This window comes from Enterococcus sp. DIV0756 (genome assembly GCF_051710745.1).
Lineage (GTDB): Bacteria > Bacillota > Bacilli > Lactobacillales > Enterococcaceae > Enterococcus_A.
This window is the reverse complement of the sequence record NZ_JBIOLF010000002.1, coordinates 1,095,520-1,153,190: the sequence shown is the minus strand read 5'-3', so window position 1 is coordinate 1,153,190 and position 57,671 is coordinate 1,095,520. Positions and strand designations below refer to the sequence as shown.

Sequence of the window (57,671 nt, the reverse complement as noted above, 5' to 3'; positions counted from 1 at the left end):
ATGATTCGTAAAGATCATATTGTAGAAATCCCGCCAACACAATTCTTTTTGAAAGGTATTAAGTCCTTGAGAGCTTTTCTCCTCTTGTAAAGTCTGCCAAACCGTTCGAATCGAAAGTTCTCCCGTTCTTAAATACCGAGACAAATGACTGGTTTGATCTAAGCTTGGGATGTCGCGAGCCTTTTCATAGTTTCCCACTGATTTTTTGACGAATTTCTTTAATTGACGCTGTGCTGCCTCTTCGCCAAGATTTTTAACCTTCGGTAAGTTAGCGACTAGCTCCTCAAACTTTTGCTCGTCAGCAGGAAATAGCACCTTTGAATAGACCGATTCAGCTTGAAATTGGACCTTCAATGGTGTTTCCTTTACGCGTTCCTTCCATTGATTGTAGTAAGGAGTGAATACTTTATAGGCTTCCCCCTGTTGATTTTTGATCTCATTTGCTCCATGAAGGTAATGATCTTGAAAACGAAAATAATCAATCGCATGTTGTCGGAAAAATTGCTTTGCTTCTTCATCTCGTTTAGCACCAAAGCCGGTGGTATCTTCATTGAAATAAATTTTATTCCAATCCGGTAAAGCTTTTTTTAGTTGTTTAAACAATTCGGTTGGTTCTCCGTATTGAATTTGCAGCTGCGCCTTCTCATCGATTTTATCCTTAAAATAAGCCAGACTTGCAAAGAAAGCATGATGATTATGACTGTCTTTTAAAAATTGCGCTGGGTTAACTTGAAACAATAAAATTAACTCATCACCAGCAGCTAAATCTTGAAACGCATGATAAAGCGCTTTGTTGTCCTTTATCCTCAAATCCCGACGAAACCACATAACCGTCTGCATTCGATCAGCCTCCTTGGTAAAATAACCGTTCTTTATTCGAAATTACCATAGATTCTGAGAAAACGCATGCTATTGGCTTATCCTGCATTTTTGATTCATCGTTGAAGGGTTGACTATCCATAAAAAGATCGTGTAAAGACTTGCTGCGAGAGCATGTCCTTACACGTTTTTTTATCGCTTCGTCACATTTTTTCCAAACTTCCATTCTTTTGCACTTCTGTTGTGCATCACGAAGGAGTTAACGTTTAGGAAATACCTGTCTGTACTCCTATAAAGAAGTCACTCGCTCATCAGCTACAGGTTTTTTCAAGATACTTTGACCATTACTATCAATCACCTGCTTATACCAATAGTAAGAAGCTTTCGGGTAGCGTTTGAAGCTGCCTTCTCCGTGATTATTCGCATCAACATAGATAAAGCCGTATCTTTTTTCAATACTTCCTGTCGATAAAGCGACCAGATCAATCGCGCTCCAAGGCATGTAGCCAATCACGTTCACTCCATCCTTAATTGTCTCCATCAGCGCTTCGACATGCGCCTGCAAATAATCAATGCGGTACTGATCATCGATTTGTCCGTTAATCAGCTTGTCCTTCGCTCCTAGACCATTTTCAACGATCATGATCGGAATTTGATAGCGATCATAAACGGTATTCAGTAGATACCTCAACCCCGTGGCATCGATTTGCCAGCCCCATTCGCTTTCCTGTAAATAAGGATTTTTTACACCAAAGCCTGAGATCAGATTTCCCGCGGCTTTATCCTTGCCTAATGCTTCCCCTTCTTCCTGACTGCTCACGCAAAGGGACTGATAATAGCTGCAGGAATAAAAATCAACACACCCTTCGGCTAAAATTTGTTGATCACCAGGTTCTGTGTGAAACGAAATCTGATGTTCGTCAAAATAACGTTTAGAGTAGTTTGGATAATACCCACGGATCATCACGTCGCTGCAAAACATATTTTTCATCTGCTCGTAATGCAATGTGCTAAAGACATCCTGAGGATCACTCGTCAAAGGATAGCCCACCATACTAGCGATCATACAGCCGACTTTTAAGGTTGGATCAATGTCATGGGCCATTTTTACGGCTTGCGCACTAGCCAAGAATTGATGATGCAGTGCCTGATATCTCGTATTATCGTTGTTAATCTCAGAAGGAATCGAGGCGTTCAAGCCAACGGCTGTCCGAATCCCAAAATTGACTAACGTACAATTGATTTCATTAAAGGTGATCCAATAGCTGACCTGTTCATGATAGCGTTCGAATAACGTCTGACAATATTTCAAATAATGATCGATCATTTCACGATTGGTCCAGCCGCCTCTTTCCGCCAGATACCAAGGAGATTCATAATGAGAAATCGTCACGATCGGTTCGATATCATATTTTGATAATTCTTCAAAGATCCGATCGTAAAATTGTAATCCAGCTTCATTTGGCTCTTCTTCAATCCCATTTGGATAAATTCTCGTCCAAGCTATCGACATGCGATACGCCTTTAAGCCCATTTCGCCCATTAATTTGATATCCTCTTGATAATGATGATAGAAATCCACTGCTTTATGAGAAGAATAGTATTCGTCTTCAAAAGCGGATGCAACTTCTACACGAACCCCTTCATCCATATCTGTAGCGATCGTATCGATGACACTGACGCCTTTTCCATCCTCATTCCACGCACCTTCAATCTGGTTTGCGGCAGTCGAAGCTCCCCATAAAAAATCAGTTGGCATTTTATTATCTAACATACAATACTTCAGCTCCGTCCATGTCTCTCAAGTGAATTTCTTCAAACTCCTTCGAATTTGTCACAACAACCATCGTCGTCGTATCAAAGCCTAATTCTTTGATTTTTTTAGCGTCAAACGTCAGCAATGGTTGATCCTTTTTCACAAAATCACCTTGCTTCACGAGCGTTTCAAAATACTCGCCCTTAAGTTCAACCGTATCAATTCCTACATGAATCAATAATTCCAAACCATCTAAACGCTTCAAGCCAATCGCGTGCTTTGTCGGGAAAACAGAAACGACTTCGCCATCAAAAGGACTGGTTACTCTCCCTTCACTCGGAACAACGGCAAAGCCTTCTCCCATCATTTTTGATGAAAATGCCTGGTCATTGACTTCCTCTAATTTAACAATTTTCCCTTTTACTGGAGATTCCACGGTATTTGTTTGACTTGTATCGGCAATATCCTCAAAACCAATCACATAGGTAATAATGAACGTGATTAAGAAGGTCACCGGAATACTGGTTAAACCTAAAATAAAGTTAGAAATGGATCCGGCATAAATCGGAATCGTTAATAGACTAGGTGTAACAAAGGTCGGTGCCGTTATCCCTAAAAATCCAATATAGCAGCCGCCTAATAATGAACCTAATAACACGGCGATAAATGGGCGTTTCAAACGAAGATTGACCCCATAAAGTGCTGGCTCCGTAATGCCCAACAAAGCGGAAATCGTCGCGGAAATGGCGGTTCCCTTTAAAGCATTATTTTTTGTTTTGACAGCAACCGCACCAGCTGCACCAGCTTCAGCGATATTCGCAGCTAATCCGGATGGCAAGAAAATGGCGTCAAACCCTTGGGTCGCAAACATTTGTACTAATAACGGAATCGTTACATTGTGCGTCCCTGTTAGTACCATGATCGGGAATAGTGCCGCATTCAGACCAACTGCAACCCAGCCCCATTGATTCATAATGTTGACTAACTTGAAGAATCCATCTCCAATGATCGTCGTTGCTGGTCCGATGATAATCAGCATGATCGGTGCAACGATCAGTAAGGAGATCATTGGCCGAAGAAAAACTTTCACAATCGAAGGACTGACCTTATCCGCGAATTTGTCCACGTATTTCAATAGCCAAACACCGAAAATTGCTGGCAAGGCTTGTGAACTGTAATTAATGATTTTCACGCCGATTCCGAAAAAGGTGGTGGCTGTTCCTTCATCGCCTAAGGTCAACAACGTCGGATGTAAAATAATAAGGGCAATTGCTAGAGCCAGAAAAACATCCACATTCATTTTTTTAGCAGCGTTGTAACTAACGATTACAGGTAAGAAATAAAAAACAGCATCTCCAATCATATTCAAGACAATATAACTCGATGAATCAACTGCGATTAAACCAGTAAAATTAAGCAACACAGCCAATACCTTGATCATCCCAGAACCAGCGATCACAGGAATGGCCGGAACAAAGCAGCTGATCATGGTATCTAGCCCTTGTTTCAAGAGATTCACAAGCTTGTTTCCTTCTTGCTTACTTGTAATTGAAGACTCAGACTTGACCGAATCACCTAAAATTTTCTGTACCTCTTTGTACACCTGATCCACTTCTGGTCCGATAATTATCTGAAATTGACCACTGGAACGCGTAAGACCGATAATCCCACCCTCATTTTCCAACGCCGCTTCGTCTACTAAAGACTCATCCCTTAGTACAAAGCGCAGTCGCGTGACACAATGAGAGACGGAGGTAATGTTCTCTTTTCCTCCAACACAACGAATAATGACTTCTGCAAGATTTTTGTGCTTCATTATAATTGCTCCCTTCGATGATATACCTTATTATCGCTAAAATTCCTGCGTTCATCTTTCGCGTTCTTATCCAGAAAAAAATTAATCCTATTCAATTTTTAATCTGTTCACTTAACCTGCTGAAAAAAGTTAAAATTTACTATAGGATTATTAATATGGGTCAAAAAGAGCCTATCAACAGGTTTGATCAATGAACATAAATCAAATGTAAATGCCGGATTTCATTTGGCTGAAGCATGATCTCTATTTCCAAACTATTGGTAGTTGTACGCATTCTTTTCCCTTTAATCATCGGTTTAGAGGCAGACAAAAGATAATCCAGCTCATCTCTGCCGAAAAAAGAGCTATTTTCAAACCCCATCTCATTAAAAATATGCAAACAGCTGCCCTGCTCCTCACTCAGTTCTCTTGATTTCAAAAAATACTGACCATTTTTCAGTCCAGAAATCGTCAATTTGATCGTCTTTGCCTGATTGTCTTCAAAAAGCTCCTTAAAATCACTAATGATCGCCCCTTCATTTTCCTGATTATAGAACCGATAGTTTGGGCTTTTACAATTATGGCAGACCAGCTGAATATATTGTCGGTTACTATAAGAAATCAGCATACTGTCATCCTTGTACAAAAAGTATTTATCCAACTGATTCAGAAATTTCAAGCTATAATACGCCGGTTTCTTGATGCCATCCTTCGTAAGAATTCCTGGCAAACCGGATAACGGCTTATTGGATGTGATAGGAACCATCAAATCAAAGGGCTGCTCGAGTGGCAAGCTCTCTACTCTCCCGTAGGCGTCAATAATATTTTTCAAAATACTAGCTCCGCGATAAGACGAATCATTGATGACTGAAAACTCATTCAGAGCATCCTTCCAGCTAGTAATGACAACCTCCGTAATGCCATGTTTCAAACAAATTTCTTTCGCTAGTTCGTATTGCTGCACAATATAATTCGTATCTGGTTTGCGATTAATATAATACTTCGCCCCTAATTTCTCGATGGAATAAGGAGCAATGTTGATGGTTAGCTTCGAAAGGTGTTGATTTTTTTCTAAAAAACGGGCGAGATTTCCACCTGAAGTATCCATCAATAAGCCAGGGCCTACAAGATTTTTCGCTAAGCCCAATTTATTTAACACCCGAGATAATTTCTCGTAAAGCTTCGCATAGTTACTGGCCTTGCTTTCAGAAAAATACGTATTATAGAACAATTCAAAGGTCATACTTTTCAAAATTTTAATGCCATAACGATTGGCAAAATGATTTAAGAACTGTTCAAAATACGCTTGAAAACTTGGCTGATGCGATATATCCCGATAATCGAGCACCAGCATGATGTTGAAATCCAAACTAACCAAAAAATCTAACGTCTTCTCCTCAATGAAAAAAGTCGTATTTTGGGTCAGATGATTGTCCAGAATTACTCTGGCAGTTTTAAAGGGCATGCTGCTTTTCAATTCAAGCAACTGTTCGTTCAAGCCGTTTTCGAAAACTCGCGAGATCGATCCGATATTCACGATATCGAACCAAAAAGGCTTGAGTGTCTCCGGCTCATCCCCAATTTCGACACAAATCTGATGGCGTTCTTCTTTCATCTGCTCTGGTTTACCAAGCAGTAACTTCTGAACCTCGGCATCGTTGACTTCTTCCAGTGTCGCTTTCTTCTCAAAATGGCTTTTGCGGTAATCAGTCGGCGTCACACCAAAATGAGCCTTAAAGGACTTTGTAAAAGAAATTTGATTGGGAAAGCCATGTGACAACGCTATTTTCAATAGGGTATCCGGCGAATTGACTACATCCTCCAACGCCTGCTCTAAACGAATGTCCGTTAAACATTTTAGAAAGGTCACTTGAAAGGTTTCCTTGAAATATCTCGAAAAATATTGCGGCGTCACATTGAATTTTTCAGCGATTACTTGAAGGGAAAGGTCCTCTGCGTAATTCGCATGAATATACGCCAGAATACTATTTTTCCGTGCTTCATCTTCATTTTCAATAAAAAGATTATTGGCAAAATTGGTCACTAAAAATGAGAGGAAATCGAACATTTCTTTTTGATAATGCAAATAATGCTCATCCATTTCGATATCCAGCTCGATCAGCTTATTCAAACGCAGACGCAGCTTGTCGAATAACTGCCCGTCCCCTTTTCGACTATCACAAACAAAAACGATTTTCTTGTAATCCATCATTCGCAGCAGCTCGTTGCTGGAAATAGTGAGCCGCGCAAAAGCGCCGTCACGACAATCTACCGCTACATCTTCATTTGGATTTAACAGTAGAAGATCCTTTTCATTTAGCTCAGAAATTCCATGAGCCAAATGGAGAAAAATCTGTCCCTTTAAAACATAATACAAGTAAAAATTCTTATCGCGGCTCTTATCCAATGACTGATTATAGATACTTATATCAATCGTCTTATTCATTCGACTTCCTCTTTCCTGCATTCACTTACTTCTATCGTATAGGAAGAATCCCCATTTGTATCCGTTTTTATCAAAATAAACCTGACAAAAAGAAAACATCTTTACTCACTTTGGAAGAAACAAGGTTCGCCAAAAGCTTTCAAGATGTCAAAAATTGATTGAGTCCTATTTTTCGTTTCAAAACCACTAATTCCAAGTACTCTCATAAGCAGTCATTGTTCGTTAAATACGCGTACACCGCTCCATAGATTCCGGCTTCATTCCCAAGCTGCGCTTTCTTTACGGAGAAATGTCCTTTGATTTGCGGAAACACATACTGCTCTAGCTTGTCTGTAAGTGGCAGCAACAATTGGTCGCCAGCTTCGGATAGTCCGCCACCAATCACTATTTCTTCTACATCGATCGTATTCATGATTCCAGCTAAGGCCTGTCCTAAGATATCCGTAAATTCTGCCAATACTGCCTGCGCATGGCCATTCTTTTGGGCCGCTTTCTCAAAAACCATTGGCGGCGTGATTTCCGGCCACGTCTCATTAACTTCCACCAGTTTCTTTCGCATGCTTAAGGTCAACCCGTTGGCAGAAGCAAAGGTTTCGAGGCAATTTCTACCACCGCAACCGCACAAGCGCTGTTCGTCAGAGCGAATCGGAATATGACCGATCTCTCCGCCAGAGGAATGACAGCCATTCAAGACTTCACCATTTAAGACGATGCCGCCGCCAACGCCTGTACCTAAAGTGACAAACAGCAGATTCGCGTTGCCCTGAGCTGCGCCCTTCCACATTTCGCCTAGTGCGGCTGCATTTGCGTCATTTAATAAGCACACGCCAATTCCTAAATCGGTTTCGATTATTTCTTTTAATGGCAGGTCCTTCCAATCCAAATTCACCGCTTGAACGACCATTTTCCCATCTGGCGAGATCGGGCCCGGTACACCGATCCCGATTCCTTTTACCGCTGCTAGTTCAGCATCTTCAAGTGTCGTTCGAATGGAGGCGCAAATCTCCTTAGGAATGTCTTTTCCTTTTTCTGTAATGTTGGTTGGGATCGACCACTTCTTCTCGATCGTTCCTGCATCGTTCATCAAGGCAAACTTGATAGAGGTGCCACCAATGTCGATTCCGATTAGTCTATTTTCTTGTGTTCTCATCCCATCACCTAGACAAAGTTTCGTAAGTAGTGGGCACTTTGCTTGATCGAACGTTTGACATCTTCGTAATCAGACTCATACGCCCGATCCTCTACTTCAATACAGGTATAGCCGCTATAGCCAATATCGGTTAAAGCCGAAACATATTTACCCCAGTCAACGTCGCCTAAGCCTGGTAATTTTGGTGACATATATTCTAACGGTGTCGCCATCACGCCGACCTCTTGGAGTTTGTTCCAATAAACTTTGATGTCCTTATAATGAACATGGAACAGCTTATCTTTGAATTCATAGATCGGAGCCAAATAATCCATTTGCTGCCAAACAAAATGCGATGGATCAAAGTTTAGGCCGATGTAGTCGCTACCTAAAAGGTCAAAGATTTTTCTGAATAAAGCAGGAGTCGTCATCAAATTTTGACCGCCTGGCCATTCATCTTCGGTAAAGAGCATCGGACAATTCTCAATCGCGATCTTAACTTTTTGCTTCTCCGCATACGCTAAGATCGGCTTCCAAACCTTTTCCACTTCCGTTAAATTTTCAGAGATCGTTTTTGAAGGCATCCGGCCAATAAAGGTCGTCACCAAGTTTATCTCCATTAATTTCGCTGCATCAATCACTGAATAAATATGCTCAATCACCAGCTGACGTTTTTCCAAATCCTCATCTAACGGATTCGGATAATAGGCCAAAGCCGAGAGCGCAACCTTCTTCTCAGCAGCATAGGCTTGATATTTCTCTGCTTGTTCCTTTGTCAAATTTTCTGTGTCAATGTGTGAAACGCCCGCGTAACGACGCTCTGCTTTTCCAGCAGGCCAGCAGGCAACCTCCACACAATCCAATCCATTTTCAGCAACGATATCGATCATTTCATAAAAATCACTTTGATCTAAAATCGCTGAAACCAATCCTAATTGCATGTTCCTACCCTCTTTCTATTCAAAATCAACTGAACGGTGCTCCTTCGCTGAGACGCGGATTGCATCCAATAGCTTCATTAAGCGTAATATCTCTGTTGGTTTAACTACTAATTCGCCTTCGCCAGCCACATAACTTCTGTATTGATCAAAAAACATGTCATGATTAACTGAAACAGCGGGAAGCTCTTCGGTGACTAGGCGGCCTTCTGGCGGTGGGCCAAATGAACGGGTCGGACCGGCTGCCGTCATAGTAATCTTGCCTGGAACATTTGTTAACAATTCACTTGTCCGAACGATTTTCCCTTGCGGATTAAATCCGTCCACATAAGCACTGCCCTTATTTCCCCCAACAAACCAATGGCGCTCAAACCATGAAGCTTCGTCTTTTAAGAAATACGTCCCTAATTCTACTTGACCAGTGATTCCACTATCAAAATAGAGCTGGATATTGAAGTAATCATCGACATTTTCATTAATGACATTTCGCACATCCGCATAAACCGTCTTCAATTTTCCTGGAATCATCCACAGCATTTGATCCAGCAAATGCACGCCCCAATCATAGAGCATCCCGCCGCCAAACTCCGGATACACATGCCAATCGTGCATGTTTCCATTGAAGCCATAGAGACAATTTTTAATCGTATAAATGTCGCCCAGTGTTTGACTGTCGACCACTTCCTTCATCAAGCGATAATCCTTATCCCAACGACGTTGATGGTGAATCGTAAAGCGAATACCGGCCGCTTCGGTGACTGCCATCATTTCTTGAAATTCTGTGCCATTCATCGCCGCTGGTTTTTCCAAAATAATATCCTTTTTGGCTGCAGCCGCTTTTTTCACCATTTCTAAATGTAGATGATTCGGCACCGCGATGATGACTGTATCAATGTCTTTTTCTGCTAATAATTGATCCGCCTTCAAAAAGGTTTTTACGCCTTCGTCTACTTCCTTCAGCTGGTCCTTATTAATATCACACACGGCGATCAAGGTTGCATAATCTAATTTTTTGATGGTTTGCGCATGAGTTTGACCCATGAAACCATGTCCAATGATTCCAAAATTTAACATCTTTCTAACCCCTTCTCTTAAATCGTCACCGTTCGTTCTTTCACACCGACTAACGGCACCGGAATATACGCCGTTCTAGTAGCTACAGTCAATTTCACTCGGTGATCGCCTGTTGATAGTCCGCCTGGTTTTAAGACGCGAATATATAAAGGTTCACCATACTCCCATTTATAAGTGGTAACAGTTGTTGCTTCTTTTAAATAGAACCAATCTTGCTGGTCGATTGAAATTTGGATGTCTTCTGTGGAGACTTCCGCATCATCCACCGCTACTTTAATAAATTCCACCATGGAAAGAGGGACACCACGATAATACGTAATCAGCGTTTGTAATTCGAATCCGATCACTTCGCCCTTTTCTTCAATATTTTTGCAGGTAGCTTCTTTAAACACATTATTGTCAAACATTCTCTACATCCTCCTATCCTTGAATCTCTTTTAAGCACGCCTGCAAGTATTTTTGGTTTGCGGCCACTTGTTCTTTTTCCTGCATTGGCTTACCTGGTAATGTGAAGCGGTTGCCTTCATACTCTGTTGCCACGTAACCGTCATAGTCTTTTTCATGCAGGTATTCTAAAAGTCCTTTATAATCCATCGAGTATTCTGGACCTTCAGGGGTCATTTCAAACATTTTGATGTGGAAATGCTTGATGTAAGGCATATATTCGTCCATCACGGTAAACGGATAATTTTCATAGCCATCGCAAAGCGGCGCAAACATTTGATCCTCTTTGGTTTTGATAACTTTTTTGAATTCTTCTGGATATTCGCCATTGTTTTCTTTTACGACACGGTGAAGGTCTGTTCCTTGTGCAAAGATCTCATCTAAGTAAGCAAACATTTCTGGGCTTGCGCCATTATTGACTTCATAGTTCACCACTACTCGCGGGAATTTTTTACAGAAAATTCCTGTATCGATCACTAACCCGATATAGGGAGAGTCCAACCGTTTCATTTCTTCGATAAAATGAAGCGTCTCAGGTTCATCAAAGGCCATGCCGGCATGAATTTCTAAAGCAATCGTCACATCATATTCTTTACAATAAGGCAGCAACGGTTCACAGACCCAATAAGGCACCATTGATACCAAACGAATCAATTTAATTCCTAAGCGATTGGCTTGTTTGATTTCTTCGATCAATAACTCAATACACTCGCGTTTTGTTAGGCTGCGATTGTTATAGAGATTGGTGTTTAAAAAAACATCCGCGATGACTGGCTTGATTCCTGTTTCTTCTAAAAGCTGATGCCAATGAGCCACATCTTCTTCAGCTGGATGAGGCGCGTTTTTGATCATTTGATCTGGTAAAATTTCTACTCCTTCAACCTGATGTTCCTGTAAAAAGTGCATCAAATCATCCAAGTTCATGCGATGATTTAAGTATTCATCCTGTAAACTATATAAACTTACAGCCGTTTTGATTTTCGACATTTGTATTCCTCCTACGAATAATTAATAAAGATGATGGGACGAGCGCCTGCTCTCAATTGCGCTCGTCCGCCTCATTAAATTACAGTTCTACAACTTTTCCAGTTTCAGCAGATTTGTAGATGGCTTCTAAAATTTGTGTCACTACAATCGCTTGTTCTGGTTTGACGACGGGTTCTGTGTCATTTAAGATCGCTTCGACCCATTGCTTCGCTTCCGCATCTTTTTGCTCCAAGCTGCTGCCTTCAAAGCCAAAGACACCGCCAGCATCGGAAGGTTGTGTTTGCTCCAATTGGTTATGAGCTGCTTTATTAAAGACTACATACCCTTGATCCAAGAAGGCTTTCCCGAACATTTCCGCGCCGCCTTCTGTCCCGCAAAGTGTGACCTGCGCTTCCTTCGGATTGATCATGTTCAAGGCCCAAGCGGCTTCCAAGAAGATCGTTGCGCCATTTTCCATTTTGATTAAACCGAATGCGGAATCTTCCGTTTCAAAGGATTCCGGCTCCCACGGTCCAAACATATTCGCCATTGGATTATCCTTCAATTTTTGATAGGTCGAGCCCAAAACCATTTTTGGTTTGTAATTATTCATGTACCAAAGGGTTAAATCTAACGCATGGGTACCGATGTCAATCAACGGTCCGCCGCCTTGTTTTTCTTTATCTGGGAACACACCCCACGTTGGAACTCCTTTTCTACGAACGGCATGGGCTTTGGCAAAGTAGATTTCGCCTAATTCGCCCTTGCTGCAGGCATCATAGGTTGCTAATGAATCCGCCCGGAAACGATTTTGATACCCGATCGTTAATTTTTTACCTGTACGTTCTGCTGCATCCAGCATTTTTTTCGCTTCGGCATAATTGATCGCCATCGGTTTTTCACACATCACATGTTTGCCGCTTTCTAAGGCATCAACGGTAATAAATGAATGAGAAATGTTTGGAGTTAATACATGAATCACATCTATGTCGTTCTTCGCCACGACTTCTTTATAATCTGCGGTTACTAAAGCATCTGAAGCCCCATATTCTGCCGCTGCAGCTTCTGCCCGTTCAAGGATCGTGTCACAAAAGGCCACCAGTTCTACTTGATCTGCTAATTTCGCTAACGCTGGTAAATGCTTTTGGTTGGCGATCCCGCCGCACCCGATAATACCGAATTTTAATTTTTTCACGTTGTTTTCCTCCTTGATTGCTTGATAGTAGCTAATCACCCATTCTGACTAACCAGCTAATAGATATCGCTTACAAATACTAGTTTACTGAATGATGGATTATTGTACTCCTCAAATCCTACGTTAAAAGACCAAACATCTTTGCACTTTGTCCATTTATAGTTTTTATCGTGCAAGTTTGTATCATACATTTATGCTCAGTCGTTGCTATTCTCACGTTTTTCATCTAGTTGAGTCCGAATATCATCCGTATCCTTGTCACTTAAGTTCCATAGTAGACAAGCTAAGGCTGATGCGAAGAACAAGATTGCCGGAATCAGATTTACGACTAAATTGATGCCATTTTTAGTCGCCAGTGATTGTTCCATATTGGCCCGATAGCCGAATGAATGCAGCAACATGATCCCCACAGAAGCACCGATAGCGTTTCCAATTTTTGTCGCTAATCCATAAGTGGCATAAGCTGTGCCATCTGTCCGAACGCCTGATTTCAATTCTTGATAATCCACAGAATCCGCGACTAATGAAAGGGAGATTGGAAAGCCCATATTGAAAAGTCCAAAGATCACATGACCGGCAATAATCATCGGTAAATTGTCAAAATCAGCGAAATACACCACTAACAACCCAATTCCTTGAAGAATCAAGGAAACCATCAATACATTGCGTTTGCCAAAGCGTTTCACCAATGGAACAATGGCTAAGGAGCAAAGAGCTCCGCCAATCGATGGAATCGTCATCAGCAATGCGATCAAGGTAAACGCGCCTAAACAATAGATGACATAAAAAGTTGTCACGGCGATTCTTCCCATAAAAGCCGTCATTTGCAAGATCATGATCAGAAAAACAATCATTAAATATTTATTCCCAATGACATTTTTGATCGTCGTCCGAAATGGTACTTTGTGTTCATTTTTCATTGGTTGAACCACTTCCCGCGAGGTCATGAACACCGCGAAGAACAATGGAATCGAAATCACTGCATAGATCAAAGCTGTCATAAAATAGCCGCGGCCAGTCGCTACCTGCGAGCCATCTGAAAATGCCAACATGATAAAGGAAGACATCGAATTCACAATAATCATTCCAACATTCATCCCAACCGAACGCCAAGCATTTAACTGATTTCGTTCATTGGCATCCTCACTCATGACCGCTGCCAAGGCACCGTAAGGAATATTCACCAAGGTATAAATCATTCCGGCAATAATATAGATGACTGCTGCCCAAATGATGCCCGCTGTTCCATTTCCGAATGGACCGGTAAAGGTCAAGACTGAAAATAGTGCTAGAAATGGTGAGCCGAAAGCGATGTAGGGACGAAAACGTCCGAGTTTGCTTCTGGTCCGTTCAGCGATCATTCCCATCATCGGGTCATTGATCCCATCCCATAATCGAGCAATTAACATAATCATCGAAACTGCAACTGGAGCCAAACCAACAATATCCGTATAAAAAACGGTTAAATAAGTGCCGACAAACGTCCAGACAAATTGGCTTGCCAAATCACCCAATCCATACGCCATCATAGAAAACTTCGTTAATCCCTTTTTCTCCATCTTCATTCCATTTTCAAAGACATCTTTTTCCATGTGAACCTCCTAGAAATAGTTTATTTGCAAACGTTTACAATGATTAGTTTAATCTGCTAGAAGGTACAATACTCGGCGTTTTCGATCGATTCTACTGATACTTTCACAGGATGATCGACAAAAACGCCACAAAAAAACAAGATTGTATTACACAATCTTGTTAACGAGAGATCTTTTGGATTTCGATCAGTTGAATATCCTGCGGAAAAAGCGCCAATTCGATTTTTAACTGGTGGTTTCGAGAATGCCCGTCTCTTATTTCAAGCTGCGGTTCACAGCGATGTTTCAGATAAGTAATCAATTCATCATCTAATCGATCAGAACTGCTGACCTGATTAATTTCTTCTAATATATTGCCAGCCTCTGCTCCAATACGATAATACTTGATACGATAGTGACTCTCCTCCTCTTTCAACTCTTTTAACAGCACCCGTTTCGTTTGAACATTTCCAGAGGCAAATAGCGCAGCTGCGTTTCTCCTAGTAAAAACACTATTATGATCGTAATAATAGGTAGAGTTTAAATGACTATAGGAATAACACAAAATTTGTATTTTGTTCGGATCCTCTTTTGTTATCAATAAATCCTCTGATTGATACACTACCTGTTTACTCAATCTATTTAGGAAACGATAAGCATAATAGCCAATCTTCGGTATACCGTTTTTAGAAATCAACCCGGACCCGCCAAAAATCTCTTTATTGGCTGTGTCAAAGGTCGTAACCGATAAATCCGTCAGTTGCCAATAGCCAATTAAATCACAATGCGGCATCGCCCCTAAAGCATTTTTCAAGATATAACTGCCCTTAAAAGCCGTATCATTGATAATATCGCGACTTAAAATGGTTACATTGAATTCTGTAATGAAAATTTTTCCCTGATAATTGATTTCCGTCACAAGCTCTTTGAAATCCTTTATGCGATGAAGCATGTAGTCAGAGTCTGGTGAAATCGGCTCATGGTGTTGTTTCTTTTGATTCATCTGCTGCTTCACCGCATCCATCGGATAGATCGATAAACTAAGAAAATCCGGTGCTCCTTTACTTGTGGTCCACTTGGTAAGAAAATCACTCAAATCTCGTGTTTCAATATCCAAACTTAAGCCGCAGCCGCCAATTTGGATCGTAGGAACAATTTGCTTTACCGCTTGTTGAATGTTTGAAAAGACGTCAATATAGGTTTTTTCTTTCGCCAAATTCAGTTGAACGCCGTTATCATCAATGCGCATTAACTCCTCACAACCGATCGTTTTCAAAACCAACGGATTTGGCTTCCAGATCTCAATCATCCATGAAGAAACTTCTTCTAAACCAAATACATCGACACAGTGATGAAAAAAAACTTGGAATCGTTGGATCAAATCTGATAGTTCATAAGACTTCCGGATAAAAGGATGGCTTTTAATAATTTGGGTATGGGATTCATGGATCAGCTTTCCTTTAAAGCCCAGTTCCAAAAAGGGCTTGATCCCTGCCTTCAGCATGATCCGGATGATCTCATCCACCGTCGAAAAATCGTAGGCTTCTCCTACCTGTTCGAGGATTTCTTCACTTAGCAAGCCCCAGATTCTACCATAATTAAAGGGATTATTTTCCTGCAAAAATTGGATTTGTTCTGCAAAGGAGGCATGCGTCAAATCACCCGCATATCCCAGATTAATCATATTTTTCTGAAAATTCTGCCTTGTAGCTTCTTGCATGGAAACCTGAATCGTCTCATCATCGATTTTGCTTTCTTTTTCCTTAAAATAGATTTCTAGGCTTTGGATATCCGCCTTCTCCAGCTGCTTTTTTTTGGCGTCGACTTTGGCTTCTGCCTTTATCTCTTTGCGAAATTCACTAGGTGTCAGCCCTTGATACTTCTTGAATAAGCGATTAAACGAGTTAATATTCGAAAAGCCGGCTGAAAAAGCAATATCGGTAATTGATTTTTCTGTCTCTAACAAGTCTTTACGAACCTTTTCCAAACGCTTGCGAATCAAATACTCGTTCATCGGCATGCCAATTTCGTTAGAAAAGCTGCGTGATAAATACTGATCGGAAACATAGAGCTTATTGGCAATATCTACTAAACGAATATCCTTATCGAAATTGTTATCAATGTAAAATTTCAGCTCGTAAACCTTTTGCTTCATGCTTCGCTCTTCTTCAATCGTAGAAGGCTTGGTATACTCCTTCTCTAGCAGTTGCAGGATATGAAAATATTCTTCAAAGACCGCTGAAATTGTCTGTTTTTCCTGCAAAATATACAATTTTAATAGTCTCTCGATGGATTGAATGACTTGATGATCTGCTCTCTTCGCATCCGTAACCGAATTTCCTTCAAAAACCTGAGCCGCCTGTTCTTCAAAATCGTACTTCAACACAATTTCAAAGGCGCGCGCATTTTTGGTATAAACTGTATGTACTAACGATTTAGATAAAATGTAAAAATCATTCTTCTGCAATGAAAGAATCGTTCCTTCTTTTTCAATCATTACTTCACCAGCTAATACGTAGATTAAATGGATATTCAAATCAAAATGCTGCATGATTCGATTATCTGTCAATACATTTATCTCAATGTTCTCCCATGGTTCAATCAAACGCATAGTATCCCTCCTCTGAGCCGCTCATTGCTAACAACTAATCATTATACCGCCAGTACGCTGGGTTAAGTAAGCGGTTTTTCTCTCTTCATCATACATGAGAACAACCTAGAGGTTCTAGTTTTCTTAAAAACTTTGGGTCAAATTCTTCAATTATTGGAGAATTCTCCTTTTTCAGCACTTTTTTAAAGTACTTTAAACAGTCTTTTTATTGTCTTTTATGTATACAAAAAATCTGTACTGCTTCCTTTGCCTGATGTAACAAGGCTTACCAGAAACAGTACAAGATCAAACAATATTTTATTTAAACAGTTAGGCGTTTGTTGATGGTAAAATTGTTTCTACTTCTGAATGAGGGCGTGGAATCACATGAACAGATAATAATTCACCCACACGTTGAGCCGCAGCTGCCCCCGCATCGGTTGCCGCTTTTACTGCGCCGACATCACCGCGAACTAAAACAGTCACGATTCCGCCACCAACACGTTCTTTTCCTACTAATGTAACATTGGCAGCCTTCACCATTGCGTCGGCCGCTTCAATTGATCCAATCAATCCTTTTGTTTCGATCATTCCTAATGCATCTGATTTCATTTTTGTATTCCTCCTAAATTATTTTCTGATTTTTATTGTTGTTCCTGGCGTAACACCAAGAGCATTGGCTTCTTCTGTGTCAATATGACACTCTAAGCCTGAATTCGCAGTTGCGCGAATTACTACATTGTTTAAGCTTCCACCACGCTCACCAGCAAAATCGATTGTTACGACTTGACCATCTGTCACCCCAAAACGTTCTGCTTGTTCCGGTAACATATGAATATGACGCTTGGCGATAATTACCCCTTTGCTCATTTCAAATGCACCGTTAGGGCCAATCAAGGTCAGTCCAGGTGTTCCTTCTAAATCACCAGATAACCGTAACGCACCCTTTACTCCGAGTTTGAACGTATCGCTTTGTAAAATTTCTACTTGTGTTTCTGTTCTCACCGGACCCAAAATTCGGACTCTTTCGATGACTCCCTTTGGACCAGCCAGGGTGACACATTCTTTACAGGCGTATTGCCCCGGTTGAGATAGGTCTTTTAGCTTCGTTAATTGATAGTTTTTGCCAAAAAGCTTATCCAACGCAGCTTGATTTAAATGGATATGTCGATTTGAAATTCCAACCGGAATCGAATCGTCATTTGGTACATCTTCAGGATTTAAATGTGCCATGATGGCATTTAGAATCACTTCATAATCTTCCATTCGTACTCCTTTAGTTCTTTATTTGCTTCAATTTAAGCATTCATTTGCTTCAAAACTTTCCGTACTACTTCCGCCAATTCTGACAATTCTGCCGCCGAAAAATCCTTCATACTTGAAGTGTCGGTTTCAGCCTCGGATGATTGACTCGCTTTCACTGGCTTCGCAACCAAACAGGCATCCACTGGCTCTTCCAATTCTGGATGAGAAAAACTAATATCTTCAGCCAATAAGGTTGTCACATCCTTTAAGCCGTAGGCGACTTTTTTAATGTTCAACAAATGCTTCGGACTGACATTCTCAGAAACAGAGCTGCCGCCAAAGGTTCCACAGCCTAAGGTGAAGGAAATCGGCAAACCTGTACTGATTCCTGTTCCACCTTGGCTGCCGCCTGTATTCACTAAAATGCGTGAAGCCGGCTTCGCTGCAAATTTTAAGACGATATCGCGATTATTCGTATGAATGCTCATGGTATGTCCGATGCCATTTTGCAACAATTCGATGCTCAGATGGCAGGCTTCTTCCCAATCCTTAACGGTATAAAAGGCTAAAACGGTTGTTAATTTTTCAAATGACAACGGATTTCCCGGACCGACACCGCTTTGACGACCAATCAAAACAGTTGTTGAATGAGGAACAGTAAAACCGGCTGCCTCCGCGATCACTTGCGGGTTGCGACCAACAAATTTCGCATTCATTGCATGACCGCTACCTTTAAAGAGCAGCCCGCAAACTTTTGCCGTCTCTTCTTCTGACATGAAGTAGCCACCCTGCGCTTTTAATTCAGCAATAACCTCGGCTTCATTAACTGATTCACAGATAATCGATTGCTCAGAGGCACAGATCGTCCCATTGTCAAAGGTTTTACTGGCAATAATTTGTGAAACTGCTTTTTTTACATCCGCACTACGTTCAATATAAGCAGGAGAATTCCCCGCTCCTACACCAATCGCAGGTTTTCCAGAACTATAGGCAGCTTTTACCATTCCTGGACCACCAGTAGCGATGATCAAACTTACTTCATCAGCATGCATTAATTCATTTGTTGATGCCATTGTTGGTGTCGAGACACAGCTGATAATGCCTTTTGGTGCTCCAGCTGCTTCAGCGGCACGACTCATCATGCCTGCAGCCTTTTTCGTACATTCGGCGGCCGCAGGATGCGGAGCAAAAACAATCGCATTTCGTGACTTCAACGCTACCATCGCCTTGAAGATAACCGTTGATGTGGGGTTGGTTGAAGGGATAATGCCTAAAACTAAGCCAACTGGCTCCGCCACATCAAGGGTTCCTTTGGTGGTATCCTCAGCGATGATCCCGACTGTTTTTTCATCTTTGATTTCTTCGTAAAGCAACGTTCCGGCTGCATGATTTTTGTATGCCTTATCCGCTACTCTTCCAAAACCCGTTTCCTCTACAGCCGCTTTCGCTAAGCAAACAGAAAATTTTTCTGCTGCCTCTTTCATACTCTTTAGAATTGCATCGACTTGCTCTTGGCTAAAGGTCGCAAATTCTTGAGCAGCCTTTTCCCCAGCTCGAGCTAAGTCTCGCGCTTCCTGTACGGAACATAAATCTTTGTCAAACTTATTCATTTTTATGTGGCTCCTTTAGCGCTAAAATTTTAAAAAATCTATCTCATCCATTTTTCGTAACTGTGGCTTAAGGACATCATTACTAGCCGTTTTGAAAATGTGCGCACAGTTCAGAAACAAGCTGTTCCTTGTTGGCCTTGTGTACATCTTTTTTGCTGATAGCAAAATTGGATTGCTTTTTCGCAAGCTTTCGCAGATCAATCACTTTCATTTCGGTTAAAGCTGCTTCCATTTCTGCTATTTTTCCAGTCTTTCCCCATTATGCAAGAATTGCTCCTGAAATTATTGGGTTTGACGAGGGTTCAGAATTCTGACTAGCATCCAAGATCGGCTCTTCTAAATTTTTATCAGAAAGGGCTGTTTCTTCAACTTCAGTTAACTCTGCTTCCTCAATTGTGGGCATTGATTTTTCGCTAATCTCCTGAACCTCTTCTGCTTTTTCAAAAAGGCTTAAACTTTCATCTGGACGAGGGATGACATGAGTTGTCACAAGCAGTGTTGCTTCAAGCTTTGTCACAGCTGAAGCCGCAGCATCAACTGCCGTTTTGACCGCTCCCACATCTCCTGATACCATCACCGTCACCAATCCGCCTCCAACAATTTCTTTTTGCGTTAAGCGTACTTCCGCTGTTTTCAGCATGACGTCACTGGCTTCAATCGCAGCCACTAACCCTTTTGTTTCGACTAATCCTAATGCTTTCATTGTTTACTCCTTTATCGTTCACGTCGTGAGCACCATCTTCTACAGCAATTCTGACCAGTTCGCTGGATATGTGGCATAAAACAGCTTCACTTTATCAGGCGAACCCCAAGTGACTTTACTACCCTTCGGTACGAAGACTACATCTCCTGGCAGTGCTGTGAATTTTTGCCCATCGATCGTAATTTCCAAGGTTCCACTAATCACATAATCAATCTCTTCATAGCTGAGTTCCCAATCAAAGCGTGACTGATCAATTTCTAAGAAGCCTGCACTGATTTTCGCTTCTTCTTTGCTGATGAGTTCTTGATAAAAGACCTTCGCTTCGGGAACGCCGGTTTCAAAGAGATTCATTTCCACAGTGCTGCCTTTAACAACTTTTAATCCACTGGCATGTTTTTCAGATTGAAAAGGCGCCGTTTCACCAGCTAAAATCATTTTCAATAGCTGCAACAAGGTCTCCTGATTCAGTTCATCAGGCAAATTAAGCTCTTCTTCTATACAAGATTCTTTTAATGGGATATTTAATTCTTCGATTAAATCCTGTGCAGCTGGTGTGATAAGCGTATTCTGATCGACACAAAGAGGTTCGCCAGCCTCATGCGCTTTCGTTACAGCCTCCAGACATATCAATTTCTTCATTGCACCTGATCCTCTCTATACAGATTCACAGCCTTCGTCGATAATACCGATCACCGCCGCGTCGACTGGAATCGCATCATTTTCCAGCATTCTTCTAGCGGCACTGCCGCAGGTAACAATCACTCGATCACCAATCCCTGCACCAATTACATCGCAGACGATCATTTGCTCACCATCCCGTGATCCGCCGATGATTTCTGCAATCATAAGCTTCAATCCGTTCAATTGCTCTGATTTTCGTGTTGCCCAAATATTATCGATTAATCGTGCTGTTACCATTTTCGTTCCTTCTCTTTTCGTTTGATTTCTTCGATTGCTGCTTCGACAGACGCGGTATCACCGAAAATCGCTAATAGGATCATATTCTGCGGACAACTTCCGCGAATATCCTCCACCGTAACACCTACTGCCTTTTCAGCAACATCAGCCGCGCAGACCATTTCAATCAATTTTCCTTGAACTAATCCTACTGCGTCTGGTACCTCCAGTGCTGCTTTAGGGCCAGATCCCTTACGGCGATTCAATATAGCCAACGTCCCTTCACCGGGAGATTTAATCATTCGACAATCCATTTGCTGCTCCTCCTTCATTTGATAAAACACGTTCTTCTATCCGACAATAGGATAAAAGCATAAACCTATTTTTTAAGTCTTTTAGCCTACCGCCTGATCTACAATGCTTCATCTGTGCAGCTCAGCGCGATACCTAATGGAGTAACAAACATCGGATTCAACGGCTTGTATGTTTTAATATTGGTTTTTGCTTCAATGATTTTTTCGATTCCCGTCAAGCAAGCGGTCCCGCCAACTAAATACAGAGCATCGATTTCAAAACCGTCAATTTGTTCAGTAATGATTGTCGCGATTTTTTCTACTACCGGCTTCAAAACAGCAAGCAACTCTTGATGATTGTTTTGATCTCGTTTATACAGTTCCGCTTCGGAAAAAGAAAATTTGTATGCACCTGCTGTTACCAGCGTCAAGTGTGTCCCGCCCGTCGCTTCATCCACGACTTTTACAACTTCGCCATTTTTGATAATGGAGATACCTGTCGTTCCGCCACCGATATCGACGACTGCTCCATTTTGAATCGCTAACACCTGATTAGCCGCAGTCGGTTCATCCAACACATTGGTCAATTCAAAACCTGCTCCTTGAACAACATTCTTAATTGCACCGCCATCTAACGCATCTGTTCCAGGAGGAATTGCCGCTGCCGCATAAATAAGTTCTTCACCGAGTTGCTCTTCTAACTCTGCCTTTAGCTCTTTCACGATGGTGATTGCACCAATGTAGTCCACCACCATGCCATCTCGTACGACATCCGCATAACGATAAGCCCCAGCCACTGGTTGATAATTTTCATCCATGACGGCTAAAACGATACAGGCGGTCCCAAGATCGACACCGGTATAAAGCGTACTTGTTGAATTTTTCTTCGGTTTCTTTATTACTGCTTCAAATTCTGCGACTAATTGGTCACAGGTGGTTATATCGGTCATTGTCATCACAGGCGCTTCCTCCAAGTTTTAACATTTTAAAGCTTTTCTAACTGTTCGATTTCTTTTGCAATTAATTGGATCAATTGCTCTAAGGCTGCTTGTTGTTCATGGGTGACACAAGTTTTTAATGCATTAGCATAGATGACTGCGCGTCTCAATGCTAATATGATCTTTCCCCCTGGCTGAAAAATCTGCTCCTGACTGATGTCAGAAAGCGTTAGCAGTTCATTTGCTTCATTTTCAGTACCGGCAAACTCCTCAAGATCTCCTGTTGCGATGGCATTTACAAGTTGAGTGAAGGCGGTTATTCGCTTACAACTTGCTGAACAAACATTTCTCGTCTCTAACGCCGCCTCCCATAATTCGACTTCCAATAACGGAAAAAAAGTCTCGCGCTTGGTTGCTAAGGCTAGCGTTCTTCTCGTTTCATCAGTCGATCCTCCAACAACATCCGGTTTATCATGCGTTACAATCGGAATCTGATGATCTGTCAAAAACTGTCTTGCCCCAGGGGTCAAACGCTCATCTTCTGCTAACCAAAACTGTTCGATTACCTTCTGGCGATTTTTTAACTGTAATTCCTGCTCAGTGATAAAACGCATCAGCAACCACCTCGAAAAATTCTGGCATAAATCCCTGCCAGATCCGCTTCCGTAACCTGCCGTGGGTTCGTTAATGTACATTTATCCTTCAAAGCTGCTTCAGCCATTTCTGGAATGGCTGCACAAAACGCAGCTTCCTCAATTCCTAAATCCGTTACCAGCTTCGGAATACCGAACTTTCGAGTTAATTTCTGAATACCCGCAATCAACAGATTAACTGTCGTTCGTTCTGTTGTAGAAAAAATTCCCAACAAATTCGCTGCTTCAGCATACTTACTCAAAGCAGGCAGCTCCTGATTGCTCTCAATTCCCGCATTAAAGCTAATAACATGTGGTAATAATATCGCGTTGGCTCGACCATGAGGAATATGAAAACGGCCTCCTAACGCATGAGCTAAGCTGTGACAAATTCCTAAAGAAGCCTCGCTAAAAGCCATCCCCGCTAAACACGAAGCATTATGGATTTTCTCCCGCAGTTGTGCATTTTCACCATCAGCCACAACCTTAGCTAAATCCTGCCAAATGATCCTCATGGCTTTTTCCGCACAGGCATCCGTGAAGTCGGTGGCATTCGTTGAAACATAGGCCTCCAAGGTATGGGTTAAGACATCAATACCAGTGTCCGCAGTAACGCCGCTAGGAACCGTTAGGGTAAAATCTGGATCTAAAATTGCAATATCAGGAATCATCGCATCATCCACCAAAGCATACTTGCCACTAACGGATGGATCGGAAATAACCGCAAATGAAGTTACTTCACTACCAGTACCACTTGTTGTTGGGATACAGATCAATTCGACTGCTGCTTCGATCCCTGCCTGTTGATAGATTTGTCGAACCGCTTTTGCCGTATCTAAGGCAGAACCACCACCTAAGGCGATCACTGCGTCCGGTTGAAAAGCTGCCGCATAGGCAACCCCTTTAGTCACTACTTCAATTGTTGGATCTGGAACGATTTCTGAAAAAATCTGGTATGGTATTTTCGCTTCCGACAAAATAGCTGTGACCTTCTTTACCATCCCGCTGATTATCATGAAAGGATCGCAAATCACTAAGACCCGCTGGCATGGACAATCTTTCAGATAATTTGTTGCGTTACTACCGGAAACGATTTTTGTCGCCATTTTAAAACTTCCCACTCTCTCGCCCCCTTCCTAAAATTAATTGTTCTATTGGATTTAACTCTTCTTTTTCTAAATCAATAATCAGATCAATCTGTTCAACTCCACAAGCCAAAAGCTGAGCTTTTGCTTGCTCTAAAGCAGCTTCTTCATAAGTCTCGTGATAGGTGACTACTCCATAAATAGGGATTCGAAAGACCTTCGCGAAGTTCGGAGGATAGCTGCCGCGTTTTGCAGTAACCGGCTGTAAAAAAATCCCGCAAGTTGCCGATTGCTGCAAAGCGATCACATGCTTATGCATCCAAGGACTTTCCAAGTAGCTATCTGGAACAATGATTGTCCGTTGATGATAAACAATACTTGCAACTTTCTTTAGCGGCTGCAAACGTGTTCTTTCCAAATAATTCGCAATTTTCAGCTTGCCGCTGTCTCTTGGACCGACTAAAAGAACTTTCACGTTCGAGTCACTTCCACTACGTTGAAACGCAATACCTCTTTAAAAACCCGCAGCACTTCGTTCAAGCCGGTTTCAACACTTTCAACATCTCCGGTGATAACCACCGAACCAGTAAAGCGATCTAGAAATCCGATTTCAACATCCGCCACTTTCGCCGCTGTATCTGCCGCAATCATTGCGGTTTCAAAAGGAGACAAGGTCAAAATACCAATAGCTCCCGCCTCGTCGATCCCTAGTGATTGATAGACACTGGTTATTGGCGCTGCTATGACATGAGCTAACGTAATTTGTTTCCCAGGTACCGATTCTTCAATCACTCGCTGGGCTAATATTTCCGACATCATTTCTCCCCCTTAATGACGCACTACTCGTACCGGAAAATCATACTCAGCAATCCATGCCTCAATCTGATCTAAATCAGCATCAGCTAAACTCGGATCACCTTCTACCGGATAGTCCATGCCTAGTTGTCCATATTTATTGACGCCTAATTTGTGGTAAGGCAGTAAATCGATCCCTTTAAAATTCGGCAAGTCTTTGTAAGGCAGCAGGAACTCCACGATTTCTTTGATTTCTTCATGACTGTCATTGATCAGCTTAAGCATCGGCATTCTGATTTGGACCTTATAGCCCCGCGCCAACAGCTCCTTTAAATTAGCTAGGATTTTCTCATTACTGATCCCAGTTAATTCATTGTGACGCACAGGATCCATGTGCTTCATGTCATATAGAAAGAGATCGACATAATCCGCCATTTCTAACAATTTATTCATGTGACTATGGCCGCAGGTTTCAATCGCAGTATTTAGTCCATCCGCTTTGCATGCTTTCAAAAGTGCCAACGCTGCTTCAGGCTGCGCAGTACATTCGCCGCCGCTAAAAGTCACTCCGCCGCCAGACATTTCATAAAAGGCGTCGTCTTCATGAATCACATCCATTAATTCCGAGATGGTCATAATCGAGCCCGTGATATTAAGTGCCTTCGTGGGACAGGCATTTACACATTCTTGACACCCATTACAGGATATATCACGTCGCACCTGGTGTTTCCCGTTGTCATCCATGTAGTGGATACCTAAAGGACAGGCATCCACACATGCACCACAGTTCGTACAAACACTTTCCTTAAACATGACTTCAAACCGACGCTTGATCCCTTCTGGATTGGCACACCACTGACAACGCAGTGGACATCCTTTAAAGAAGACGATAGTTCTGATCCCAGGACCGTCATACAGGCTATACTTCTGCACATTGAAAATCATCGCTTGCCGTTCTATCCGTTCCTCTTTCACATTTACCATCCATTCCAAGCTCCAGCTTATTTTTTAAATTTTTGTCAGCATTGTCCGTGAGATGATTTCATCCTGAACGTCTTTGCACAATTCTACGAAGAAGGCACTGTAGCCAGCTACCCGCACGATCAGATCACGGTATTGTTCTGGATGTTTTTGCGCTTCAATCAAGGTATTGTTGTCTAAATAGTTAAATTGCATTTCGCCATTGCCTAAATGACAAGCCGTCTTAAGCAGTGTAATTAAGCTTTCTTCGCCCTCCGGTGTATCTAAAAGACCAGTCATAATCTTGAAGTTATGCACCATTCCGATATTCATGCTATCGTTGGACATTTTTGAGATTGACTTGATAATCGCTGTCGGACCTTTGAAATCGGCGCCTTGCGTTGGACTGATTCCGTCAGATAGCGGTGTCCAAGCTTTGCGTCCATTCGCTGAAGCTCCCGTCATTTGTCCAAACGGTGTATTGTTTGAAATCGACAACGTTCCGTGACTCAATACTGAATACAACGTTTTATATTTACGATGCTCCGCTTCTGTAAAGTTAATCAGATCCGCCGCGATCAAATCAGCATAATCATCATCATTTCCATATTTCGGTGCGTTCAAACAATCCGTTCTCATGCGATCATTGTTCGCAAAGTCCGCTTTCAGCCCTTCGTTAAGTTCTTCTAAAGTATATTTTTTCTCGTCAAAGACTAGTTTTTTGATGGCTGCCATTGAATCCGCATAGGTTGCTAAGCCTGACCAAACAACACCCGGTCCGAAGTTATACATCGCTCCGCCAGAAGACACGTCTTTCCCGTTTTCCATACAGCCCTCGTACATGATCGACATCAATGGTTTCGGTGCTAGATCACGATGGACACGTTGAGAAATAACGGTAGCTACGTCTGTCCATTTCGTAATGTATTTGATCTCCTCTTTCACGGCTGCTTCAAACTCTTCATAGGACTTGAAGCGAGACAAATCACCCATATCGGGACAAACCTGCTTGCCGTACCACAGCGGTACGCCATGATTCAGAACCAGCTCAATACAAATCGGCCATTGGGTGTAGGCGGTAGAGGTCCATTGATACAACCGGCCTGACTTTTGCGGTTCCACACAGCCCATCAAACAATAGTCTCTAGCATCTTCAATTGAGACACCTTTTGCCAGCATCATCTTGATGTGTGTATCATCAAAGTGACACGCTGGGAAGCCCATACCCGCTCGAACAACATCCACGATTTTCTTCAGGTATTCGCGTGGAGAATGGTTGTGAATGCGGCAGGCAAGTGAAGGTTGATACACCTTGACATGACGAACAGCATCCATTAATAAATACGTCAATTCATTGGTAGCATCGCGCCCTTGACGGTTCACACCACCAACACACATATTGACGAACGGTTGGTAGCCAGCGAAGAATTTCGAACCGCCTTCACTAGTGATCCACATCATTTCTGACATCTTGATCAACATACAGCCAGCCAATTCAAAGGCTTGGAATTCATTCATCCGTCCTTCTTCTAGGTCAGCTTTAAAGTATGGATACATGTATTGATCCACACGTCCAATCGACATACCCGTCTGGTTTTCTTCAACAACTAACAATGATTCAATTGTCCAAACAGCTTGAATCGCTTCCCAGAAGGTATCCGGTTTATGGGCAGGAACTTTACGATTGACTTCAGAAATTTTCAAAAGCTCAGCCTTGCGTTTCGGATTGGTTTCCTTCGCAGCCAACTCTGCAGCATAATCCGCCATCCGACGGGCATAGATCATAACCCCTTCAGTCGTATCAATGATTGATTTATAGAAATAGATTTTTTCAATATCATCAGGATTTTCATAATCTAATTCTTCCAGATGCGCCTTGGCTTCATTCTGAATATCGATCATGCCTTTTTTCATCAAAATAACATCATATCCAGGATTGGAATCGCCGCCGCCATTCAGTGCGTGGTACGAACAATCGGAAACGAAAGATTCGCCAGATAATTCCCAAGCACCTGCTTCACGGTATTGATCTTCACAATATTCATCGACAGATTTACCTTTCCAGAATGGGAAAAGCTCTTCGCGCATAATTTTTTTATCTTCATCCGAAATATAAAATGGGTCCTGTGGACGACTACCGATCGTATCAATCTCGTCCTCCATCCAACGCCAAGCAATATCAGGTGAAAAAGCCCCAGCACGAGGTTTGCCATTTGGTGCGCCAACGATCAGCTCGTGATCTTGAATCACCAACGGTGCTGTTTCACAGCAATACCGGAAGCATTTAGCCCGCAATACAATCTTCGGCATACCAGGGTTTTCTTTAGCGATTTTGGTAATTGCCCGAGCTCGGTATGTCGTAATGGATGGTACTTGCTCTAAATAGTTGTCCTTCAATGCCTGCAAACGTTTCGTAATTCCATTAGGGATCTCTGTTCCCTCATCCGAGACCAGTATTTCTGTTACGACGTCGTCTTTTTTGACTTCATCTGAAACAGAAGCAAACATTTTCATCAAGGCCGTTCTTTCTTCTGAGCTTAATTCTTTTGTCGCTTCAGCTAATTTTGCTGAAAATTCTTTGATGTCCATCAGTTTCCCTCACTTTACTGCTCAATTATTTTTTGTAAAAATTTTTCAATAAGTAATTGTTCATCTGAAACGCTTTTGTTAACTCCTTTGCTCGACTCCTTACCCGCCGCGTAGCCAATTTCACGGACATAGGTGAAGTCCTTTGCGGTAATATTTTTAGCTTTGAATCCGCGCCCCGTCGTCATTCCACCCAAAATCAGAGAAAGTGGCAAGGTTGAATGAAGACCGATTCCTGCCAAACTCGCTCCAGCATTTACGATCATCCGACCAACAGGTTTCTTCAATGCGAATTCTTTGATAATACATTGATCGTTCGAATGGATCGCTAACGTGTGCCCATTGCGCTTCTCTTTTAGTAACTGAATACATTTATCACAGGCATGAATCCAATCAGATTCCAAATAGAGGGTTAAAATTGGACATTTTAATGCTGTGGTAAAGGGATTTTCGTCAAAAATATACGGTTGCTCCGACACTAAGACTTTCGTTTTCTCTGAAACAGTAAAACCAGCGATTCTAGCGATCGTTTGTGCATCTTTTCCGATAATGCTCGGATTTACTTCATTACTTAAAAATAATTTAGTTAAGAGCTGTTTTTCTTCCGCAACAGTCATAAAATGCGCACCAGACCTGATCATCTGCTCTTTTACTTCCTTTGCGATTACACTTTCAGCAATGACAAATTGCTCCGCTGAAGGCAATAAGCCATTATCAAATGCACGACTAGAAACGATAGCTTCAGCCGCTTGTTTGACGTCGGCTGTTCGTTCGACAAAAACCGGTACCGACCCACAACCACCATAGATAACCGATTTTGGATATGTCCTTAAATCAAAGTAATCTGGACTACCAATATTGATGACTAAATCAATGGCTTCTTGCTCAACTAAGGCGTTCACTCCTTCGATAGTAGTGTTTTCCATATAGCCGAAACTGGATTTAGGCAAGCCTGAATTGGCGTGGTTAATGGTTTCAACTAATTTAGCAACGGTCTCTTCTGTTTTATTCTGAGGAATCAAAATCACCGTGTTTCCAGCTTTTAAGGCACTTAATGTGGCAAAAAGTGCATTTAAAATAATATTTTCTGCTGGTAAAATAACGGCGACAACGCCAAACGGTACCCCGATTTTTTTTAAAGCAGCTCCCTTGTTATCCAAAACACCGATTACCTGCTCCTGTAACGAATCAGTCAGCTGAGCTAAAAAAGTTTGGTATAACTCTGTTTTGTCTTGACCATTGCCTTTTCCCGTCATTGATACTTCGAAGGCAACCAACTCTGGCAATAACTTTTGTACCTTTGCAATCATTCGTTGGATCATGCGATCCAGTGTTTCTTGGTCATATTCTTTCAGTAAAGAATGAGCATCACGAGCGGATTCAACTAAGATGCGGGCTTCTTGGATTGATTTTAGATCTTTATCCACAAACTGCATGTTTTCCACTCCCTTATGCTGGTAGTAATTGCTCCAACGAATACCGATCAATGATCTTTCCTAAATCAATATGCGGACTTGGGATCACAACGGAGCTATATACCTCCGCGCCCATTTCTTCGACTGCCGCAATTCCTGTTTCCACTGCTGTCTTACATGCTGCAACATCTCCTCTTACGATGACGGAAATGTAACCAGACGCCACATTTTCATAACCGACCAATTCAACGTCCGCTGCTTTACACATGGCATCGGCGGCTTCCAAAACAAAAACTAAACCAAATGTTTCGATCGCACCGATTGCTTCGTATCTTTCCATTTTTCCCCTCCTAAACTACTGATCAATATCATGAACAGAAACAATGTCACCCACAGCACGAATGGGTCTTGGCATAACGTTTTGAGCAGTTAAGGTCCCGATTTCCGCGGCTACTTTTGCTCCCGCAGCTACCGAAGCCTCCACCGCCGCGACATCTCCTTTGATCATGATCGTTACCAGTGTTGATCCAATATTTTCATACGAGATCAGCTCAACATTGGCCGCCTTTAGCATCTCATCGCAGGCTTTTAATGCTGGAACTAACCCAACTGTCTCGACCAATCCTAGTGCTTCTTCACCTCTGTATCTCACTGATAGACCTCCTTAGCTTTTGCGATAAGCAGCATCTACATACTTAGAAACCGTTTGCCGCCCATCTTCCGTGATCATATAGCGCATCACTAATTCACTATTTTTATCCAAATCGTAACTCGTCATTTCACATAACCCGTTTGCTTCAAGAGCTAATAAATGGTCAAGGTACATTTTATTGTTGAACTGTTTTTCACTGCCATAATCCTTTTTCAATGCAGACATCACTTCTTTTACGTCCACCTCATGGTGATCAAACATGTAATTCAGAACAGCCATTCTAGTTGGTAGCGCCATCTTATGCATCTCCCTTTCTAAATAAATCTAAAGGATTCATCGTTACGATGATGGCTCCTAATACGATTACAATCGAACCGATAACAATTGTTGTTGTGAGTGTTTGACCTAAGAACAGGACACAGAACAAAACTCCCCAGAACGCATAGGTCACATTCAATGACATTCCGATCGCACAACCGACCATTGAGTTGGCTTTATACCAACAAACAAACGATGCCGCCGCACTTAATCCAGACAACACAAGCCACATAATTGGGATACCGGCAGTCATTGTTCCGCCTAGCAGTTTCAACCCGCCGACAAGCGGTACAATCAGAATCAAAACAACTAAACCTGAAATTAATTCACGTAAATTCACTGCAACGTCGGTATCGATCATCGCCCCGCCAAAGCTTGAGAAGACCCCTTCCAACCCCCAGCAAACCGCGGCAATCAATGCACAGACAATTCCTAAAGTGAAGTTGGGCGCGCCCTCTGGTTTGACCCAGTTAATGATGATGGCACCCACCACACACAGAAGCATTCCGAAAACAACACGCTTGGTTGGACGTTGCTTCAGGAATATCCAAGCAAATAATGAACCAAACAAACTACAGGTTGCTGAAATCGGGATCGCATAAGCTCCCGCCATTGCTAACCCGACAAGATAAGCCCCGTTTGCTACTGGACCACCTAAAAGGAAGCCGATAACCAACATCTGTCCGGGTTTTGTTTTTAACGTTCGTGACAATTCCTTCAAACGACCATGTTTTGCGTTATAAAATAATAGCCAGATGCCAGCAAATAAGTCGTTCAATCCAGAACTTACAAAGGGGGCTGCTAAGAAACCTGCCGCGCTAACTAAAGGATCATAGCCGCTAGCCACCATCACTAAGGTCGAATAAATTCCATAAGTTAACCCTGAAAACAAGCCATTTCCGATGCCAGCGATTCGGAATTTTTTCCCAACCGCTTTCATTTTTGATTCGGCCGAAACCGTTGTTTGCATGACGCTCTTTTCACTATTCATACTGACTCCCCTTATTCATTTGTTGTATGTGGAAGAATGGTTTCTACTTCACCGTGTGGACGTGGAATTACATGCACAGATAATAATTCACCAACTCGTTGTGCAGCCGCTGCCCCAGCATCTGTAGCAGCCTTTACTGCGCCAACATCCCCACGCACCATAACCGTGACGATTCCACCGCCAACAAGCTCTTTACCGATCAGGGAAACATTCGCAGCTTTCACCATTGCGTCCGCTGCCTCGATTGATCCTACTAGACCCTTTGTTTCTACCATTCCTAATGCATCGTACTTCACTATTGTTCCTCCTATTCGCGATTAAATCGCATACATTTTTTATGCATTTTTACTGTAGATCGTTCCCTTACGGTAGGAGTCAACCCCAAATTTTTAAAAAATTGTGAAGTATAACACAATAGCGTTGTTATACTTCAGATGTGATTCTCAATTAACTGTATTAATCGAGAATCTTCAGATGAAAATCTTTTCACCACGTGATTCATTGGATGATGTCGCTTCTTTTAGATTAAAATAATTTTACAAAAGCCCTCCCTCAATTCTTTTTTTAATTAATACAGAAATAAAAACCGTTGAATGAAAATAGAAAGAGTTTGTGCATTTTCTTTCCTCGAATGAAGTGAGATTTATAGGAATGATTAAAAAAGAAAATGTTTCAAGTGTTGTTGACAAAAGGATAAATGCCTTACTATCAACGACCGTTTTCTATTTTTTAAACCTTGCCCTTAGAGACAAGGATCATGCTACTTCCACATTTTCTAGAATATTTACATCATCATTTTCATTTTCACATAAAAAAAGAGCTAGGCAGCTTAGGCTGACTAACTCTATCTTGTTACATTTTCGTAGCGGGTATCATGATTTCAGTGACGAATTTATTGGTATCTTGCGTAGACCAATAATCAATGACGTAGCGCTCAAAACAATTTGGGCCAATCTCATACTGATGTTCCTTCGCCCATTTTTCTAATAGCGGATATTTATCCGCGCTATCTTTTTGATCTCCAAAATGATACATACAAACAAACATCTGTCCGCCAAACGCTTGTCGCGGCAAAAGAAACTTACTATTTCGAACAGGCTTTTGAGTGACCGTAGCTCGTTGGATGGTTCCCGCAGCTTTTGCTTTATAGTCTGCAAAGCCCAAGATAACGGGACCTGTGATCTCACTTTCAGAATTCTCTAATAAGTTTGTCCATTCAATATTGATAATGGATTTTTTGTAATCGTATTCAAAATTTTGCTCTAAAAAATAGTACTGGTCACGATCAATATACTTCAGGCTGATACTGGTAATATTATTTTCTATCGCCATCGTACCTTCGTTAAGAAGACCGACCCAATCAGAAACCGACTCGTGACAATTCTGAATCCGTTCTTCTTCCTTTTTCAGTTGATCAAGCTTGTTAAGAAAGTTGCGTTGGTGATAAAAATAATTTGTTGTATTCGAAACCTTTGTCATTTCCTGTAGACGAAACCCAATTTGCTTGTAATACTTTAAAACTGGAATCAACATTACTGTATCTTCGCTGTAATAACGATACCCATTTTTGGGACTTACATAATCAGGAACCAGCAGACCCAACTCCTCATAAAAACGCAGCGTCTTTCTAGAAACATGACAGATTTCTGCCGCCTCACCGATACTGTGTAATTTCTTCGTATCTACCCTCGTCACCATCATTTCGCCTCCCTAATAATTCTTCAAAAATTATGAGGCGTTCTGTAATCGTTGTCAAGGCGATTTCTCGACTAGGTCGTCTCAGAACTGAAAAATATTGTGAAAAAATGCGTTAATATCAATGGATTTGAGCCTATACTTTTTTTATTTAATTCTATTAAGAAGTTTGAATAAAACGACCCTATTACGTCTAGTCCCCAACGCTTATATCGTTATTTTATACAAATGAATTAGTTTGTTTTTTAATGATAGCTACATTCTGATAGCGCACGAATAAATTGGCAAAACAATTCTTTGGAAAATGAAAAAGAGCTCAATTTATTTCATAGAACAATTAGTCATTTTATGAAATCCCTCTTAAATTCACATTCGCTTCTACGGAACAAACAACTGTACAAACAAGTATTTGTTGTTTATTAAAAACCAACTATTGAAAATCACTCCACTTTTTTCTTTTTAAAGACCAGTATTTTTTTCATTGAATGTTACAATTTCTAAACCTATTATATTGCTGAAATTTCAATCAGACAAAATATTACAACGGAAAAAACGATCCTTTTTAAAGCAATAAAATATCGTTATTTAAATTTGGAACCTTTCTTCAAAAATCGAACTTTTCAGACCAGAGCAGATAAAAGGGAAATTTTACCATTTCCACTTTCATCTGCTCTTTTTTTCACACAATCATTCGGTGATCAAACAAGCTTTGATCGACATTTTGGCTGCATTTTTAGCCGGCTTGTTACTCGCTCTTTTACTGATAACTAGAAGCATCAGTAACCATAAAAGAGTACTAATAACAATGTATAACGGTGAAAGCTCAATAGGCGCATTTAGTGTGACCTGACTAAAGTAGTTGATGGCTAAGAAAATCGCAGGGAGTGATAGAATAGCAGAAGCTCCCCAACTGACTAATGTAATAAATAAATTTTCCGCTGCAATTAGTTTGAGTATTTGTTTTTTTGACGCTCCAAAGGACTTCATAATGCCAATTTCTTTTACTCGTTCAAGGGTTTGGATGTTCGTTGTTGACGCCAAACCAAAGCCCGAAACAATCGTGATCATGAGAATCACAATTAATAAGGTTTGAAAGGTCGGCATAAAGTGACTACTTAAGATAGAAATAGCCTCATTCTTTGTTTCACTCTGTAGAATGGAAATGCCATTATCCAACAGCTTCTCCTCTACTTGATGAAGGAGTTTCACTCGTTGTCTTCCTTTAAGATCACTGTTAATTGTCGTTTGATAGATATATTGCTGTTTTTTAATTGGCAAAAAATGGTCTAATGTTTGTTGACTCAAATAGATGGTTGCCCCCGTCAAATCTTTAATAATTCCTCCAATTGTGAAATTGGCTTTTTTTCCTTGAATAGTTAATGGAACCTTATCTCCTAGCTGTAACTCCGGATGTTGATTAATAAATTCATGACTCACGACAATCTGATTAGCTTTTGTGTTGCTCAACCACGTTCCTTTCATTATCTCTGGCTGAAGAAAGGTGCTATTTTTAGGAAGTGCCACAATTGGATAGCTTTTATCTTGATCCGTTCCTTTTTCATGGTATTTCCCACTGGCACTGCTCCACCTCTCATAATGCTTGATACTTTCCATTGATTTCAATGTTTCCTTAACTGCTTTCTCTCCAGTTGAACTCGTCAGAAAACGGTATTCATACTTAAATATTTCCAAATTTTTAGTCAGGGTAGACTGAACAGATAACATCGCTACTAAAACTGTAATGAAGCAAATACCGCTGATAGTTAGGGTAAGCACATTCATTACCAGACGACTTTTCTTGCGGAAAGCATTTCTCACTGATAAGCGGGTCGGGCGAGTGAACATATTTTTCATGAAGGAACTACTCAAGCCCTGGTTGATTGATGAAGAACCGTAAAGTGCTTGATAAATCGTGATTTTTGTTCCCTTTGCGATACTCGGATAAGCGATGCAGATCGGAAGTGCCAAGGTTAGTCCCAGAAAAAGAATTGAAAATCCAATGGGAACGGCTGAATGGGTCAATGAGATATTACTAATCCGCAATAACCGTTCCGATACAAACTGAGCTAACATCTGGGATAGTGGTAAAGAAACTAGGCTTGCTGCTGCAATCGGTAAAAATAACATACTCAAATAAGCACCCACAATTTGTCTGGTTTCCGCGCCAAAGGATTTTAAAATTCCCATTTGCTTGACTAGCTGAGACAAGATCGAAGTAATCAAACTGCTCATGATCAAACAGCTAAAGGCCAGCGCAACGAAAGAGAACGTCCGAAATAAGAATAGAGCTGTCTTATACTCCTCCAAATGCATACTCACTCCAGGAGTGTCTTCAATCAAAATATTCTTTATTTGGTACCCATTTTGCTCCAATAATTGCAGGTATTCATTACTAACAGAGACAATACGATCTCGGTCATACGCATCCCCAGTAAGCTTTATCTCAATTCGATTTTGGGCTAACCCAATTGATTTCAAGGTTTCGGGTGAGACATATGCATAAATCGTATTATGCATAGTCGCTGGATGGACACTGATATCATTGATAACACCTGTGATTTTCAGCTGCTTTTTCTGTTTATTCGGAAGCTGAATCGTCAAATGATCGCCGAGTCCTTTATCTGCAACGACTTTAGCGTCTCGCTCGATCAACATTTCTCCGCTTTTCGGATGCTTCTTACCTTCCATTGGCACCACTTTATTTATGCCTATTTCCCCAAAATCCTCTGCGGAAAAAAGCTCCACAGTTTTCCAGTTCCCTTTTCTGTTCTGACCACGCATTTGATGAAAAGACTTCACTTCATAGTCAGCAATGGCATCAAAATTTTCCGTCAAGTCGATCAGTTGCGCATCAACTTTATTCACATTCAACGTCGCTGATGAAGGATTTATTGCCGTATGTGTCGCAAGGATTTCATTAGTTATCAACTCGTTTGAAAAGAGCATCGTGCCAAAGGCGATCATTCCAACTAAAATCGCAAATAATGCCAAGATTGATTTTTTACGATTATTAAATAAATCGCGAAATGCCATTTTATACAGCCGCCAAGACATGACTCCACCCCCCTACCTTGATATCTTCAATGATCGTTCCATCATTCAGTGTAATTTTTCGTGTAGCCCCTTCAATAATTTCACGCTCATGAGTAACCATTACAATTGTTTTCCCTTGCTTATGTAAGGTACGAAGGAGTTCAAAGATACTCTCCGCATTGGCAGAATCAAGGTTTCCTGTTGGTTCATCAGCCAAGAGAATTGACGCATCATTTGCCAAGGCCCGAGCAATCGCCACCCGTTGCTGTTCTCCTCCGGACAATGCATTTGGTAATTTATCTCGATGTTCACTTAACCCTACTAATTTAAGCAGCTCCATTGCTTTTCGTTCTCGTTTGTCTTTCGCAACCGTATTTACCAAATCCATCGGTAAAAGTAAATTTTCCATGACCGATAAGGTAGGAATAAGCTGAAAGAACTGAAAGATAATTCCTAGCTCTTTCCCCCGCCAACTAGACAGCTCCTCTTCATTTAACGAAGTAATCTCTTGTTGATTGATTCGTACACTCCCTTCGGTTAAATGATCCACTCCTGATAGGATATTAAGTAGTGTGGATTTCCCGCTCCCTGAACGTCCAGTTAACAGGACATATTCCCCTTGAGCAATGGTTAATGAAATTTGATCTAGAGCCTTTGATGCGATTTTTCCGGTTTGGTAAATTTTCGATACATTTGTCATTTCAATCATTTTAAAAAACTCCCTCTCGTTTCTTGTTGCCTTTATTATGCAGATGCTTTGTTTGAATTTCGTTTGAATCGTAAAAATGTTTTTCTGCATTCAAATGAATTTCAAACAAACTTCCCGTATACTAAATGAAAGAAACAAATTTTGGAGGTGCCGTGTTTGAAAGTATTATTAGTAGAAGATGAAGAACGTTTGGCCGAAGCGATCCAGCATATTTTGAAAAAGGAAGGCTATGTTGTAGATGTCAGCAGCGATGGACTAGAGGCACAGGCACTAGCGGAGACGGGTATTTATGATGTGATTATCCTAGATCGAATGCTGCCGAATAAAGAAGGTGTGGAGATTTTGAAGGCGTTGCGTCGGCAACAAATCGCTTCTCCTGTCATTTTTTTGACTGCAAAAGATTCTGTCGCCAATCGCGTGGAGGGGTTAGAGGCTGGTGCAGATGATTATTTAATCAAACCCTTTGCCAATAGCGAACTGATCGCGCGCGTTCGTGCCTTGAGCCGTCGAAAGGACAACTTTGTTCAAAATGATCGATTAACAGCAGGCAAACTTGAGCTGAACAGCAAAGAATGCGAAGCGACGATTGAGCAAGAAAAAGTCAAGTTAAGTTTGAAAGAAGCGCATTTATTAGAACTATTCCTCCAAAATAAAGGGCAGACGCTGTCAAAAGAACAAATTCTCGATCGTGTTTGGCCCTTAAATACCGAAGTTGAACTAAAAAATGTTGATCTTTACACCTACTATTTGCGCAAGAAAATCGATTTTCCTAAAGCCAATCTCGTTTTAGAAACAATTCGCGGCGTTGGTTATGCGCTTAAGGAGCGGTCAAATGCTTAAAACATTGAGACGTCGTTTCATCCTTTTTAATATGCTCGTCGTTGTCTTATTGATTGCTGTGTTAACAGGAACGATCTTTGTAGGTACTAAAAATGAGTTATCACTGCACCGAATTCTTTTTGTCGCAATTTTTTGTATTTTAATTGCTTTTATCGGCAGTTATCTGATCTCAAAGCAGGCTGTTTTGCCTATAAAAAAGGCTTGGCAAAAGCAGCTTGATTTCACCGCCGACGCTTCCCATGAGTTGCGAACACCACTAGCAGTCATTCGCACAAATCTCGAAATTGTCATGGATAGTCCTGAAGAAACCGTCGCCAGTCAGATGAAATGGTTGGAAAATATACACATCGAACAACAACATATGGAACGTTTAGTGGCTGATTTATTGACGATTTCGCGATCGGACACTGGTGAAGAAGAAATTCAACGCACTACTTTTGCTTTAGACACTCTTTTACAAGAAATCACAGAAAAATTTTTACCAATTTGCCAACAAAAAGCTCTTCAACTAGACGTTGCTATCGCTCCTCACGTTTCTTTTTTCGGAGACCAACAAAGGATCAATCAGTTAGTCATGATTCTGCTGGATAATGCCTATCAGTATTCCAATTCTGGTGGAACAATCACGCTAACTTTGAAAGATTTAACAAATGAGGTTCAACTTTCCATCAAAGACACTGGAATTGGTATCTCAGAGGAAAACCTTGACAAATTATTTGATCGTTTTTTCCGTGTGACCGATTCACGGAAGCAGAATCCTGACGGGTTAGGTTTAGGGCTTGCTATTGCAAAATTAATTACAGAACAGCATCAGGGAACCTTGACAGTTACGAGCGAACTTGGTGTAGGAAGTGAGTTTCGGATTTCCCTTCCGAAAACCAGTAATACTACTCTGGAAGTTTTGGAGGATTCTTAACAAAAAACCCCTAAAAATGGAGATGGAAAAATGAAGGCTCATCGCAATAAATCGTTGATTCTTTTGTTGGTCTTGTTCTTTTCCTTGTGCTTCTACTTTTTAACTAAGCAATTAAACAAAGAATCAGGCACAATGGAACTTTCCAATAAAACTGTAGTAGACAATCAAGCATTTCTAAAGCTGTTCTCTGGTGAATGGAACGCGTCAAATGGGACAAGCAGATTAACCTTCAGCAAACAAAATCAAGTTATCGCACTTGAATTTCCAACAGACAATCAAACCGTTCACGTGACTGTTTCCAGTCAACAGCCTTCAAGAAAACGTTGGCTTCTGTCGCCCACTGATGGTAAAGAAACACTATATAGTGTGACCCTGGTTTCTGATAATGAACTCAGCTTTCAGATTTCCTCGATGAAACCCAACACTGAAGGTACCTCAAAACCGGAGAGCTTTTATCGCGTAAAGTAATTAACAAATTAACTTTATTTTTGGAAAGTCTTTTCGAAAAGAACTTAACAAAAAGAAAGCCGAACAGGTTTATGACTGTCACTATTGATAGTCATAACCATTCGGCTTTTTTCATTCGATTGCTTAATTAGTAGTGTGTTTTCTTCTTCCTAAAGCTCATCCATTGGAAAAACAATCCCTGATTGTTTTCTCATTTCAGTCAAGGTATCGTGGATAGCCAAACTCATGTCAAAGGGAACCTTGGTTGATTCGATTTCATTTTTTTCTACCTGAGCGATCATTTCAGCGATTTCATAAGAGAAATTCTCTTTTGGCGTGACTCCTAATTCGGTCCGTTTTCCGGTTTTTCTTTCGATAAAACTGATTTTTTGTGGCTGACTCGGCTGATCAATCAACAATTGACCCAGCTCTCCACAAATTTCACAAGTATTAACCGTATCGCTGGCTTTCGAATAATTTAGCGATACATTAAAATCTTCGTAACTAAGAATACTTGACCCAGCAACATCCGCTCCTGTATCCAGTAAGGAAGCCGTACTGAGAATCTTTTTCGGTTTGCCGAATAACCCAACACAATCAGCGACCACATAGACACCCAGGTCCATCGTGGCACCATTGGCTAACTCCTTTCTGAAGGTCGTAGGATTTTCCCCGCTTAAATAAGCATCATATCTAGAGGAGTATTTAGAGAAATTCAAGTTGACTTGACGAATCCTTCCAACTAATTTCAGACTATCCCGCAAAATTTGAAAATTAGGATTGTATAGTGGAATCAGCCCTTCTTGTAAATACGTTTGATTTTTTTTCGCACAGTCAATCAGTTCTTTTACCTGCTCCAGATTGGCTGCTAAAGGTTTCTCACAAAAAGTCGGAATGCCTTTTTCCAAAAAATAGGTCGCGACTGGGTGATGCAAGCTGTTAGGGACCGCGATATAAACCGCCTCAATCAGTTGAGAGTCAGACATCTCCTGATAAGAATCAAAAGCATGGGGAATTCCGTATTTCTCTCCAAATCCTTTCGCTTTTTCTAACGATGTTCCACAAACAGCGACGACTTCACATTCCGCTACCTGAGCAGCTCCAGCCATAAAAAAATCTGTTACAAAATTTGTTCCAATTACACCAAATTTCACACTAACTCCTCCTTCTTACTCCAATCAATAATGACACCAGTGTATTCATTTTTCTTGTTCATCAATCCGTCATACGCCTCCATCAGATTCTCTTCCGTTGGGGCGATCACATGACTAATAAAACGATCGACATCAATCGTTTTGTTAATCAATAAGTTTTCAATGTATTTTAAGCTTCGATGAATCGAAAGTCTCGATCCTTCCTGTTCCTCATAAGGATACCTGCGATTAAACGCACCGATGACCGTGAGCATTTTTGTATGAATCGCATTGAAGGAATCCGTAACATTCGTCTCGTATGCTGTTCGAGGTGACCCCATCAAGATTACTTGTCCATCTTTACCCGCAATTTTGATGGCAGTCTCAATGCTTTCTGATAAGCCCGTCGCATCCACGACAATGTCCACGCCTTTTTTATCCGTAAGCTCCATGACCGATTCAGATTGCTCACTGGGTTCACAGTTGATGACATGCGGAACGCCGATAGCTTTCGCCAGCTCCGCCCGATGTGTCACAGGTTCTAAAGCGATCACTTCGACGCCCATCTGCTGATAGTAAATCGAGAGGATCAATCCTAATGTTCCCATCCCCATTATTGCCACCGTATCTCCCAGTTTGACATCTGCCGGCAAAATTCCGTTCATTGCAATCCAGCACATCATAAGAAAAGAACCTTCTATCGAGCTCGTTTCCTCTCTTAACTTAAAAAGCACGCCGCCATCACTTTTCATCGGATCATAAAACTGCATACTACTATGAGGTCCGTTAAACAAAACCCTGTCTCCGATATCATAGCCTTTTGCCTGTAATTCAGTACCAATCTCCAAAATCTTACCAACCGAGCAATATCCTGGGCGAACAGGATAAACCGCGCCCTTTTTCAACCCAAAAACCCGTGATAATTCTGTCCCGGCACTAATCAAAGAAACCTCGCTTTTGATCAAACAGTCGTTTGTTGCAGTCCATTTCGGATCAATCTCCTCTTGAATCAAACGAACATCCTTCACCCCGTTAATCACAACACTGTTAGCTAAAATCATGATCATCTCCTAAAAGTTGATATGTCGATATATCTTACCAGAAGCGTAACACGTTGTTAGAAGACAGTCAATCTGCTATGATAGGGTTAACGATGATATAGCAACTTTACAAGTTGACTTATCCAAATATCAAAGACTAAAGTGGGTAAATCAATGAAAAAAACACAAACGTTTAAATATACCATGATTAAAAACGACCTGATAACGGCGATCAAGACAAAAAAACTGAATGCTGGCGATAAGATATTATCCGAGGCGAAACTATGTAAAAAATACGAGGTTAGCAGAATTACTGTGACTCGCGCAATCAACGAACTCGTTGCTGAAGGGTATCTTTACCGCATTCAAGGAAAGGGAACTTTTGTTAAAGGAAAGCAGCTTTCTGAAGGGGTGTCCCAGCTCTCAAGCTTCACGGATAGAATGAAGGAAAAGCAGCTTAACCTAGAAACCAAAGTACTAGAAACAGCCAGTGTTCCCATTCCTATGAAGATGGCGAACTTTTTCAATCTACCAGTTGATAAAAATGTGATTCTGTTAAAACGACTGCGGATTGTCGACGGCGAATTATTGTGCTTGAGCATCGCCTATTTGATGCCAGAATTTTTTTATTGGACAACCCTTGAGGATATGGAACATGAATCTCTTTATGATCTTTTAGAAAATAAATACGACTTTAACTTGGGCAGTGCCACTCAAGAATTTGAGGTTGGGTATTTGACTGAAGAGAATGCCAAGTTCCTACAAATCTCAAGTCAAGATCCCTGCCTTAAACTCTCTTTGTATAGCACATTAAATGATGGACGGCCCGCACAATTTGAAGAGACGTACTATGTTGGCAGCAAGTATGCTTATCAGCTATTCCTGCCTGCTCCCCACTCATTTAATAACGTTCTTAACGCTGAAGAACTGAACGACGGATAAAGGAAAAAACGCGCATAATCTATCTCACTTGATAGAAATATGTGCGTTTACTTTACGTTTGTTAAGTTCTTTTCTGAAAAACTTTACGATTAGATAGTCGGAGGACTTTCCTCTAAATTTCTTGCTAGTACATTTTAGATTTATTTAGTCCCTCATAATTTTTTACTGCGACAATAATCGACATAGCCAAAAGCAAAGGCTTCGATCAATAGGAAAAATGACGAGGAAGTTTGCAACCACCAATCGTTTGGGTTTGGGCTGCGGCTGCTTGAAGCGTAAAGTGAATAGTCGGCTCTGCCCGATAACAAATTATTTTGCATGTTCGTGATCGAAACAATCGTTGAATGATAGGTCGAGAGAACATTCAATACATTAAAGAGATGTTGATTTTCCCCTGATAGAGAAAAGACAAAGATCAGATCCTCCTTAGTAATATTTTCGATGATCCGTTTAAATTCGTTTGATTGTGAGGATGCCGGGATCATCTGCGCGGGTTTTCCGATCAACAATAGCAGTCGTTGTAATTCAGCTGCTTGGTTTTGCTGGGTGACACCCGTTCCCAGCAAATAAACATTTCGACTGTTTTCCAACGCTTGATAGATTTTTTCCCAATCGTTCGCCTCAAGATAATGAATCGTTCGCTGTGCATCTGAAAAAATCCTTCGTTTAAAGGCTGTCTCCTTTTCGTTCTCATTCGGATTGTTTTGCCATTTCAAAAAATTACGCAGCTCGCTAAATCCAGTGAAGCCCAGCTTTTGGGTAAAGCGAATCACGGATGATTTTGATGAATGACAAACTTTCGCAAAATCATTGGTCCCCATCGTTGTTAGCTCTTTGGGATGTGCATTGATATATTTGACCATTTGGATATCCACTTCATTAAGTGTCTCGTAATGTTGATTGACAATATCAGAAAAAAGCATCGCCAGCCCTCCTTTGCTATTATTTTACTCTACAAAAAATTCTAGGGATACTAAAACTGGGAAAAGCATTAATGAGCGTCTCATTAATGCTTTCCTGCAGAAAAATTATTTTAAATCAGGCCACCAAGTGCCGTTGGCTTCAATCATTTCATCTAGGATCTGTTTCGCAACAGAAGCTGAGGGAACGGTCTTGGACAGCGTCATTGCCTGCCATAATTTTTGGTATGACCTTTCCTCAAAGGCATCCACCACTAATTTTTCGACCGCTACCTGCTGCTCGATCATTCCCTTTTGGAAATGTGGAATTTTCCCCATACATAGAGGCTCATAGCCACGCTTACTGACAATACAAGGGACTTCAACCATTGCATCATCGTCTAAGTTAGCGATCGCCCCTTCATTTTTGACAATTAGAAGCATTCGTTCATACGTATTATAAGCCAATGCTCCTGCCAGTTGAACGATAAATTCCGCGTGCTCTCCTGCCTCAATCGTAGTATCCTCTGCTGTTTGAGCCGCCGCGATACGTTCACATTCTGCAAAAACATTTTTTTCCCGATTGTCCATTACTTCATTGGCTCGGGTATAATTCGGATCGGCATGGGCCACAACATAATCCGGATATAGATAGTATTTCAAATAAGTATTGGGAACCGTGCTTGGATCGACGGCATAAACATCCTTAACTTTTTGGAAAGTATCCATCCAGCTTGATTCTTCTAGCAAAGGATTTCCTTCATCTGTCGCAGCCGCGTAGCCAAATTTCGCCACATGCTCTTTCAATTTCGGCATTAGATCATTTCCCTGCTTATCAGTCATTTCTGTCCACCAACCAAAATGATTCAAGCCATAATAACGATCAACGATGTCACTTTCATTTTCAAGACCGACAATATCCGCGATAGATTTCTTGATGGCAACCGGCATATCACAAATATTGATGATTTTGGCATTCGGGCGCATTCTCCGGGTTGCTTCGGCTACGATTGCCGCTGGATTTGAATAGTTCAGCATCCAAGCATCAGGCGAATATTTTTCCATATAATCAATCAATTCAACCACTCCAGGAATCGAGCGCATGCCATACGCCATCCCACCTGGTCCACAGGTTTCTTGGCCAACGACCCCATATTTTAAGGGGATTTTTTCATCTTGTTCCCGCATCTTCAAGCCGCCAACTCGAATATGGGCCATCACAAAATCAATATCGCTAAAAGCTTCTTCCGGATCTGTGGTCGCCAAAAATTCAATTTCTGGCGCGCGCTCCTTTACGATCACCTCACAGGCTTTTGCGACAATGCTTTGCCGTTCTTGATTATTATCATAAAATTTCAACTTCCGTAACGGGAATTTATCTTGGTTTTCAATAAGCATCATGACGATTCCCGCGGTATAGGTACTTCCTCCGCCTGCAATTACAACTGACTGTTTTTCCAACTTCATTCTTCTCTTCCTTTCGCTGCGTTCAAATGGTTATGACTCACTCATCCCTAACCTTTCGCAGATATCTTCTTTGAATACTTGCACGCCCATGCCGATAATTACTTGCACACTCGTACCATTCAAGACAACTCCCTTTTGCTGGGAGATCTTTTCTAATTGCGCAGAGTCTACTAGCGTTTGATCCTTGACTGTCACTCTTAATCTGGTGAAGCAATTGGAAATGGTTTCGATATTTTCTTTTCCGCCTAAACCAGCAACAACTAAGTCAAAGTCATTATTCCCGGCAGTCGTTAAATCTCCATTGGGAACATTTTCCAAAACGAGTTCTGCTGCTAAATCATCTTCTCGTCCTGGCGTTTTAATGTTCAGTTTATTGATCAATGTCACGAAAATTAAATACCAGATCACTGACATGATCAGTCCAACGATAATTACTAAATAGAATTTCGTAACCGATGGACTGAATACGGAATTTGAAACAAATGTGTCGATTAATCCGTAGAGCATATACGTTCTAGCCCCGATCGCCCAAAGAATCGTCTCTGAGATAGCCGTCAGCAAGCTATGAACCAGCCATAATAATGGTGAGACGAACAAGAAGGTGAAATCGATCGGCTCCGTGATCCCCGCCACTGCTGAAACAAACATTGAAGGCAAGATCATCCCCTTTACTTCCTCCTTACGATGCTTTTTAGCACAGTGGATCAGTGCCAAAGCCACCGCAACTGAACCGAATATTTTCACAAAGCCAAAGGTCGCGAAGCGCAAGGATGGATCTAAACTCGTGATTGTTCCGGCATTCGCCATCTCCGCATAGAAAATGTTAGCTGCACCGTTATAAACCTGACCGCCGATCTTCGCGGTCCCGCCTAAAGCAGTAAAACAAAACGGCATCCATAATAAATGATGCAACCCTGTGGGAATCAAGAAGCGATTGCCAAAGGAGTAGATGAAAACACCGAGTAATCCTGTCGTCAAAATGAAACCAGACAATGAAGTAATCCAGCTATTTACCACTGGCCAAATATAGCTCATGCCGATCGCTGTTACTAAGATGATCGGGATCAGAATCATGAAAGAGAGGCGCGAACCACCATAAATACTCAAGAAATCTACAAACTCCTTATCAGAAAAGCGATTGTGAATAAATGCTACAAGACACCCTACTAACATTCCTAAAAAGACATTCATGTCAACGACCTGGAAGCCTAAAACAACCGCCTGCCCCGTTCCGAAAAGCCCCATTTCACCTGCTTCTGCCAATTGGTTGGTCAACGTCAGCCAAGCATTGTTAGCCGCTAAAAAGAAAAGAAATGCGATCAATGAGATAAGAGCTGCTTCCACTTTTTTCTTTTTTGCTAAAGAGGCTGTGATTCCGACACAGAAAATTAGTGCCAAATTATTCAACATGCTGTCCATCATCGTCTTGATCAATCCGCCGAAGGTCTGCAAGACAGTCGGCATGAATTCTAATTGTAAAATAACAGATACTGCCAAGAACAACCCCATTACCGCCATGAACTTGACTGGAACGATTACCGCTCTGGAAAAGTCCTGCATCGTCTGAGAAAATTTACTTTTCATTATTTCTCTCCATTCATTTTATTGAGTATACGTATCTCTTGATCCTAGATTAACAACATTTGAAACCAGTTACAATATTTCGCCAGCTCTTTGGACCCAGGTCCACGGATAGGAACCAAAAATAAAACAATATTTTTTTAATAACAAAAAAACAGCTAAACGCTCCCTCGATGTCTAAGGGTGGTTTAGCTGTGTTGATTCTCTTTCGCTTATTCAGTTATAGAAGCCTTGCTGTAAAGATCATTCCTATTCATCAAACTGATACAACGCAGTAGACAAATACCGTTCTCCATTATCCGGTACGATGGCCAATACTTTTTTATCCGCTCCTAATTCTTTGGCAACTTCGAGGGCTGAATGGATCGCTGCTCCGGCTGAGATACCAACCAAAATTCCTTCCTTGGCAGCGACTTCTCGAGCCGTTTTCAACGCTGTTTCGCTGAGAACAGAAAGCACTTGATCGTAGATCGTCGTGTCTAATATTTCTGGTACGAAGCCGGCACCGATCCCTTGGATTTTATGCGGCGAATGTGCGCCACCCTTTAAAACAGGGGATTCTTCTGGTTCCACAGCATAAATTTTTAATGCTGGATTTGTCCGCTTCAGCTCTTGACCTGCTCCGGTGATCGTTCCGCCGGTTCCGATCCCTGCGACAAAGGCATCCAGACCTGTAGCTCCAAAGACATCTCCAATCTCTTTTGCGGTCGTTTCGCGATGGGCTTCAGTGTTTGCGGGATTGTTGAACTGCAACGGTAAGAAAAATCCGTCTTGGCTGGCTAACTCAGTTGCTTTTGCAATAGCTCCTTTCATTCCTTTGGCTCCCGGCGTCAAAATCAAGGTTGCTCCGTAGGCTTGAATCAGTTTTCTCCGTTCGATACTCATCGTGTCGGGCATTACGATAATGACCGGATACCCTTTAGCCGCTCCAACCATTGCCAGTCCAACTCCAGTGTTCCCGCTGGTGGGTTCCACGATCGTATCTCCTGCCTTTAAGTCACCTGATTTTTCAGCAGCTTCAATCATATTCAAGGCGATGCGATCCTTAACACTACCGCCAGGATTAAAGAACTCCAGCTTTACATAAACCTCCGCGCTATTTTCCGGTACAAGCTTATTTAGCTTTACAATGGGTGTCTCCCCAATCGTTTCTAAAATGGATTGATAGATTTTTGCCATGTTGATTCCTCCTGTTCACTTCTTCTATGTGAATCAACTATACCTTTCTCTATGCTATTTTTACCAATTGCCCTTTTTTATGGCTGGTCATTGATTTTAGTTATGACCTCAGTTTAAGTACACAAAAATGGCTCAATCTCAGCTTTAGAAGATTGAACCAGATGTGTATATTCTATCGTTTTGGATTAGCTGTCATATTTGCCGTTATTACTGAACACTACGTATATCAACATGCCTGCGCCGATCATCGCGCAAGCCGCACCAAGAAATGGTACGATCTGTCCCAGTTCAGACACTGTCATAAGGATCGCACCGCCCACAAACAGAAATCCAGCAGCTAGTAGATTCTTCATATTGACCTCCAATTATAGGAAACGTGTCAACCATCGTATTTGTTCCTGTCCGTCAATTCCCTTTCATTTTACAATGGGGAACTCTACGGAAACAAGAATGGTGCCTGTGAAGAAATAGACAAGCAAGAAACGGCTATCCATGGATAAGCGGCTACTAATGAAATCTTGAAATACAGTGAAAAATCCGCTTGATGAACAGGATCGAAGTAAATTTGATAGATTAATGCTCGGTGACGAGGAGGATTCCATTCCTTGAACGGCTGGCTATAAACTCGGGTATTATATGGTGTCGAATTATATGAACAAATTCAATTTGTCCGATTTTAATAACTTGCTTACTGCCGTACCCGAGACAATTTATCAAAACAGCTCATTAAACTGAGCGTGAAAAAGATCGCTAATCATCGCTCTTCGTTCAAACGGTAATATACGCAACGCTAAAACGGCCACAGAAGAAGTGTTAATTCTCAGTGACCGCTGTGTTTTATTTTGTCAGCTTACCAACCGCTGCCTGTGCTTCCGTGATCCCCGTTTCTATTTCTAGTACGCGATCCTTCAAATTGGTAAAGACCACCATCGTTGTGGGTTCTTTTCCCTTCTCGGCTAAGTAATCTAGATCAACTTCGATCAACGGCGTACCGTTCTTGACTGAAGCACCCTCTTCTATCAATAACTTGAAGCCGTCACCCGCCAGATCAACGGTATCAATTCCAATATGGACCAGTACCTCTACACCTTCTTTATCCACTAAGCCGATCGCGTGTTTTGTTGGAAAGATCGAAGCGACCTTGCCCTTGATCGGCGCAAAAATCCTGCCGCTGGTTGGTTTGACCGCAAAACCATCACCCATCATTTTATTGGCAAAGACCGGATCATTGACCTGATCGATCAGGATAAGTTCCCCATCAACTGGGGAGAATACGTCTTTTTCTTTGGTTTTAAAATGAAACATTGTCCTTCTCCTCACTGAAATTGATTACTCACTGCTGGAACTTGAATGGTGCCACAGGATAGCCTGCTTCATTGAACAGTGCCACAACCGGAGCGTTCTCCCAAGCATAGCTGATTGCCTGACTGTTCTCGTATGTCTCGATCAACAGCTGATTGCCTTCAAGCGAGATTTTTTTGATTGGCGCAGCCAGCTTGAGCGCCTGCTCATCCAACAATTTTAGAGCGCTCGCTTGGTCCACTATGATCACGACCTTTGTATCTGTCCAGTTGACTAATTTTGCGACAGGCGCGCTAGGATAATGTACGTTGTCTAAGATTTCTCCCACCCGTTGGCCCAACACGGATTTCTCCTGCGGATGAATGTCATCAACTTCCCCGCAGTCAAGGCTTGTCACTAAGAACGTAGCCTCGTGTTTTTGAAGCGCCTTTGCTTGGGCCGCTCGCACGCTGGCCCAGTCATGCTGCGGTTTGTCGGCACAGACAGGCAGCTGCACCAGATAAAACGGCACCTGCTGCATCAGATCCTTGCGCCAACGAAGAATCAGCCGATCCAATAAATTCTCATAAAGCGAACCAACGGCTGTGTCTTCTTCTCCTTGATACCAGATTACCGCCGAAAAGGTAAAAGGGGTGATTCGTTTGAACATCTTTTGGTACAGCCCACCGGGACGATTGAACAGATACGGATTGGCTGGCGGCGGCCATGGTGAATGACCGATCTGCTCTTTGATCTGACCCATGGTTAATTCTGGATGCTCCTTCGCCCAGACTGCTCTTTTTTCGACGTGTTGCTGGTAGTCAGCTAGATAGCTGGCAAATTCAACATCAAAGTCCTCCTTGTCTTTTCCTTCTGTCGCCTCTAAGAACGGAATTAAAATTTTCTCTTTTAGCATGATGTCCTCAGATAGATCCTCTTCACTCATCCAACAGCTGGCACTTGTTCCGCCCTTGCTGCAGACGACAATACCGATGATCCGTTCTGGATAATTTTTATGATGCTCCTTCATGGCATAGTAGGCGACGGCGGATAAGGTTCCTAAGTTTTCTGAAGTTAACTGCTCCCATTCCGCTTTTGACTGTTCATCTAGCTTCAACTCATAGTCAGGCATCGGAACATTGTGGAAGTAAATCGACAGCTCTTCCATCAGCGACTGTTCTTCTAAAAAATGGGTTTCCTGTGACATCGGATATTCCATATTTGACTGACCCGCAAAGAGAAAAACATCACCATATTGGACGGTGATCTCCATCGTCTCTTTCCCAGCGTTGATTCGCATTTTTTCAATCAGACCATACGCTTGTGGCGGTACGGTAAAGACAAACGCGCCTTTCGAATCACTCGTTTCTTTTAACCTTAAGTCATCGATCGTGAGAGTGACTTCCCGCTGAGGTTCAGTTACTCCGTTGATCAAATGAACCTTTTCTGCCTGCAATACCACATTATCTGTTAGTAATGAATTCAGCTTTAACATGACCATCAATTCCTTTTTATTCATTCTGACCTATACTCTGGTTATTTGGTGATAGGAAACAACCAGCAAATCACTTTTTTGTAAATAGTTACTATTTAAATTTTAAAAACGTAATATGTTACATAAATGATATCGCTTTCGCTAATAAAAGTCAAGAGCGACTTTGAAATATATTTCTAATTACATAACTGATTTGAAATTAATTACGTTTTTTGGTAGGATGAAGGTAGGAAAACAGGGAAAGGATGCTGAGATGATGCAGAATATTGAAGAAGCAATCACAATTCATTACACAAAGATGTTTAAAACCGATAAGAAGATTTTTGAACAAATTATGGCAGATCCCGCCCAATATGTCGGACTGTCGATCCATGATATGGCGGATCGTTTTGATGTGAGCTCCCCTACGATTTTACGAGCGATCAAAAAAATCGGCTATAGCGGCTATCCGGAGTTTAAATTGGCACTAGAATCTTTTGTCACGGATAAAAATCAGGAAAAGCCGGTTATCAAGAACTCGCTATTTCATGAAGTCATTAACACCTATGAACGCTCTTTCTCGAAGCTGAAAGAGTTAGATTGGGAGAAGGATATCATCGAAGTTGTCGAGTGGATGCTTGATTCGCAGGATGTCAAATGTGTCGGCTTTGATAATACCGGGCTTGCCGCGCAGCAGCTGGTCTATTCCCTCTACTCTCAAGGAGTCTTCTATGAAGCGATCACGACGGAGACGCAAATGCACTACTTAAGTCAAACAGCGAAGAAGGACTGGGTCTACATCATCTATTCCGTTACCGGCATGGAGCTGTACAGCGGATTGGTTAAAGCCGCCAACGAGGTCGGTGCTAAAACAGTACTGATCACCATGAATAAGGATGCTGAAATTGCGAAAAATGTTTCTAAAACCTTTTTCTTACCGGCTGCTTCCACTTTTTTACGGGACGACGGTTCATTAAGACAATTGGATGTTCGCCTAGAATTATTCCTATTCTCAGAAATCATCTCCTACTACTTCAATTGGGTCGGTGATCAACGCGAACAAGTCGCCAAATCATAAACAACGATAGCCGCCAAATTCTTTCATGGAATTTGGCGGCTTTGCTGTAGCCTACAAAAAAATCAGGAGAATATCGATCACTCGAACTCCCCTGATTTTATTTTTTTAGTGTAAATTATTTCTCTGCGCCTTTATCAGCATAGCTCATATCATTGATCGTTTCGACTTTCCACTTGCCATCTTTGTAGGTTGCTTTTGAAATACTAGCATTTTCTAACCCAGACATTGGGATCTCACTAGTGACACTCGAATCCAATTCATTGAGCAGTGTTGCTAAGGTCATTCCATGAGAGACGACTAAGATTGAATCATCCCCGTTTTTAGCTGCGTCTTCAACAATATCATCAAGTGCCTCTTTTGAGCGTTTAGCAACAGTATTATAATCTTCTGCTGGCCAGTTCTCGTTTTCTTTGACATTTTCCTTATCAATCTCTGCCAGATCATTGGAAATTTCTTTGATAAAGCCATTATAACCGCCAGCCTTAACCGCTTTTTCAGTATATTCATCGGCCGTCAAATCTTTTCTTTTCGCGATTGCTTCTACTGATTCTGCCCCTGGTGTCGACTCAAATGTTCCAAAGTTGAATTCCCGCAAACGTTTATCCTTGTTTATTTTCACCTTTTGACCCGCTTTATCTAAGAGAATCTCAGCCGTTTCAATCGCCCGTCCGCTGTCACTGGTGTAGACTTTATCAAACTTGATACTGTCGCCGATACCGGTACCGACATCTTCTGCCACTTCGATCCCTGCTGGTGTCAATGGGGCATCACTCCAGCCCTGTGATTTTCCTGTAGTGTTCAGCATCGTCTTCCCGTGACGAGTGAAATAGACCGTGACTTCCTCTGCTTTTTTCCCAGCGGCTGCTTCTGAGGAATCCGTCGCGGCTCCTCCACCTGAACACCCTGCTAACAGCCCTAATGACAACAGCCCGACAATTACCTTTTTGAATCGCTTCATTTGCTTCTCCTTTCGTCCTTACCCGTTTTCTAGTTCGTTACTTCTGGACAATTAATCTTCATATAGTTTTTGTGTTAGAAAATCAGCCGTTCGCTCAACCGTGTAGGCTTGTACTTTGGTGTCCTTCTCATCCTCAATATTCTTGAAGCCGTGGTCCGCGTTTTTGACCCTGCAGACAGAAAGTTCTTCCACATTCGTCGCTGCCCGGATCGCCTTATCGGTCGTCGCTTTTTGGATCGCTGGATCTTTTTCCGCTACTGCAATAAAAAGATTCCCTTGATAGTCATTGATCTTCTTAACTGGATCACTTTCTTTAACACCTTCAAAGAAATCCAAACTTAGATCAATCGCATTTTCTTCACCATAAAAATCGAATACTGCAAATTCATTTTCCTGCGCTTCCTTATAGTACTTTTCAACGAATTCCTTTCCGCCCATAAAATCATAAATACCGCTCAATCCAGGTGATGCCGCAGGCGCCCACATTGCTGCTGCTTTGATCTGATCATCCAGCTTCAAGGCAGTCATTCGAGCACCCATGCTATGTCCCATCAATCCAATCTTTTTATCATTAATCGTGTAATTTTCCTTCATATAATCAAGTGCCGTGTCCATATCATCACTCATATTTTTCACCGTATAATTGGTATAAGGTTCCTTACTGTCATTATTTCCGGCAAAATCGATCATGATCGACAAAATATTCTCTTCTGCTAACTTCTCAGCAATTTTAGGAAAGGCATTATCGCCATCTCTTGAACCGACAAAACCATGAGAGAACAGGACAACCGGATAATCTTCATTCTTCATTTCTGCTGGAGTCACGATCGTTCCATAAATTTTTGTTCCTCTTTGTGATTCAAACGTGACATCTTCAGTTTTTGATTTCACTGTCTTTTTCCCCACGGCCCCCACACTCTCTTCCTTATCACTATTGTTTGCCTGACATCCGCTAATGACGATACATCCTAGTAATACCAACAATAAAAAGCATATGTTTTTTACTTTTTTCATCGCTTTCCTCTCTTTTTTGACTGCTGTGCATCACTGAGCTGAATACTGATACGACAACTGATTCGATTTGTCCCATAGGTCTTCTCCATTGCTGGCGATCACCTGTTTGAACCAATCAAAGCTTTTCTTTTTGTAACGCTTCAAGTCTTTTAAATCGGATTCATCGCGATTGACGTAAATGAAGCCATAACGTTTCTTCATTTCCCCCTGCGAACTCAAAATATCAATCGGTCCCCAAGTCAGAAATCCGATTAAGTCTACACCGTCTTCTGTGACCGCTAACCTTAATTGCTCCACGTGATCCCGTAAATAGTTGATTCGATAATCGTCTGCCACCGTCAAATCGTCATTCAAGCATTCCTTCACGCCAATCCCGCATTCAACCGTGAAGACTGGCATCTTGTAGCGATCATAGAGCTCCTTCGCCGCTAAGCGCAGGCCCTTCGGATCAATGATCCAACCCCATTCGCTCACATCCAAGAACTCATTTTTAGGCTGAGTCCCATCCAAGAAGGAGTCCAAGAAGGAATTGACCGTGATATCCGCACCGGTTATTGCCATGGCACTCTGATAATAGCTAAATGGTAAGAAGTCTACTGTCCCTTCTTTTAAATACTGTTTGTCTCCTGCTGTGATCTCTGGCATAACGCCGTTCTTCTCCCAATCATGGAGTAAGTCTTGTGGATATTCCCCATAGACAAAGACATCCGTTGATTGATAGGTCATTCTGCGATTCGCGATCTGAGCACTTAAGATCGCATCTGGATGACAGGTTTCTGGATAGAATGGGGAAAAGGCCACCATCCCCCCCACTTTTGCATGTGGCGCAAACGCTTTGACTAAGTGCTTCACTGATGCTGAAGCCAAGAAGGAATGATGCTGCGCCTGTGCTTCATAGCGAGCCAATTCTTTTGGATCGATATCACTCGGTAATAGATCACTGGTCAAGGTATAAGCGACATTTTGTTCATTGATGGGAATATAGTAATTCACTCGCTTGCCGAAATGCTTGATCACGACCTCCGCATATTGTTGGTATGCCTCCAAGACCTTTCTCGACTGCCAGCCGCCGTATCTTTCCGCTAGTGCATCCGGCAAGTCAAAATGATACAGACAAACGATCGGCTCGATCTCATGAGCGATCAATTCATCGATCACACGATCATAAAAGTCTAAGCCCGCTTGGTTCACTTTTCCTTCCCCATCAGGTAGGATACGCGCCCAGCTCAATGAAAAGCGGTAGGAATTAAAGCCCATTTCAGCAAATAATGCGATATCTTCTTTATAATGATGGTAAAAATCGATGCCATTCTCCCAATCAGATGACGTTTTTGCGTGTGTTTTCTTTTTCTTAGTATCGTAGACTGTCAGACCTTTTCCGTCCTTGTCCCAGGCACCTTCTGTCTGCATACTCGATACAGACCCACCCCACATAAAATTCTCTTTAAATGTAGCCATAAACATTCTCCTTAATTTTCAATACAATTTGTTGCTGCCGTTTAAGCGACTTCTTCCTCATCCTTCCAAAAGAAGTACACAAGGACAAAGGATAGTACAAGCGTGACGAGGATTCCAATAACCAAGCCATAAAATCCTTGATCGATCCCATTTGGTCCGATAACACTTGGAAGTAAGAAGATCCCTGCGATTAGCGCATAGCCCTTCGTACCCATCAAGCCAACAATCAATCCGCCGACTACCGCGCTGACGCATCCTAGGATAAATGGTTTTCTTCTTGGTAAGTTGATCCCATAGATTGCCGGTTCAGTTACGCCGAAGATCCCTGAAATAAATGCTGGATAAGTCAATGCCTTTAATTTCTTGTTTTTCGTTTTCAACATGACTGCTAAGACTGCCCCAACCTGACCGAAGATTCCGATGGTTGTCGCTGGGATCGTCATATCATAGCCAAGTACCGCTAAGTTGTTCAATGTAATTGGCACGATGCCCCAGTGAATCCCGAAGATCGTACAAATCTGCATCACACCAGCTAAAACAGCAGAAGTAATGACTGGACTCAAGTTATATAAAGCTTGTGTTCCTGCACCAAACAGCTGAGAAGCCCATGTCGCGATCGGACCGATAACGATGAAGGTCAACGGGATTACGACTAATAATGTTCCAGCAGGTACAAAGAAGGATTTCACAACATCTGGTACAACTTTTTTCAAGCCGCCTTCGACTTTAGCTGCGATCCACGTTGAGACGATGATCGGAATAACACTCGACGCATAGCTCATTAAGATTACTGGAATACCTAAGAAGGTTAAATGTACAGGCGATTCAAAGATCGTTCCGGCAAACAAGGTATAAAGCGGTTTTTCCGCCATGATCCCTGCCAGCGTTGGGTACACCATCGCAGTTCCGATCGCCATACCAATAAAAACATTTCCTTTAAACTTCTGAGCAGCTGTGTAGCCTAAGAAGACTGGGAAGAAGTAGAAGAAACAGTCACCGATAATATTCAAAATTTGATAGGTTCCAGAAGTAGCTGCTAACAGCCCCGTAGCGACAAATACTGTCGTCAATCCTTTGATCATCCCAGTCGCTGCCAAGATTCCCAACGTCGGTGTAAAAACCCCTGATACTAGATCTATGAAACGGTCAAAAATTGAGAGCTTCTTCTCTTCGACCGACTCATCCACCACATTGTCGCCTTCATTGATTTCATAAATATCATTAATATCGTTATAGACATCTCCGACTGAATTACCGATAACCACTTGATATTGTCCACCGCTTTGCACGACTGAGACGACACCGTCTGTTTCCTTCAAAATGTCTGTATTCGCTTTGGCTTCATCTTTTAATTTAAACCGTAAACGCGTCATACAGTGACCGAGATCGTTTACATTTTCTTTTCCCCCAACATTTTGCACGATCGTACGTGCCAGTTTTTCATATTTCATCATTCATTTTCCTTTCCTTATTGCTTTTGAGATTGACTGAAAAATAAGTGCAATGAATCTTTAATGAATTTATCCCCAATAATCCTCGCTATCTTTCTATCACCAAAAAATAGTTGTTCGCTCTGAAGCAAAGCCTCCTTCAATACATTTTAGAACTTGTTACTATTGTATATTTATTTATGAAACATATTACACTTTGAATGATAACGGTTTCCAAATCGGAAGTCAATAGGTTTTTGAAACATTTTTTAGTGATTTTTATGAAAATGAAATTAATTACAATTCCGTTTGGGATACAGGAGAGGATCGCTAGCTTTCTCAGCTCCCACAACAAAAAAACTTGAAAAAAGTCGAACTTCTCCCAAGCTTTAATCTAGGTATGCTGAGCTTTTGTCGCCGAAGAACACTACAAACAGTCTTCGACTCTTAATCAAAAAAAATACAAAACTTTTATTATCAAAAGTTCTGTATCTCTTTTTGTCCTATTCTAATGTGTGATCAAGTCCATTGGATGCGGTCCCGCCACTCCAACAAAGATGAATCGCTCATCCCCAGTATTCTTCATACCATGCTGCTCACCGGGGCGTGAAATAATCAAGTCGCCTTTCGTGATTTCCACCTCTTCATCATACCCTGGATAGAAGGTTCCGGTTCCTTGAATACAAATCCATAGATCGTCGGAGGTTGTGTGGGAATGATTGAAGACAGTTTGCCCGGGTTCTAAACACCACAAAGCGCCAGCAGTCTTCTCCGTTTCATAGAAAAAACTCTTTTTTCCTTCTGCTGGATCAAAGCAAGCAACTTCTTCCACTTTAAACAGTCTTTCCTCAATTTTTGATTTTGACATACGACTCATCCTTCCTTAAAGCGCCTTCATTCTTTGGTAAAAACGAAATAGTTGTTCGGCGGTTTGTTGAATACTTTCTTTTGTAATAGCAGGCTGTAAAAGTTCTGCTTCTGTTCCTATGCTGTGGATGATCGAGAAAAAGGCGTCAATGCCGCAGTCGTTGCATTGATACGCATCATCTGAAGTACTGCCAGCGATCGCGATCAACGGTTTGTTGTACCTTTGTGTGATCTTTGCTAAAGCAGAGGGAACTTTTCCCATCACTGACTGGGCGTCTAGTCTGCCTTCCCCGGTAATAACCAGGTCAGAGGTTTTGATTTTTTCCTCAAACTGCTTCTCCTCTGACAATAGTTGGAAGCCTGAATAAATCGCTCCTCTTAAGTAGG

56 protein-coding genes (2 of these 56 only partly in view) are annotated in these 57,671 nt (G+C 41.7%); 5 read left to right on the top strand and 51 right to left on the bottom strand.

All coding sequences use genetic code 11. The features are described 5' to 3' along the window. The 36 genes from IGI44_RS21850 to IGI44_RS21675 form a co-directional block, all read right to left on the bottom strand. Positions 1–840 carry the 5' portion of a cryptochrome/photolyase family protein gene (locus IGI44_RS21850; RefSeq protein ID WP_438790018.1) on the bottom strand. It extends 585 nt beyond the left edge of the window, so 840 of the gene's 1,425 nt are visible here — the first part of the coding sequence; it begins with the start codon at positions 838–840; its stop codon lies off the left edge, out of view. 268 nt (positions 841–1,108) lie between these two features. After that, positions 1,109–2,593 carry a glycoside hydrolase family 1 protein gene (locus tag IGI44_RS21845; protein ID WP_438790017.1) on the bottom strand — a complete coding sequence of 495 codons (1,485 nt, stop codon included), beginning with the start codon at positions 2,591–2,593 and terminating at the stop codon, positions 1,109–1,111. After that, entirely contained in the window at positions 2,583–4,391 is a 1,809-nt protein-coding gene (locus IGI44_RS21840; RefSeq protein ID WP_438790016.1) for a beta-glucoside-specific PTS transporter subunit IIABC, read from the bottom strand. Before IGI44_RS21840 ends, IGI44_RS21845 begins: the two co-directional genes overlap by 11 nt. Before the next feature lie 187 nt (positions 4,392–4,578). Continuing rightward, the gene (locus tag IGI44_RS21835; RefSeq protein ID WP_438790015.1) at positions 4,579–6,816 is read right to left on the bottom strand and encodes a helix-turn-helix domain-containing protein; all 2,238 of its coding nucleotides are present in this window, start codon (positions 6,814–6,816) and stop codon (positions 4,579–4,581) included. Between the two features lie 202 nt (positions 6,817–7,018). Continuing rightward, the gene (locus IGI44_RS21830; RefSeq protein ID WP_438790014.1) at positions 7,019–7,966 is read right to left on the bottom strand and encodes an ROK family protein; all 948 of its coding nucleotides are present in this window, start codon (positions 7,964–7,966) and stop codon (positions 7,019–7,021) included. 8 nt (positions 7,967–7,974) lie between these two features. Then, on the bottom strand, positions 7,975–8,886 hold the full coding sequence (locus IGI44_RS21825) for a sugar phosphate isomerase/epimerase family protein (protein WP_438790013.1): 912 nt from the start codon (positions 8,884–8,886) through the stop codon (positions 7,975–7,977). A gap of 15 nt (positions 8,887–8,901) precedes the next feature. After that, positions 8,902–9,957 carry a Gfo/Idh/MocA family protein gene (locus IGI44_RS21820; RefSeq protein WP_438790012.1) on the bottom strand — a complete coding sequence of 352 codons (1,056 nt, stop codon included), beginning with the start codon at positions 9,955–9,957 and terminating at the stop codon, positions 8,902–8,904. Positions 9,958–9,974: 17 nt separating this feature from the next. Next, positions 9,975–10,364, bottom strand: a complete 390-nt coding sequence (locus IGI44_RS21815) for a C-glycoside deglycosidase beta subunit domain-containing protein (RefSeq protein WP_438790011.1) — start codon at positions 10,362–10,364, stop codon at positions 9,975–9,977. Between the two features lie 13 nt (positions 10,365–10,377). Continuing rightward, complete coding sequence (locus IGI44_RS21810; protein ID WP_438790010.1) at positions 10,378–11,388, bottom strand: sugar phosphate isomerase/epimerase family protein; 1,011 nt, start codon at positions 11,386–11,388, stop codon at positions 10,378–10,380. 79 nt (positions 11,389–11,467) lie between these two features. Next, positions 11,468–12,562: a Gfo/Idh/MocA family protein gene (locus IGI44_RS21805; RefSeq protein ID WP_438790009.1), complete on the bottom strand. Its 1,095-nt coding sequence runs from the start codon at positions 12,560–12,562 to the stop codon at positions 11,468–11,470. Positions 12,563–12,759: 197 nt separating this feature from the next. Further along, positions 12,760–14,154 carry an MFS transporter gene (locus tag IGI44_RS21800; RefSeq protein ID WP_438790008.1) on the bottom strand — a complete coding sequence of 465 codons (1,395 nt, stop codon included), beginning with the start codon at positions 14,152–14,154 and terminating at the stop codon, positions 12,760–12,762. Positions 14,155–14,314: 160 nt separating this feature from the next. Further along, complete coding sequence (locus IGI44_RS21795) at positions 14,315–16,744, bottom strand: GH39 family glycosyl hydrolase (RefSeq protein ID WP_438790007.1); 2,430 nt, start codon at positions 16,742–16,744, stop codon at positions 14,315–14,317. A gap of 309 nt (positions 16,745–17,053) precedes the next feature. Continuing rightward, positions 17,054–17,335, bottom strand: a complete 282-nt coding sequence (locus IGI44_RS21790; RefSeq protein WP_016178630.1) for a BMC domain-containing protein — start codon at positions 17,333–17,335, stop codon at positions 17,054–17,056. 18 nt (positions 17,336–17,353) lie between these two features. Beyond that, positions 17,354–17,989: a phosphate propanoyltransferase gene (locus IGI44_RS21785; protein WP_438790006.1), complete on the bottom strand. Its 636-nt coding sequence runs from the start codon at positions 17,987–17,989 to the stop codon at positions 17,354–17,356. A gap of 32 nt (positions 17,990–18,021) precedes the next feature. After that, the gene (locus IGI44_RS21780) at positions 18,022–19,578 is read right to left on the bottom strand and encodes an acetaldehyde dehydrogenase (acetylating) (protein WP_438790005.1); all 1,557 of its coding nucleotides are present in this window, start codon (positions 19,576–19,578) and stop codon (positions 18,022–18,024) included. Between the two features lie 82 nt (positions 19,579–19,660). Beyond that, complete coding sequence (locus IGI44_RS21775; protein ID WP_438790004.1) at positions 19,661–19,810, bottom strand: hypothetical protein; 150 nt, start codon at positions 19,808–19,810, stop codon at positions 19,661–19,663. 27 nt (positions 19,811–19,837) lie between these two features. Further along, positions 19,838–20,281: a BMC domain-containing protein gene (locus tag IGI44_RS21770; protein ID WP_438790003.1), complete on the bottom strand. Its 444-nt coding sequence runs from the start codon at positions 20,279–20,281 to the stop codon at positions 19,838–19,840. Between the two features lie 39 nt (positions 20,282–20,320). Further along, positions 20,321–20,920: a cupin domain-containing protein gene (locus tag IGI44_RS21765; RefSeq protein ID WP_438790002.1), complete on the bottom strand. Its 600-nt coding sequence runs from the start codon at positions 20,918–20,920 to the stop codon at positions 20,321–20,323. 15 nt (positions 20,921–20,935) lie between these two features. Continuing rightward, positions 20,936–21,199 (bottom strand): EutN/CcmL family microcompartment protein, encoded by a 264-nt coding sequence (locus IGI44_RS21760; protein WP_102866482.1) that lies wholly within the window; start codon positions 21,197–21,199, stop codon positions 20,936–20,938. Continuing rightward, positions 21,193–21,492 carry a BMC domain-containing protein gene (locus IGI44_RS21755; protein ID WP_438790001.1) on the bottom strand — a complete coding sequence of 100 codons (300 nt, stop codon included), beginning with the start codon at positions 21,490–21,492 and terminating at the stop codon, positions 21,193–21,195. The genes IGI44_RS21760 and IGI44_RS21755 overlap by 7 nt, the downstream gene beginning before the upstream one ends. Before the next feature lie 98 nt (positions 21,493–21,590). Further along, positions 21,591–22,427 (bottom strand): ethanolamine utilization protein EutJ, encoded by an 837-nt coding sequence (gene eutJ, locus IGI44_RS21750; protein WP_438790310.1) that lies wholly within the window; start codon positions 22,425–22,427, stop codon positions 21,591–21,593. A 29-nt stretch (positions 22,428–22,456) separates the two neighbouring features. Continuing rightward, a complete protein-coding gene (locus IGI44_RS21745) occupies positions 22,457–23,023 on the bottom strand; it encodes a hypothetical protein (protein WP_438790000.1) in 567 nt (188 codons plus the stop codon). Continuing rightward, complete coding sequence (locus tag IGI44_RS21740) at positions 23,023–24,162, bottom strand: 1-propanol dehydrogenase PduQ (protein ID WP_438789999.1); 1,140 nt, start codon at positions 24,160–24,162, stop codon at positions 23,023–23,025. The genes IGI44_RS21745 and IGI44_RS21740 overlap by 1 nt, the downstream gene beginning before the upstream one ends. Then, on the bottom strand, positions 24,149–24,601 hold the full coding sequence (locus IGI44_RS21735) for a EutP/PduV family microcompartment system protein (RefSeq protein WP_438789998.1): 453 nt from the start codon (positions 24,599–24,601) through the stop codon (positions 24,149–24,151). The genes IGI44_RS21740 and IGI44_RS21735 overlap by 14 nt, the downstream gene beginning before the upstream one ends. Then, a complete protein-coding gene (locus IGI44_RS21730; RefSeq protein WP_438789997.1) occupies positions 24,598–24,942 on the bottom strand; it encodes a BMC domain-containing protein in 345 nt (114 codons plus the stop codon). Before IGI44_RS21730 ends, IGI44_RS21735 begins: the two co-directional genes overlap by 4 nt. 12 nt (positions 24,943–24,954) lie before the next feature. Continuing rightward, positions 24,955–25,905, bottom strand: a complete 951-nt coding sequence (gene cutD, locus IGI44_RS21725; RefSeq protein WP_438789996.1) for a choline TMA-lyase-activating enzyme — start codon at positions 25,903–25,905, stop codon at positions 24,955–24,957. 24 nt (positions 25,906–25,929) lie between these two features. After that, positions 25,930–28,470: a choline trimethylamine-lyase gene (cutC, locus tag IGI44_RS21720; protein ID WP_438789995.1), complete on the bottom strand. Its 2,541-nt coding sequence runs from the start codon at positions 28,468–28,470 to the stop codon at positions 25,930–25,932. A gap of 14 nt (positions 28,471–28,484) precedes the next feature. Continuing rightward, the gene (locus IGI44_RS21715; protein WP_438789994.1) at positions 28,485–29,903 is read right to left on the bottom strand and encodes an aldehyde dehydrogenase family protein; all 1,419 of its coding nucleotides are present in this window, start codon (positions 29,901–29,903) and stop codon (positions 28,485–28,487) included. 13 nt (positions 29,904–29,916) lie between these two features. Continuing rightward, positions 29,917–30,222 carry a BMC domain-containing protein gene (locus IGI44_RS21710; RefSeq protein WP_102866474.1) on the bottom strand — a complete coding sequence of 102 codons (306 nt, stop codon included), beginning with the start codon at positions 30,220–30,222 and terminating at the stop codon, positions 29,917–29,919. Between the two features lie 15 nt (positions 30,223–30,237). Then, positions 30,238–30,534, bottom strand: a complete 297-nt coding sequence (locus tag IGI44_RS21705; protein WP_438789993.1) for a BMC domain-containing protein — start codon at positions 30,532–30,534, stop codon at positions 30,238–30,240. A 12-nt stretch (positions 30,535–30,546) separates the two neighbouring features. Then, positions 30,547–30,831, bottom strand: a complete 285-nt coding sequence (locus IGI44_RS21700) for a hypothetical protein (protein ID WP_438789992.1) — start codon at positions 30,829–30,831, stop codon at positions 30,547–30,549. Between the two features lies 1 nt (position 30,832). Beyond that, positions 30,833–31,843, bottom strand: a complete 1,011-nt coding sequence (locus IGI44_RS21695) for a DMT family transporter (RefSeq protein WP_438789991.1) — start codon at positions 31,841–31,843, stop codon at positions 30,833–30,835. Positions 31,844–31,854: 11 nt separating this feature from the next. Then, on the bottom strand, positions 31,855–32,139 hold the full coding sequence (eutM, locus tag IGI44_RS21690) for an ethanolamine utilization microcompartment protein EutM (protein WP_016178649.1): 285 nt from the start codon (positions 32,137–32,139) through the stop codon (positions 31,855–31,857). Positions 32,140–32,695: 556 nt separating this feature from the next. Then, on the bottom strand, positions 32,696–33,544 hold the full coding sequence (locus IGI44_RS21685) for a MerR family transcriptional regulator (RefSeq protein WP_438789990.1): 849 nt from the start codon (positions 33,542–33,544) through the stop codon (positions 32,696–32,698). A 681-nt stretch (positions 33,545–34,225) separates the two neighbouring features. Next, positions 34,226–36,592, bottom strand: coding sequence for an FtsX-like permease family protein (locus IGI44_RS21680; protein WP_438789989.1), 2,367 nt, complete (start codon positions 36,590–36,592; stop codon positions 34,226–34,228). After that, a complete protein-coding gene (locus IGI44_RS21675; protein WP_438789988.1) occupies positions 36,573–37,280 on the bottom strand; it encodes an ABC transporter ATP-binding protein in 708 nt (235 codons plus the stop codon). Before IGI44_RS21675 ends, IGI44_RS21680 begins: the two co-directional genes overlap by 20 nt. Before the next feature lie 156 nt (positions 37,281–37,436). Between IGI44_RS21675 and IGI44_RS21670 the strand changes: the two genes are divergently transcribed. Genes IGI44_RS21670 through IGI44_RS21660 form a run of 3 tightly spaced genes read left to right on the top strand, consistent with a single transcriptional unit; the run spans position 37,437 to position 39,504 of the window. Then, positions 37,437–38,120: a response regulator transcription factor gene (locus IGI44_RS21670; protein WP_438789987.1), complete on the top strand. Its 684-nt coding sequence runs from the start codon at positions 37,437–37,439 to the stop codon at positions 38,118–38,120. Next, positions 38,113–39,036, top strand: a complete 924-nt coding sequence (locus IGI44_RS21665; protein ID WP_438789986.1) for a sensor histidine kinase — start codon at positions 38,113–38,115, stop codon at positions 39,034–39,036. The genes IGI44_RS21670 and IGI44_RS21665 overlap by 8 nt, the downstream gene beginning before the upstream one ends. 30 nt (positions 39,037–39,066) lie before the next feature. Continuing rightward, complete coding sequence (locus tag IGI44_RS21660; RefSeq protein WP_438789985.1) at positions 39,067–39,504, top strand: hypothetical protein; 438 nt, start codon at positions 39,067–39,069, stop codon at positions 39,502–39,504. A gap of 149 nt (positions 39,505–39,653) precedes the next feature. Here the strand turns inward: IGI44_RS21660 and IGI44_RS21655 are convergent, their stop codons facing one another. Continuing rightward, positions 39,654–40,637, bottom strand: coding sequence for a Gfo/Idh/MocA family protein (locus tag IGI44_RS21655; RefSeq protein WP_438789984.1), 984 nt, complete (start codon positions 40,635–40,637; stop codon positions 39,654–39,656). Next, the gene (locus tag IGI44_RS21650) at positions 40,634–41,677 is read right to left on the bottom strand and encodes a zinc-dependent alcohol dehydrogenase (protein ID WP_438789983.1); all 1,044 of its coding nucleotides are present in this window, start codon (positions 41,675–41,677) and stop codon (positions 40,634–40,636) included. Before IGI44_RS21650 ends, IGI44_RS21655 begins: the two co-directional genes overlap by 4 nt. Before the next feature lie 153 nt (positions 41,678–41,830). On the opposite strand from IGI44_RS21650, the gene IGI44_RS21645 reads away from it, so the two are divergent. After that, a complete protein-coding gene (locus tag IGI44_RS21645; RefSeq protein WP_438789982.1) occupies positions 41,831–42,598 on the top strand; it encodes a GntR family transcriptional regulator in 768 nt (255 codons plus the stop codon). Positions 42,599–42,750: 152 nt separating this feature from the next. Here IGI44_RS21645 and IGI44_RS21640 read toward each other — a convergent pair whose 3' ends face one another. From IGI44_RS21640 to IGI44_RS21610, 7 genes are all read right to left on the bottom strand, one after another. Next, complete coding sequence (locus IGI44_RS21640) at positions 42,751–43,521, bottom strand: MurR/RpiR family transcriptional regulator (RefSeq protein ID WP_438789981.1); 771 nt, start codon at positions 43,519–43,521, stop codon at positions 42,751–42,753. 105 nt (positions 43,522–43,626) lie between these two features. Continuing rightward, positions 43,627–44,964 (bottom strand): 6-phospho-alpha-glucosidase, encoded by a 1,338-nt coding sequence (locus IGI44_RS21635; protein WP_438789980.1) that lies wholly within the window; start codon positions 44,962–44,964, stop codon positions 43,627–43,629. A gap of 30 nt (positions 44,965–44,994) precedes the next feature. After that, positions 44,995–46,548 (bottom strand): PTS transporter subunit EIIC, encoded by a 1,554-nt coding sequence (locus IGI44_RS21630; RefSeq protein WP_438789979.1) that lies wholly within the window; start codon positions 46,546–46,548, stop codon positions 44,995–44,997. 246 nt (positions 46,549–46,794) lie between these two features. Then, complete coding sequence (cysK, locus tag IGI44_RS21625) at positions 46,795–47,724, bottom strand: cysteine synthase A (RefSeq protein WP_438789978.1); 930 nt, start codon at positions 47,722–47,724, stop codon at positions 46,795–46,797. A gap of 185 nt (positions 47,725–47,909) precedes the next feature. Further along, positions 47,910–48,077: a hypothetical protein gene (locus IGI44_RS21620; RefSeq protein WP_438789977.1), complete on the bottom strand. Its 168-nt coding sequence runs from the start codon at positions 48,075–48,077 to the stop codon at positions 47,910–47,912. 484 nt (positions 48,078–48,561) lie between these two features. Next, positions 48,562–49,029, bottom strand: coding sequence for a PTS sugar transporter subunit IIA (locus IGI44_RS21615; RefSeq protein WP_438789976.1), 468 nt, complete (start codon positions 49,027–49,029; stop codon positions 48,562–48,564). A 28-nt stretch (positions 49,030–49,057) separates the two neighbouring features. Further along, a complete protein-coding gene (locus IGI44_RS21610) occupies positions 49,058–50,500 on the bottom strand; it encodes a sialate O-acetylesterase (protein WP_438789975.1) in 1,443 nt (480 codons plus the stop codon). 253 nt (positions 50,501–50,753) lie between these two features. Between IGI44_RS21610 and IGI44_RS21605 the strand changes: the two genes are divergently transcribed. Then, positions 50,754–51,557, top strand: a complete 804-nt coding sequence (locus IGI44_RS21605) for a MurR/RpiR family transcriptional regulator (protein ID WP_438789974.1) — start codon at positions 50,754–50,756, stop codon at positions 51,555–51,557. Between the two features lie 115 nt (positions 51,558–51,672). Here IGI44_RS21605 and IGI44_RS21600 read toward each other — a convergent pair whose 3' ends face one another. The 6 genes from IGI44_RS21600 to IGI44_RS21575 all read right to left on the bottom strand — a co-directional run. Beyond that, on the bottom strand, positions 51,673–52,515 hold the full coding sequence (locus tag IGI44_RS21600) for a histidine phosphatase family protein (RefSeq protein WP_438789973.1): 843 nt from the start codon (positions 52,513–52,515) through the stop codon (positions 51,673–51,675). Positions 52,516–52,566: 51 nt separating this feature from the next. Further along, positions 52,567–53,529: an alpha/beta hydrolase family protein gene (locus IGI44_RS21595; RefSeq protein WP_438789972.1), complete on the bottom strand. Its 963-nt coding sequence runs from the start codon at positions 53,527–53,529 to the stop codon at positions 52,567–52,569. 30 nt (positions 53,530–53,559) lie between these two features. Continuing rightward, complete coding sequence (locus IGI44_RS21590; RefSeq protein ID WP_438789971.1) at positions 53,560–54,987, bottom strand: glycoside hydrolase family 1 protein; 1,428 nt, start codon at positions 54,985–54,987, stop codon at positions 53,560–53,562. A gap of 41 nt (positions 54,988–55,028) precedes the next feature. Next, entirely contained in the window at positions 55,029–56,441 is a 1,413-nt protein-coding gene (locus IGI44_RS21585) for a PTS transporter subunit EIIC (RefSeq protein WP_438789970.1), read from the bottom strand. 484 nt (positions 56,442–56,925) lie between these two features. Continuing rightward, positions 56,926–57,285 (bottom strand): cupin domain-containing protein, encoded by a 360-nt coding sequence (locus tag IGI44_RS21580; protein ID WP_438789969.1) that lies wholly within the window; start codon positions 57,283–57,285, stop codon positions 56,926–56,928. Between the two features lie 15 nt (positions 57,286–57,300). Further along, positions 57,301–57,671, bottom strand: the final stretch of a protein-coding gene (locus tag IGI44_RS21575; RefSeq protein WP_438789968.1) for a glycerate kinase. 772 nt of this gene lie beyond the right edge of the window; only the last 371 of its 1,143 coding nucleotides appear in the window; its start codon lies beyond the right edge, outside the window; its stop codon occupies positions 57,301–57,303.

Bases quoted from the DNA above. Each gene is read 5' to 3' on its own strand.
- IGI44_RS21845 (WP_438790017.1), bottom strand. From the start codon at position 2,593: ATGTTAGATAATAAAATGCCAACTGATTTTTTATGGGGAGCTTCGACT.
- IGI44_RS21840 (WP_438790016.1), bottom strand. From the start codon at position 4,391: ATGAAGCACAAAAATCTTGCAGAAGTCATTATTCGTTGTGTTGGAGGA.
- IGI44_RS21835 (WP_438790015.1), bottom strand. From the start codon at position 6,816: ATGAATAAGACGATTGATATAAGTATCTATAATCAGTCATTGGATAAG.
- IGI44_RS21830 (WP_438790014.1), bottom strand. From the start codon at position 7,966: ATGAGAACACAAGAAAATAGACTAATCGGAATCGACATTGGTGGCACC.
- IGI44_RS21825 (WP_438790013.1), bottom strand. From the start codon at position 8,886: ATGCAATTAGGATTGGTTTCAGCGATTTTAGATCAAAGTGATTTTTAT.
- IGI44_RS21820 (WP_438790012.1), bottom strand. From the start codon at position 9,957: ATGTTAAATTTTGGAATCATTGGACATGGTTTCATGGGTCAAACTCAT.
- IGI44_RS21815 (WP_438790011.1), bottom strand. From the start codon at position 10,364: ATGTTTGACAATAATGTGTTTAAAGAAGCTACCTGCAAAAATATTGAA.
- IGI44_RS21810 (WP_438790010.1), bottom strand. From the start codon at position 11,388: ATGTCGAAAATCAAAACGGCTGTAAGTTTATATAGTTTACAGGATGAA.
- IGI44_RS21800 (WP_438790008.1), bottom strand. From the start codon at position 14,154: ATGGAAAAAGATGTCTTTGAAAATGGAATGAAGATGGAGAAAAAGGGA.
- IGI44_RS21795 (WP_438790007.1), bottom strand. From the start codon at position 16,744: ATGCGTTTGATTGAACCATGGGAGAACATTGAGATAAATGTATTGACA.
- IGI44_RS21790 (WP_016178630.1), bottom strand. From the start codon at position 17,335: ATGAAATCAGATGCATTAGGAATGATCGAAACAAAAGGATTGATTGGA.
- IGI44_RS21785 (WP_438790006.1), bottom strand. From the start codon at position 17,989: ATGGAAGATTATGAAGTGATTCTAAATGCCATCATGGCACATTTAAAT.
- IGI44_RS21780 (WP_438790005.1), bottom strand. From the start codon at position 19,578: ATGAATAAGTTTGACAAAGATTTATGTTCCGTACAGGAAGCGCGAGAC.
- IGI44_RS21775 (WP_438790004.1), bottom strand. From the start codon at position 19,810: ATGGAAGCAGCTTTAACCGAAATGAAAGTGATTGATCTGCGAAAGCTT.
- IGI44_RS21770 (WP_438790003.1), bottom strand. From the start codon at position 20,281: ATGAAAGCATTAGGATTAGTCGAAACAAAAGGGTTAGTGGCTGCGATT.
- IGI44_RS21765 (WP_438790002.1), bottom strand. From the start codon at position 20,920: ATGAAGAAATTGATATGTCTGGAGGCTGTAACGAAAGCGCATGAGGCT.
- IGI44_RS21760 (WP_102866482.1), bottom strand. From the start codon at position 21,199: ATGGTAACAGCACGATTAATCGATAATATTTGGGCAACACGAAAATCA.
- IGI44_RS21755 (WP_438790001.1), bottom strand. From the start codon at position 21,492: ATGGATTGTCGAATGATTAAATCTCCCGGTGAAGGGACGTTGGCTATA.
- eutJ (WP_438790310.1), bottom strand. From the start codon at position 22,427: ATGACAATGACCGATATAACCACCTGTGACCAATTAGTCGCAGAATTT.
- IGI44_RS21745 (WP_438790000.1), bottom strand. From the start codon at position 23,023: ATGCGTTTTATCACTGAGCAGGAATTACAGTTAAAAAATCGCCAGAAG.
- IGI44_RS21730 (WP_438789997.1), bottom strand. From the start codon at position 24,942: ATGTCGGAAATATTAGCCCAGCGAGTGATTGAAGAATCGGTACCTGGG.
- cutD (WP_438789996.1), bottom strand. From the start codon at position 25,905: ATGGTAAATGTGAAAGAGGAACGGATAGAACGGCAAGCGATGATTTTC.
- cutC (WP_438789995.1), bottom strand. From the start codon at position 28,470: ATGGACATCAAAGAATTTTCAGCAAAATTAGCTGAAGCGACAAAAGAA.
- IGI44_RS21715 (WP_438789994.1), bottom strand. From the start codon at position 29,903: ATGCAGTTTGTGGATAAAGATCTAAAATCAATCCAAGAAGCCCGCATC.
- IGI44_RS21710 (WP_102866474.1), bottom strand. From the start codon at position 30,222: ATGGAAAGATACGAAGCAATCGGTGCGATCGAAACATTTGGTTTAGTT.
- IGI44_RS21700 (WP_438789992.1), bottom strand. From the start codon at position 30,831: ATGGCGCTACCAACTAGAATGGCTGTTCTGAATTACATGTTTGATCAC.
- IGI44_RS21695 (WP_438789991.1), bottom strand. From the start codon at position 31,843: ATGAATAGTGAAAAGAGCGTCATGCAAACAACGGTTTCGGCCGAATCA.
- IGI44_RS21685 (WP_438789990.1), bottom strand. From the start codon at position 33,544: ATGATGGTGACGAGGGTAGATACGAAGAAATTACACAGTATCGGTGAG.
- IGI44_RS21680 (WP_438789989.1), bottom strand. From the start codon at position 36,592: ATGTCTTGGCGGCTGTATAAAATGGCATTTCGCGATTTATTTAATAAT.
- IGI44_RS21675 (WP_438789988.1), bottom strand. From the start codon at position 37,280: ATGATTGAAATGACAAATGTATCGAAAATTTACCAAACCGGAAAAATC.
- IGI44_RS21665 (WP_438789986.1), top strand. From the start codon at position 38,113: ATGCTTAAAACATTGAGACGTCGTTTCATCCTTTTTAATATGCTCGTC.
- IGI44_RS21660 (WP_438789985.1), top strand. From the start codon at position 39,067: ATGAAGGCTCATCGCAATAAATCGTTGATTCTTTTGTTGGTCTTGTTC.
- IGI44_RS21650 (WP_438789983.1), bottom strand. From the start codon at position 41,677: ATGATTTTAGCTAACAGTGTTGTGATTAACGGGGTGAAGGATGTTCGT.
- IGI44_RS21645 (WP_438789982.1), top strand. From the start codon at position 41,831: ATGAAAAAAACACAAACGTTTAAATATACCATGATTAAAAACGACCTG.
- IGI44_RS21640 (WP_438789981.1), bottom strand. From the start codon at position 43,521: ATGCTTTTTTCTGATATTGTCAATCAACATTACGAGACACTTAATGAA.
- IGI44_RS21635 (WP_438789980.1), bottom strand. From the start codon at position 44,964: ATGAAGTTGGAAAAACAGTCAGTTGTAATTGCAGGCGGAGGAAGTACC.
- IGI44_RS21630 (WP_438789979.1), bottom strand. From the start codon at position 46,548: ATGAAAAGTAAATTTTCTCAGACGATGCAGGACTTTTCCAGAGCGGTA.
- cysK (WP_438789978.1), bottom strand. From the start codon at position 47,724: ATGGCAAAAATCTATCAATCCATTTTAGAAACGATTGGGGAGACACCC.
- IGI44_RS21620 (WP_438789977.1), bottom strand. From the start codon at position 48,077: ATGAAGAATCTACTAGCTGCTGGATTTCTGTTTGTGGGCGGTGCGATC.
- IGI44_RS21615 (WP_438789976.1), bottom strand. From the start codon at position 49,029: ATGTTTCATTTTAAAACCAAAGAAAAAGACGTATTCTCCCCAGTTGAT.
- IGI44_RS21610 (WP_438789975.1), bottom strand. From the start codon at position 50,500: ATGTTAAAGCTGAATTCATTACTAACAGATAATGTGGTATTGCAGGCA.
- IGI44_RS21605 (WP_438789974.1), top strand. From the start codon at position 50,754: ATGATGCAGAATATTGAAGAAGCAATCACAATTCATTACACAAAGATG.
- IGI44_RS21600 (WP_438789973.1), bottom strand. From the start codon at position 52,515: ATGAAGCGATTCAAAAAGGTAATTGTCGGGCTGTTGTCATTAGGGCTG.
- IGI44_RS21595 (WP_438789972.1), bottom strand. From the start codon at position 53,529: ATGAAAAAAGTAAAAAACATATGCTTTTTATTGTTGGTATTACTAGGA.
- IGI44_RS21590 (WP_438789971.1), bottom strand. From the start codon at position 54,987: ATGGCTACATTTAAAGAGAATTTTATGTGGGGTGGGTCTGTATCGAGT.
- IGI44_RS21585 (WP_438789970.1), bottom strand. From the start codon at position 56,441: ATGATGAAATATGAAAAACTGGCACGTACGATCGTGCAAAATGTTGGG.
- IGI44_RS21580 (WP_438789969.1), bottom strand. From the start codon at position 57,285: ATGTCAAAATCAAAAATTGAGGAAAGACTGTTTAAAGTGGAAGAAGTT.